This window comes from Nocardia brasiliensis NBRC 14402, from assembly GCF_000308475.2.
Classification (GTDB): Bacteria; Actinomycetota; Actinomycetes; order Mycobacteriales; family Mycobacteriaceae; genus Nocardia; species Nocardia brasiliensis.
In genome coordinates this window covers 55,092-97,828 of sequence record NZ_BAFT02000067.1, presented here as the reverse complement: position 1 = coordinate 97,828, position 42,737 = coordinate 55,092, and the positions used below count along the sequence as shown (strand labels likewise).

The 42,737-nt window shown below is 67.5% G+C and carries 40 protein-coding genes (1 of these 40 only partly in view); 22 read left to right on the top strand and 18 right to left on the bottom strand.

What is annotated here, in order from left to right; translation table 11 throughout:
* Positions 1 to 23: 23 nt before the first annotated feature.
* Positions 24 to 1,145 (top strand): glycerate kinase, encoded by a 1,122-nt coding sequence (locus tag TY25_RS24705; RefSeq protein WP_042259679.1) that lies wholly within the window; start codon positions 24 to 26, stop codon positions 1,143 to 1,145.
* Between the two features lie 78 nt (positions 1,146 to 1,223).
* Here TY25_RS24705 and TY25_RS24700 read toward each other — a convergent pair whose 3' ends face one another.
* Positions 1,224 to 1,964, bottom strand: coding sequence for an IclR family transcriptional regulator (locus tag TY25_RS24700; protein ID WP_042259676.1), 741 nt, complete (start codon positions 1,962 to 1,964; stop codon positions 1,224 to 1,226).
* A gap of 92 nt (positions 1,965 to 2,056) precedes the next feature.
* On the opposite strand from TY25_RS24700, the gene TY25_RS24695 reads away from it, so the two are divergent.
* The 4 genes from TY25_RS24695 to TY25_RS24680 all read left to right on the top strand — a co-directional run bounded on the left by TY25_RS24695 (position 2,057) and on the right by TY25_RS24680 (position 8,579).
* Positions 2,057 to 3,223, top strand: a complete 1,167-nt coding sequence (locus TY25_RS24695; protein WP_042259673.1) for a pyridoxal-phosphate-dependent aminotransferase family protein — start codon at positions 2,057 to 2,059, stop codon at positions 3,221 to 3,223.
* A gap of 186 nt (positions 3,224 to 3,409) precedes the next feature.
* Positions 3,410 to 4,771 (top strand): MFS transporter, encoded by a 1,362-nt coding sequence (locus TY25_RS24690; RefSeq protein ID WP_162184225.1) that lies wholly within the window; start codon positions 3,410 to 3,412, stop codon positions 4,769 to 4,771.
* A gap of 83 nt (positions 4,772 to 4,854) precedes the next feature.
* Positions 4,855 to 7,800 carry an FAD-binding and (Fe-S)-binding domain-containing protein gene (locus TY25_RS24685; protein WP_042259671.1) on the top strand — a complete coding sequence of 982 codons (2,946 nt, stop codon included), beginning with the start codon at positions 4,855 to 4,857 and terminating at the stop codon, positions 7,798 to 7,800.
* 8 nt (positions 7,801 to 7,808) lie between these two features.
* Positions 7,809 to 8,579, top strand: coding sequence for a fumarylacetoacetate hydrolase family protein (locus TY25_RS24680; protein WP_042259669.1), 771 nt, complete (start codon positions 7,809 to 7,811; stop codon positions 8,577 to 8,579).
* A 242-nt stretch (positions 8,580 to 8,821) separates the two neighbouring features.
* On the opposite strand, the gene TY25_RS24675 is transcribed toward TY25_RS24680, so the two are convergent.
* The 3 genes from TY25_RS24675 to TY25_RS24665 all read right to left on the bottom strand — a co-directional run bounded on the left by TY25_RS24675 (position 8,822) and on the right by TY25_RS24665 (position 10,937).
* A complete protein-coding gene (locus TY25_RS24675; protein ID WP_042259667.1) occupies positions 8,822 to 9,193 on the bottom strand; it encodes a nitroreductase/quinone reductase family protein in 372 nt (123 codons plus the stop codon).
* 285 nt (positions 9,194 to 9,478) lie between these two features.
* A complete protein-coding gene (locus TY25_RS24670) occupies positions 9,479 to 10,012 on the bottom strand; it encodes a DUF3145 domain-containing protein (protein ID WP_014982898.1) in 534 nt (177 codons plus the stop codon).
* 100 nt (positions 10,013 to 10,112) lie between these two features.
* Positions 10,113 to 10,937 carry a serine hydrolase domain-containing protein gene (locus TY25_RS24665; protein WP_042259665.1) on the bottom strand — a complete coding sequence of 275 codons (825 nt, stop codon included), beginning with the start codon at positions 10,935 to 10,937 and terminating at the stop codon, positions 10,113 to 10,115.
* Positions 10,938 to 10,979: 42 nt separating this feature from the next.
* On the opposite strand from TY25_RS24665, the gene TY25_RS24660 reads away from it, so the two are divergent.
* The 3 genes from TY25_RS24660 (at position 10,980) to TY25_RS24650 (ending at position 13,103) form a co-directional block, all read left to right on the top strand.
* Complete coding sequence (locus tag TY25_RS24660) at positions 10,980 to 12,173, top strand: serine hydrolase domain-containing protein (RefSeq protein WP_042259663.1); 1,194 nt, start codon at positions 10,980 to 10,982, stop codon at positions 12,171 to 12,173.
* A 7-nt stretch (positions 12,174 to 12,180) separates the two neighbouring features.
* Positions 12,181 to 12,678, top strand: coding sequence for a GNAT family N-acetyltransferase (locus tag TY25_RS24655; protein ID WP_042259661.1), 498 nt, complete (start codon positions 12,181 to 12,183; stop codon positions 12,676 to 12,678).
* 77 nt (positions 12,679 to 12,755) lie between these two features.
* Positions 12,756 to 13,103 (top strand): iron chaperone, encoded by a 348-nt coding sequence (locus TY25_RS24650; RefSeq protein ID WP_042259658.1) that lies wholly within the window; start codon positions 12,756 to 12,758, stop codon positions 13,101 to 13,103.
* Positions 13,104 to 13,145: 42 nt separating this feature from the next.
* Here TY25_RS24650 and TY25_RS24645 read toward each other — a convergent pair whose 3' ends face one another.
* The 3 genes from TY25_RS24645 to TY25_RS24635 form a co-directional block, all read right to left on the bottom strand.
* Positions 13,146 to 14,276, bottom strand: coding sequence for an NDMA-dependent alcohol dehydrogenase (locus tag TY25_RS24645; protein WP_014982893.1), 1,131 nt, complete (start codon positions 14,274 to 14,276; stop codon positions 13,146 to 13,148).
* Positions 14,277 to 14,409: 133 nt separating this feature from the next.
* The gene (locus tag TY25_RS24640; RefSeq protein ID WP_042259656.1) at positions 14,410 to 14,940 is read right to left on the bottom strand and encodes a DinB family protein; all 531 of its coding nucleotides are present in this window, start codon (positions 14,938 to 14,940) and stop codon (positions 14,410 to 14,412) included.
* A gap of 72 nt (positions 14,941 to 15,012) precedes the next feature.
* Complete coding sequence (locus TY25_RS24635; RefSeq protein ID WP_081869080.1) at positions 15,013 to 16,077, bottom strand: phosphotransferase family protein; 1,065 nt, start codon at positions 16,075 to 16,077, stop codon at positions 15,013 to 15,015.
* An 80-nt stretch (positions 16,078 to 16,157) separates the two neighbouring features.
* Here TY25_RS24635 and pabB point away from each other — a divergent pair, with 80 nt between their 5' ends.
* Both pabB and TY25_RS24625 read left to right on the top strand, forming a co-directional pair.
* Positions 16,158 to 18,389 (top strand): aminodeoxychorismate synthase component I, encoded by a 2,232-nt coding sequence (gene pabB / locus TY25_RS24630; RefSeq protein ID WP_042259651.1) that lies wholly within the window; start codon positions 16,158 to 16,160, stop codon positions 18,387 to 18,389.
* A 109-nt stretch (positions 18,390 to 18,498) separates the two neighbouring features.
* Entirely contained in the window at positions 18,499 to 20,343 is a 1,845-nt protein-coding gene (locus tag TY25_RS24625) for a TerD family protein (RefSeq protein ID WP_042259648.1), read from the top strand.
* Between the two features lie 10 nt (positions 20,344 to 20,353).
* On the opposite strand, the gene TY25_RS24620 is transcribed toward TY25_RS24625, so the two are convergent.
* The 4 genes from TY25_RS24620 to TY25_RS24605 form a co-directional block, all read right to left on the bottom strand.
* Positions 20,354 to 21,076, bottom strand: coding sequence for a TetR/AcrR family transcriptional regulator (locus TY25_RS24620; protein WP_042259646.1), 723 nt, complete (start codon positions 21,074 to 21,076; stop codon positions 20,354 to 20,356).
* Positions 21,077 to 21,132: 56 nt separating this feature from the next.
* Positions 21,133 to 22,362 (bottom strand): cytochrome P450, encoded by a 1,230-nt coding sequence (locus tag TY25_RS24615; protein ID WP_029895566.1) that lies wholly within the window; start codon positions 22,360 to 22,362, stop codon positions 21,133 to 21,135.
* Between the two features lie 147 nt (positions 22,363 to 22,509).
* Complete coding sequence (locus TY25_RS24610; protein ID WP_042259643.1) at positions 22,510 to 23,901, bottom strand: DUF1254 domain-containing protein; 1,392 nt, start codon at positions 23,899 to 23,901, stop codon at positions 22,510 to 22,512.
* A 205-nt stretch (positions 23,902 to 24,106) separates the two neighbouring features.
* Entirely contained in the window at positions 24,107 to 24,403 is a 297-nt protein-coding gene (locus TY25_RS24605) for a hypothetical protein (protein ID WP_014982885.1), read from the bottom strand.
* Between the two features lie 426 nt (positions 24,404 to 24,829).
* On the opposite strand from TY25_RS24605, the gene TY25_RS24600 reads away from it, so the two are divergent.
* Positions 24,830 to 25,108: a hypothetical protein gene (locus TY25_RS24600; protein ID WP_014982884.1), complete on the top strand. Its 279-nt coding sequence runs from the start codon at positions 24,830 to 24,832 to the stop codon at positions 25,106 to 25,108.
* A gap of 24 nt (positions 25,109 to 25,132) precedes the next feature.
* Here the strand turns inward: TY25_RS24600 and TY25_RS24595 are convergent, their stop codons facing one another.
* The gene (locus TY25_RS24595; protein WP_042259640.1) at positions 25,133 to 26,437 is read right to left on the bottom strand and encodes a carotenoid oxygenase family protein; all 1,305 of its coding nucleotides are present in this window, start codon (positions 26,435 to 26,437) and stop codon (positions 25,133 to 25,135) included.
* A gap of 111 nt (positions 26,438 to 26,548) precedes the next feature.
* Between TY25_RS24595 and TY25_RS24590 the strand changes: the two genes are divergently transcribed.
* The gene (locus TY25_RS24590) at positions 26,549 to 27,070 is read left to right on the top strand and encodes a PadR family transcriptional regulator (protein WP_042259637.1); all 522 of its coding nucleotides are present in this window, start codon (positions 26,549 to 26,551) and stop codon (positions 27,068 to 27,070) included.
* 7 nt (positions 27,071 to 27,077) lie between these two features.
* On the opposite strand, the gene TY25_RS24585 is transcribed toward TY25_RS24590, so the two are convergent.
* Complete coding sequence (locus TY25_RS24585; RefSeq protein ID WP_042259635.1) at positions 27,078 to 28,325, bottom strand: VWA domain-containing protein; 1,248 nt, start codon at positions 28,323 to 28,325, stop codon at positions 27,078 to 27,080.
* Positions 28,326 to 28,393: 68 nt separating this feature from the next.
* Positions 28,394 to 28,936 (bottom strand): ATPase, encoded by a 543-nt coding sequence (locus TY25_RS24580; RefSeq protein ID WP_201773698.1) that lies wholly within the window; start codon positions 28,934 to 28,936, stop codon positions 28,394 to 28,396.
* A 96-nt stretch (positions 28,937 to 29,032) separates the two neighbouring features.
* On the opposite strand from TY25_RS24580, the gene TY25_RS24575 reads away from it, so the two are divergent.
* Together TY25_RS24575 and TY25_RS24570 are read left to right on the top strand one after the other, a co-directional pair.
* A complete protein-coding gene (locus TY25_RS24575; protein WP_042259633.1) occupies positions 29,033 to 30,409 on the top strand; it encodes an MFS transporter in 1,377 nt (458 codons plus the stop codon).
* A complete protein-coding gene (locus TY25_RS24570) occupies positions 30,399 to 30,818 on the top strand; it encodes a MarR family winged helix-turn-helix transcriptional regulator (RefSeq protein ID WP_042259631.1) in 420 nt (139 codons plus the stop codon). Before TY25_RS24575 ends, TY25_RS24570 begins: the two co-directional genes overlap by 11 nt.
* Before the next feature lie 76 nt (positions 30,819 to 30,894).
* Here TY25_RS24570 and TY25_RS24565 read toward each other — a convergent pair whose 3' ends face one another.
* Both TY25_RS24565 and TY25_RS24560 read right to left on the bottom strand, forming a co-directional pair.
* On the bottom strand, positions 30,895 to 31,578 hold the full coding sequence (locus TY25_RS24565; RefSeq protein WP_081869079.1) for a hypothetical protein: 684 nt from the start codon (positions 31,576 to 31,578) through the stop codon (positions 30,895 to 30,897).
* Between the two features lie 149 nt (positions 31,579 to 31,727).
* Positions 31,728 to 31,901, bottom strand: coding sequence for a CsbD family protein (locus TY25_RS24560; RefSeq protein WP_042259629.1), 174 nt, complete (start codon positions 31,899 to 31,901; stop codon positions 31,728 to 31,730).
* A gap of 401 nt (positions 31,902 to 32,302) precedes the next feature.
* On the opposite strand from TY25_RS24560, the gene TY25_RS24555 reads away from it, so the two are divergent.
* From TY25_RS24555 to TY25_RS24535, 5 genes are all read left to right on the top strand, one after another.
* A complete protein-coding gene (locus tag TY25_RS24555) occupies positions 32,303 to 33,055 on the top strand; it encodes a GAF and ANTAR domain-containing protein (protein ID WP_042259627.1) in 753 nt (250 codons plus the stop codon).
* Positions 33,056 to 33,204: 149 nt separating this feature from the next.
* Positions 33,205 to 33,963, top strand: coding sequence for a phosphoribosyltransferase (locus tag TY25_RS24550; protein ID WP_063602755.1), 759 nt, complete (start codon positions 33,205 to 33,207; stop codon positions 33,961 to 33,963).
* Positions 33,964 to 34,152: 189 nt separating this feature from the next.
* A complete protein-coding gene (locus TY25_RS24545; RefSeq protein WP_042259717.1) occupies positions 34,153 to 35,058 on the top strand; it encodes an STAS domain-containing protein in 906 nt (301 codons plus the stop codon).
* 79 nt (positions 35,059 to 35,137) lie between these two features.
* The gene (locus TY25_RS24540; RefSeq protein ID WP_146154044.1) at positions 35,138 to 35,584 is read left to right on the top strand and encodes an anti-sigma factor; all 447 of its coding nucleotides are present in this window, start codon (positions 35,138 to 35,140) and stop codon (positions 35,582 to 35,584) included.
* Entirely contained in the window at positions 35,574 to 36,413 is an 840-nt protein-coding gene (locus TY25_RS24535) for an RNA polymerase sigma factor SigF (protein WP_042259625.1), read from the top strand. Before TY25_RS24540 ends, TY25_RS24535 begins: the two co-directional genes overlap by 11 nt.
* Positions 36,414 to 36,418: 5 nt before the next feature.
* On the opposite strand, the gene TY25_RS24530 is transcribed toward TY25_RS24535, so the two are convergent.
* The gene (locus tag TY25_RS24530) at positions 36,419 to 36,925 is read right to left on the bottom strand and encodes a flavin reductase family protein (protein ID WP_029903786.1); all 507 of its coding nucleotides are present in this window, start codon (positions 36,923 to 36,925) and stop codon (positions 36,419 to 36,421) included.
* Between the two features lie 112 nt (positions 36,926 to 37,037).
* A complete protein-coding gene (locus TY25_RS24525) occupies positions 37,038 to 39,089 on the bottom strand; it encodes a phosphocholine-specific phospholipase C (protein WP_081869078.1) in 2,052 nt (683 codons plus the stop codon).
* Positions 39,090 to 39,993: 904 nt separating this feature from the next.
* On the opposite strand from TY25_RS24525, the gene TY25_RS24520 reads away from it, so the two are divergent.
* The 3 genes from TY25_RS24520 to TY25_RS24510 form a co-directional block, all read left to right on the top strand.
* Positions 39,994 to 40,848 carry a ParB/RepB/Spo0J family partition protein gene (locus TY25_RS24520; protein WP_201773697.1) on the top strand — a complete coding sequence of 285 codons (855 nt, stop codon included), beginning with the start codon at positions 39,994 to 39,996 and terminating at the stop codon, positions 40,846 to 40,848.
* Between the two features lie 307 nt (positions 40,849 to 41,155).
* Positions 41,156 to 41,830 (top strand): hypothetical protein, encoded by a 675-nt coding sequence (locus tag TY25_RS24515; protein ID WP_146154045.1) that lies wholly within the window; start codon positions 41,156 to 41,158, stop codon positions 41,828 to 41,830.
* 46 nt (positions 41,831 to 41,876) lie between these two features.
* Positions 41,877 to 42,737, top strand: partial view of a M1 family metallopeptidase gene (locus tag TY25_RS24510; RefSeq protein ID WP_042259621.1) — the 5' portion only. The gene runs 693 nt beyond the window's last position; 861 of the gene's 1,554 nt are visible here — the first part of the coding sequence; its start codon is at positions 41,877 to 41,879; its stop codon lies beyond the right edge, outside the window.

Sequence of the window (42,737 nt, the reverse complement as noted above, 5' to 3'; positions counted from 1 at the left end):
GGCACTGCTGGACTGACGCCCCGATGCCACGCGTGCTGATCGCCTCCGACAAGTTCAAGGGCTCGCTGACCGCTGCCGCGGTCGGACGCGCCACTGCGGCCGGAATCCGGGAGCTACTGCCGGATGCGGCGATATCCATCGTTCCGATCGCGGACGGCGGCGACGGAACCGTCGCCGCCGCGCTGGCCGCAGGATTCACCGCCGTACCGGTGACCGCCACCGGGCCGACCGGAGAACCGGTCGACACGGCTTACGCCCGGCGCGACGAACTGGCCGTGGTGGAACTGGCGGATGTCTCGGGGCTGGTCCGGCTGCCCGGTGAGAGCTTCGCGCCGATGACCGCGACCAGTCGCGGCACAGGCGAGGTGATCGCCACGGCGATCGCGGCGGGCTGTCGACACGTGGTACTCGGCATCGGCGGCAGTGCGGGCACCGACGGCGGCGCAGGACTGCTGCGCGCCCTCGGTGCTCGTCTGCTGGACGCGGCAGGTGCCGAAATCGAGGACGGGGGCGCGGCCCTCACACAGGTCGCCGCCCTCGACCTGACTGCTTTGCGGGAGCGAACAGCCGGAGTCGAATTCACCGTCGCCTGCGACGTGGACAACCCGCTCCTCGGCCCCCGCGGTGCGGCGGCCGTCTACGGGCCGCAGAAGGGCACGGACGCAGCACAGGTGACCGTCCTCGATGCCGCACTGGGTCAGTGGGCCGACGTCGTCGCCGCGACCACCGGTAGCGACCTGCGCGACACCCCGGGGGCGGGCGCGGCCGGCGGTGTCGGCTTCGCGGCCGTCGCCGTGCTCGGAGCCCGCCTGGCGCCAGGCATCGAATTGGTCCTGGACCTGGTCGATTTCGACCGGGAGCTGGCCGGGGCTGATCTGGTCGTCACGGGCGAGGGCACGCTCGATGAGCAGACCCTGCACGGCAAAGCGCCCGCGGGCGTGGCGGCGGCAGCCCGCGCGGCGGGTGTGCCGGTGGTCGCCGTCTGCGGACGGAACACGCTGCCGGAGTGGCGATTACACGAGTCCGGCTTCACCGCCGCGTATTCGCTGCTGTCGATCGAGCCGGACGTTCGGCGCTGCCTCACCGACGGCGAGGTCCTGCTGCGGCAGCTCGGGGCGCGGATCGCCACGCGGCACCTGTCATAACCGCACGCTTTCCGGTTTTCGCGCACCCGGGCTCCGGCCTGCCCGCAGCCGGGTGCGCGAAACCCGTTGCGCCCCGGCTCACTTGCTCAGGCGTGCACCGATCGTGTGTGCCGCCTCGCGCACCGCGGCGCCCCAGGCCGGTTCGGATTCGGCCGTCAGCCTGCTGATCGGCACGTTCACGCTCAAGCTTGCGATCGGCTTCTCCGCGCCGTCCAATACCACGGCCGCCACCGCGCCGACATCGGAGCGCCATTCGCCGCGGTTCACCGCGAATCCGCGCGCCTTGATCTCGGCCAGCTCCGCCTGCAGCGCGTCCGGGTCGGTGATCGTGGTGCCGGTGTAGCGCGGCAGCTCACCGGCCACCAGCTTGCGCACGGTATCGGGATCGCTGTGCGCGAGTACGGCTTTGCCGTTCGCGGAGGCGTGCAGCGGCAACGAATGTCCCAGCGCCATGTTGGTGCGCACCGGTTTGTCGGTCTCGAGCCGCTCGATCAGCACCATCTTGCCGTCCTCGGGGATGGTCAGGTGGATGGTCTCCTCGGTGTGCCTGCGCAAATTCTCCATGATCGGCAGCGCCACGCCGCGCAGCCCGAGATCTCCGCCGGCCCGGCTGCCGACCGCCAGCGCCTTCGTGGTCAGCACCCACCGGGTGATCTCGCCGGACGCCGGGCGAATCCACCCGGCCGTGTCCAAGGTGACCAGCACCCGCTGCACCGAACTCTTGGGCATATCAAGCACTCTCGACAATTCACCGACGCCGATCGGCTGCCGGGCCGCGACCTCCTCCAATACCCGCAGCGTGTTGAGGACATTGCGCAAAGTCTTGACTCCTCTATCTCACATCCCTACCCTTGCTGAACCTTCTCACGGCACAGTGTGCCATAACACGGCACAGATTGGAAATAGATGTGATGACCGCGCACAGCGGACGGCATTTCCTGCAGATTCCCGGACCGACCAACGTCCCCGACCGGGTACTGCACGCCATCGCGCAACCGACCATCGACCATCGCGGGCCCGAGTTCGCCGAACTCGCGCTCGATCTCCTGCACCGGCTCGAGCCGGTTTTCGGCACCGGCAATCCGGTCGTCGTCTATCCCGCCTCCGGCACCGGAGCCTGGGAGGCGGCCCTGGTCAACACCCTTTCCCCCGGCGATCGCGTAATCGCCTTCGAGACCGGTCATTTCGCGAGCCTGTGGCGGGACATGGCCGAACGCCTGGGCCTGATCGTCGATTTCGTGCCGGGCGACTGGCGCCGCGGCGCGGACCCGGCGGCCCTGGCCGAGCGGCTCGCCGCCGACACCGGGCACGAGATCGCGGCCGTGATGGTCGTGCACAACGAGACCTCGACCGGTGTCACCAGCCGGATCCCCGAGATCCGCGCCGCCATCGACGAGGCCGACCACCCGGCGCTGCTGCTGGTCGACACGATCTCGTCGCTGGGCTCCATCGACTACCGGCACGACGACTGGGGCGTCGACGTGACGGTCGCCTGCTCCCAGAAGGGGTTGATGCTGCCCCCCGGACTGAGTTTCAACGCGATCAGCGATAAGGCCCTGGCGGCCGCGACGACGGCGCGACTGCCGAAGTCTTTTTGGGACTGGACGCCGATTCTCGACAGCAACGAGCGCGGCTTCTATCCCTACACCCCCGCGACCAACCTGCTCTACGGCTTGCGCGAAGCCCTGATCATGCTCGAGGAAGAAGGCCTGCCGAACGTTTTCGCCCGGCACCGCCGGCACGCGGCCGCCACCAGGGCCGCGGTCCACGGCTGGGGCCTGGAGGTGCTGTGCGCCGACGCGCGGGAGTACTCCGGCGCGTTGACCGCCGTACTGCTCGGCGCCGAGTACGACGCGGACAAGGTGCGCCGAATCATCTTGGAGCGCTTCGACATGTCGCTCGGCACCGGGCTCGGCAAGCTCGCCGGACGCGTCTTCCGGATCGGCCACCTCGGCCATTTCAACGATCTGATGCTCGCGGGCACGCTGTCCGGCGTGCAGATGGGCCTCGAACTGGCGGGCGTCACCGTCGACCCCGCCGGGCTGCCCGCCGCGCTCGCGGTGCTACGCGGCGAATAGCCCTCGGCCCGCGCCGAACCTGTTCTCGCCACGTCCCTTTCGCTCCCAGCTGGGCCCCCGCTTCGACAGCCTCCTGCTCGACTCTCGATGCTCCGCCACGAGCGACTCTCGCCCGGCTCCACCACCAACCGGGATCCGATATCCACCGGCGCCGATCGCGCCGGTCACCTACGAGGAGGTAGGTCGTTGTCCGAGCGGACCTCTCCCATCCGGCGGTTCTCCGAAATGAAGCGCTGGACCTATATTTTGCCGGTCGTCGTCTTCATCTACGTCATCTGTTATATCGACCGGACCAACATCAGTTTCGCGCTCACCCATCTCGAAGCCGATATGGGGCTCACCAAGGCACAGCAGGGCCTCGCCAGCGGCATCTTCTTCTGGGGCTACCTGCTACTGCAGATTCCGGGCGGCTATATGGCCGAAAGATGGAGTGCCAGAAAGTGGATCGCGATCCTGATGGTGCTGTGGAGCGTGGCCGCGATGGCCCAGGGCTTCACCAACTCCGTCGGCCAATTGCTGCTGGCCCGATTCCTGCTCGGGGTGGCCGAGGGCGGCGTGCAACCCGCGCTGATGGCCACCATCCGGTCCTGGTTCCCGTTCGCCGAAAGAGGCAGGGCCTATGCGATTTTCAAGCTGTACACCCCGATCGCGGCGATCGTCGCCGCACCGTTCTCCGGCATCCTGCTGACCTACACGGACTGGCGCTGGATGTTCATCATCCAGGGCGGCGCGCCGCTGATCGTCGGGCTCATCGCCTGGCTCGCGGTGATCCGCGATACGCCGGCCAAGGCGGGCTGGTTGTCGAAGAACGAACGCGACTACATCGAACGTTCCCGGCTCGAGGAAGGGGAACCGCTGCAACACCGCGGCACCTTCAAGGCCGCGTTCACCAGCCGGATCGTCTGGCACTTCGCCCTCATCTACACCCTGACGCAGATGGGCTTGCTCGGCCTCACCCTGTGGCTGCCGAGCGTGCTGAAGAAGGCGTTCCACACCGATATGAAGGTAGGTCTCGTCGCGATACTCCCCCAGCTTGCGGCGGGCGTGGCCATCATTCTCATCGGCCGGTCGGCAGACAAACGGGGCGGGCATATCGCGCACATGTCGCTGGTACTCGGCTCGGCGGCGATCATTCTCGGTGGCGCGAGTTTTATCTCACCGCAACAGAAGTGGCTGGTACTGGGGGCGATGATCCTGGGCACCGCCGCCTCGATCGCCTGGTACGGCCCGTTCTGGGCGACGGTCACCAAGCTCGTTCCGGTGGCCGCCGCGGGCGCGGGCCTGGGGCTGATCAACGGCGTCGGTAATCTCGGCAGCTTCTTCGGGCCGTATATCGGCGGCTGGCTCAGCGATCTCAGCGGCGGTGGATACGCGCTCACCCAGGCCTTTTTCGGCGGGGTGTTCGGTGCCGCCGCGCTGCTCGTGCTGACCCTGCGCAAGAAGTTGCGCGAGGCGACGCAATCGGTGGTGGTCGAACCCACCCCGGTCGAAACGGCACGGATCGAACCGGTCCAGCAACCGGCACCGGATCGGGCCCCGCTCGTCTGAGTACCACGGCGGCCGGTTCCGAGCGCGGGCCCGGCCGCCGTGTCTCCCTTCGGCGAACTCTCACGGATCCAGAAGGAATCCCCATGAACTCCCCCACGATCGACGGCGCAGCGGCCGACGTGTCTGCCCGCTTGGAGCGCGCGCTGCGCGAAACCCTCTCCGGCGAGGTGGCTTTCGACGACTACAGCCGCCACATCTTCTCCCGCGACGCGAGCATGTATTCGATAATGCCTGCGGGCGTGGCCTTTCCCCGTGACGCGGACGACGTCGCCGCGGCGGTGCGGGCGGCGGGCGAACTCGGGGTGCCGATCGTCGCGCGCGGCGCGGGCACCAGCTTGGCCGGGCAGACCATCGGGCCCGGCCTGGTACTCGACATCTCCCGGCACATGAATCGAATAGTGCACCTCGACCCGGTGGCCCGCACCGCGCTGGTCGAGGTCGGGGTGGTGCAGGACCAGCTCAACCAGGCCGCCGCCGCCCATGGCTTGATGTTCGGTCCGGACACCTCGACCAGCAATCGCGCCACCATCGGCGGCATGATCGGTAACAACTCCGCGGGCAGCGGTTCGCTGACCTACGGTATGACGATCGATCACGTGCGAGCGCTCGACGTGGTGCTCGCCGACGGCTCCCGAGCCAGGCTGGAATCGGTCGACGAACTCGAGCGCAAGCGCCGCGCCGCCGCGCGCACCCTGGAAGGCCGTATATACCAAGAGCTTTCGGATCTCGTCACGGCCAACGCGGACATCATCGAGGCCGGTATGCCGGCGTTCTGGCGCCGGGCGGGCGGGTACCGGCTCGACCGACTGGTGGGTTTCGGTGCCGAAAAACCCTTCGACCTCGCCAAATTCGTGGTCGGCGCGGAAGGCACGCTGGTGATCGTCACGCACGCACTGGTCGACCTGGTGCCCAAACCGGCACGGACGGTCTACGCCGTCGGCCACTTCACCGACACCGGGAGCGCGATCGCCGCCACCACCGACGCGTTGAGCTGCGACCCGAATCAGGTCGAACTGATGGACCGCACCATTCTCGAATTGTCCAGGCAGAAGATCGAATACGCCGAGCTCGGTACGATTTTGGTCGGCGATCCCGGTGCGCTGCTGTTCGTCTCGTTCAGCGGTGACGACGAGACGCGCCTGATCGCCGAGCTGGACCGGCTGGAGGCGCTGTGGCGGCGCAACGGGCACGGCTATCACACGCTGCGCGCCGTCACGCCCGCCGATCAAACGGCATTGCTGAAAGTCCGCAAATCCAGCCTCGGGTTGCTGATGGCCGCGGGCGAGGGCACCCGCCGCCCGCTCGCCTTCGTCGAGGACACCGCCGTGGACCCGGTGCACCTGGCCGAATACACCAGGCGGTTCAAGGAGATTCTCGATGAGCACCAGATGCAGGCGGGGTTCTATGGCCACTGCTCGGTCGGCTGCCTGCACATCCGTCCGTTCGTCGACCTCACCCAGCCCGACGAGGTGGCCAAGATGCGCACGGTCGCCGAGGCGGTGCAGAAGCTCGTCGCCGAATACGGCGGGGTGAACTCCAGCGAACACGGTGACGGGCTCGCCCGCAGCGAGTTCAACCGCGAGATCTTCGGCGACGAGCTGTACGAGGCGATGCGAAAAGTGAAGCGGCTCTTCGATCCAGGCAACATCATGAACCCCGGCAAGATCGTCGACGCGCCATCGATGACCGAGAATCTGCGCGACCGCGACGCACTGCCGCCGGCGCCGCCACTCACCACCGCGCTGAAGTTCGAGGTCGTCGGCGGCATGCGCGGCGCGGCGGACCGCTGTATGAACATCGGCCTGTGCCGCAAAGCCACCACGGGCGTGATGTGCCCGTCCTACATCGCGACCAAGAACGAGGAGCACGCCACCCGCGGCCGCGCCAACGCGCTGGTGAAAGCCCTCTCCGCACCGGATCCGCACGCCGCGCTCGGCGACGAGCGATTGCACGAGATCCTCGATCTGTGCCTGATGTGCAAGGCGTGCAAGAGCGAGTGCCCGATGAGCGTGGACATGGCTTCGCTCAAAGCCGAGACCCTTGCGCACCATCACGATATCCACGGAACGCCGTTGCGCTCCAGGGCTTTCGGTTCGATCCGGGCGCTCAACCGGCTCGGCTCGGCGACCGCGCCGCTGTCGAACCTCCCCGGCCGGATCGGTTTCACGCGCCGGATGATGGAACGCACGCTCGGCATCACCGCCGCTCGTCCGCTGCCGGTGTTCCAGCGGGCCAACCTGATTCGCGGCTTCCGCAAGCATCGGCGGGCCACCCCGGCTGTTCCCGCACCACTGGGCACCGTCAACTGGCTAGCCGATTCCTTCACCACCTACACCGAACCGCATATCGGCATGGCGGCCATCGAACTGCTGGAACTGGCGGGCTGGCGGGTGGAACTCGCGAGTGGCGGGTGCTGCGGGCGTTCCAGTATGTCCAAGGGGCTGCTCGACGATGCCCGGAAAAAGGCTGCGGGACTGATCGATTCGCTCACCGCGCACACCGAACCGGGGTCGCCGATCGTCGGGTGTGAGCCCTCGTGCTTGTTCATGCTGCGCGACGAGCACGCGGCGCTGGTACCGGACGTGGACGCGGTGCGCGCGGTCGCGGCCCGGGTCAAACAGGCGGAGGAATTACTGGTCGAGGCGATCGATGCGGGGCGGCTGTCGCTGAGCAACGCCCTCGCCGGTCGCCGGATCGTCTTCCACGGGCACTGCCACCAGAAAGCCGAGGTCGGCACGGCCGCGACGATGGCGCTGCTGCGGCGGATTCCGGGAGTGCAGGTCGAAGAGATCAACTCCGGCTGCTGCGGGATGGCGGGCTCGTTCGGTTTCGAATCGGAGCACTACGAAACATCGATGGCCGTTGGCGGCGACCGGCTCTTTTCGGCCCTCGCCGCGGAACCGGACGACACGATCGTGGCGGCGACCGGAGTGTCGTGCCGGCAGCAGATCTTTCACGGCGCGGGACGCACCGCCTGGCACCCGGTCGAGCTGGTGCGCGAAGCACTGGCCGGGCCCGCCGACGAATAGGAGACAACATGCGTATCGTCCGCTATTCCCGCGACGGGCAAGCCGCGCGCGGGGTCGTCATAGGCGATGTGGTGCACCGCCTTTCGCCCGGCAACGAGCCCGGGGCGGCGGTCGGCCCGCTGACCGAGCAGACCTTGCTCGCCCCCTGTGAGCCGCGCACCATCGTGTGCGCGGGAAGCAATTACGCGGGCCAGATCATCGAGAAGGGCAGGCCGTGGCCGCAGCGTCCGTCGCTGTTTCTCAAGTCCCCCAACGCCGTTACCGATCCGGACGCGACCATCCTGCGGCCCGCCGAGGTGCGGCGGCTGGAGTACGAAGGCGAACTGGCCGTCGTCATCGGACGCACGGCGCGTGACGTGCCCGCCGATCGGGCCGCGGACTACATCCTGGGCTACACCTGTGCCAACGATGTCACCGCGGACGACTGGCGTTCCGACGGACAGTGGGCCCGCGCGAAAAGCGCGGACACCTTCTGCCCCTTGGGACCCTGGATCGAGACCGATGTTGCCGATCCGTCGGCCCTGCACCTCGTCACCCGGCGTAACGGTCAGGTGGTCCAGCAGGCCGCGGTCGCGGACATGGTCTTCGGTGTCGGCGCCCTGCTGTCCTTCGCCACCCGCTGGATCACCCTGCGCCCCGGCGACGTCCTGCTCACCGGCAGCCCCGCCGGAGTCGGCCCGATGGAACCCGGCGACACGGTGGAAATCGAGATCGCCACCATCGGCACCCTCCGCAACACCGTCGCGGCCCGGCTCTCGGCCGAACGCCGCGGTGGCTGAACAATGCGCCGGGCGCGCGGCAGAAGCGAACATCCGCACCCCTTGCAGGTTCCCGCACCCCGACTTGCCGCACGACACACCGGGTCTCGCGTCAGAAAGGGTGCGGCCACTCAACCGCCAGCGCCGCACCCGCGACTGGACGGGCATCCGCACACCTTGCAGGTTCCCGCACCCGACTCGCCTCGCACCACAACACGCCCCAGTGGCGGGCGGAAACCGAATCTTCCGCCCGCCGGGGAACCTCAGTCTGCGGTGGCCAGGTCGATGCGAATGCTCAGCAGGTTGTTGCCGAACAGCCGGACCCCGGCGCTGTTGCCTTTCGGCAGCTGCTCGAGCAATGCGACAGGGTCGTGATCGGGCAGCAGATGCGCTGTCCCCGAATACCACTTTCCCTGCAAACGCAGCCGAACCTGGTTGTTCACCATGATGTTTCGCACGTACTGCGACCGTTCGCCGAACTCGGAGACGAGCCAGAACGACCCGTCGATCACCCGCCCGCCGATGGGCGTGATCCGCGGCGCCCCACTCACCCGCCCGATGGTCTCCAAGAGTTGCTGCTTGGGCATCCGGACGCTGATCGGATTGGCGATCCACCGCTGAATAGCATTGACCATCTTCTGTTTTCGATCAACCGCGTGCGCCACCCCCGGAGGTTAGCACCCCCGCGGTGTCATCGCGGGTGGCGGCACCGACGAGCGGCAAAGCCACCGCGAACGTCGGCGCGGAGCGACTGCATCGCGACCGGTGACCGCACCACCCACAGATTGGTGTCCGCGTAATGCCGAGCGTTGAAAACCATTTGTGCAATGTGCGCGCAATAGGTCGCGTCGGGGGCCGGCAAGCAGGCGAATTCGCGCATGCGGCTTCGCCACGAATGTGCTTTTGCCTGAAACGGGGGTTTAACCTACGTCTCGGCGCAACCAGGTGACTTCGGCGCCGGATTCGGTGCCGTAGCGGTATACCTCCAGGTCTTCGTCCCAGGGGGTGCCGAGTGCGCGATCGATTTCGGCGGCGAGGTCGTAGTTGTTGTATTTGCCGAGTTCGCCTGCGGCCTGCAGCATCGCGCGCAAGCGCATCTCGCCGAGGGTCACATCGCCGTTGGCACTGGTCGAGCCGTGCCAGAGTCCTAATCCGGGCACGAAACAATAACGTTCGCCGTCGACGCCTTCGCTGGGGTCTTCGGTCACTTCGAAGCGGAGCACCGGCCAGGAGCGCAGCGATTGCGCAATACGGGAGGCGGTGCCGACGGGTCCGAGCCATTCACTGGTCGCGCGCAATTGGCCGTCCGCGGGTTGCGCGGTCCAGCGCAATTTCGCGGGCGAACTCAAGGCCGAGGTGAGCGCCCACTCGACGTGCGGGCACAGCGCGGCAGGCGACGAGTGGATGTACACCACACCCGCCGTCACGTCCGCGAACTGACTCGATGCGCGCACCACTAACACCTCCAGCGTCGACGGGGGACGTCTTCCCCAACGACCCGTCCAGCTGGTGTTGCCTGAGTGTACTGGAGTGCCCGATGTTACATGTGTTACTTCAACCCCGTGTTGCGTGTGCCGCCTCCGCAATGACCGCGTCGCTGAGTGGCGGCCAGGCCGCCCTGGCCCAGTCGCCGAAATTCTGATCGGCCAATGCCAGACACGCCAACCGCGACGCGGGGTCCACCCAGAGAAATGTGCCGGACTGTCCGAAATGGCCGTAGGTTCCCGGGGAATTCGTGCTTCCGGTCCAGTGCGGCGACTTACCGTCGCGGATCTCGAAGCCGAGTCCCCAATCATTCGGACGCTGCGAACCATAACCGGGCAGCACACCATTCAGGCCGGGAAATTGGACTGATGTCGCCTCGGCATGAGTCGGTTCGGAGATCAACTGCGGATTCAGCAATTCCGCCGCGAAACGGGTCAGATCGGCGACGGTCGAGCGCGCCGCGTGCCCGGCGGAACCGACCAGCACCGAGTCGGTCATACCCAGCGGCGCGAAAACCGCGTCGCGCAGGTATTCCTCGAACGCGATGCCGGTCTGTTCGGCGACGAAACGGGCCAGCGCCTCGAAGCCCGCACTGGAGTAGATCCGGCGGGTACCGGGTGCGGCCTGGATGTCGTCGGTGTCGAAGGCGAGGCCCGAGGTGTGCGCGAGCAGGTGGCGCACCGTCGACCCCGCCGGGCCGGCCGGCTGATCGAGTTCGATCGCGCCCTCTTCGACCGCGACCAGCACTGCGTACGCGACCAGCGGCTTGGTCACCGAGGCGAGCGGGAACACCCGATCGACCTCGCCCTCGGTCGCCGCGGCGCCGTCCGCGCCGACGACCGCGGCCGCCGCATGCCGAACCGGCCAATCCCTGATCTGCTCGAGTGCACGCACCCCGCGAGCCTACGAGACGCCCGCCGATACCATCGAACGACTATGAGTGAAACGCCCACGGTCCACGGCGAGGTGGAGTCCGGCTTCGGACCCGTCGCCGACGCTTTCCGCCGCAACTTCGCCCAGCACGGTGAGATCGGAGCGGCGGTCGCGGTATACGCGGGTGATCGCCCGGTGGTCGACCTGTGGGCGGGCCATCGGGACCGCCGGCGGACGCTGCCGTGGGAGCGCGACACCATCGTCCCGGTGTTCTCCTCGACCAAGGGGCTGGCCGCGTTCACGGTCGCGTCCGCGGTGTCCAAGGGTCTGCTCGATTACGAAGAGCCGGTGGCGACCTACTGGCCCGAGTTCGCGGCGCACGGCAAGGCGGCGGTGACCGTCCGCCAGCTGATCGATCACCAGGCGGGACTGTCCGGCCTGGACCCGATCGTGCGGTTGCCGCAGATCGCGGATCTGGACGGGCTCGCCACGATTCTGGCCGCGCAGAAACCGGCGTGGCGACCGGGCACCCGGCACGGCTACCACGCGATCACGCTCGGGTTGTATCAGGGCGAACTGCTGCGCCGGGTCGACCCGCAGCGGCGCACCCTCGGGCGCATCTTCGCCGAGGACATCGCGAAACCGCTCGGCCTGGACTTCTTCATCGGGCTGCCCGCCGAACACGGGTTGGCGCGCATCGCCACCATGGCCGCGACCCGCGGGCTGGACGCGCTGCGTTTCGAGCGCGACCTCCCGCTGCGGATCGCCGCGCAACTCGCCGCCAAACGCGGCCTCGCCTACTCGGCGCTCACCAACCCGCGCGTCGGTGATCCGGTGCGGGCGACGCGACGCGAGTTCCTCGAGGTCGAGCTGCCGGGCTCCAACGGCGTCGGCAATGCGAGATCCTTGGCGAAGATCTACGGCGCGGCGGCGGGCCGTACCGGCGCCTTACCCATCGAGGACGCGCTGCTCGATCGGCTCGCCGCCGCCGACACCGCCGACGACGTGCCGCCCGGCGATCTGGTGCTGCTGCTCAAAACCCGCTACCACCTCGGGTTCCGCAAGTCCGGCTGCGAGTTCCGCTTCGGCTCCGACAAACGCGCCTACGGCACCACCGGCCTCGGCGGTTCCTTCGGCTTCGCCGACCCCACCACCGGTCTCGGCTTCGGCTACACCATGAACCGGCTCGGCCTCGCCGTCCTCGACGACATCCGCAGCCGCAACCTGCGCCGAGCCCTGATGCGCTGCGCCCACTGAGCGCGCCGTGACCGCGAGCACCTGGATCGTCACGGCCGAGCCGTTCGACTCCGCGACGGCGGCGCGGTTGTGGCGCGCCTACTACACCGAGGTCAGCGACCGCTGGTATCGGCTGCACGAGGGCAGGGCGACCGATCCGGCGGAGCTGGAGCGGGAGATCGCGGCGGTGCGCGGGCACGAATTCGCGCCGCCGCGCGGGGTTCTGCTGGTGGGGCGGCTCGACGGCGAGGCGGTAGGCACGGCGGGCGTGCACCTGCTGGATGCCGCGACCGCGGAGTTGAAACGCGTGTTCGTGCGGGCGGATATGCGCGGTAAGGGCGGAGCCGCACTGCTCGTGGCGGCGGCCGAGGACGCCGCGCGCGAGCTGGGAGCCGAGCAGATCGTGCTGGACACCCGGCGGGATCTGGTGGAAGCTCGGGCGTTGTACGCGCGGCTCGGATACCGGGAGTCGGCACCGCACAACGACCAGCCCTATGCGCAGTGCTGGTATCGCAAGAAGGTGTAGCGCAGTCTGCTTACACTGGCGATGCTCCACTTTCGCAACGACGCAATCGATAGCCGCTCACGGAATCGAGGCACCTCGTGGTAGAGCAGACCGCAACCGTCGACACCTATATCGCGTCGTTTCCCGAAGATGTGCGCAGCATCCTCGAGGAGATCCGGGACAGCATCAAACGCGTGCTGCCCGAGGCGACCGAGGCGATCAGCTATGACATCCCGACGTTCAAGGTGAACGGCCACAATGTCGTCCACTTCGCCGGCTGGAAACACCACGTCAGCGTGTATCCGATCCCGGCGGGCGACAAGGCCTTCGAGCGCGCCGTCGAGCCGTATCGCGCCGGAAAGGGAACCCTCAAGTTCCCGCTCACCAAACCGATCCCCTACGACCTGATCGCCGATATCGCCACCAAACTGGCCGCCCGCCGCTGACCGCTGCCGCGAGTGGCACAGCGCGCCACTCGCGGAGGCGGATCACCAGTCGGCTTCGGTGTACTTGATGATGCCGCGAATGTTCTTGCCGTCGAGCATGTCCTGGTAACCCTGGTTGATCTCCTCCAGGGAGTAGCTGCGGGTGACCATGTCGTCGAGGTTGAGCTGGCCTGCCTTGTAGAGGCGCAGCAGGTTCGGGGCGTCCTGGCGGGCGTTGCCACCGCCGAAGATGCAGCCCTTCACCGTCTTCTGCAACATGGACAGCAGGAAGCTGTTCATCTTCACCTCGCCGGCGTCCATCCGGCCCATCGAGGTGACGACCAGGGTGCCCGCCTTGGCAGTGAGGATCAGGCCCTCTTCGATGTAGTCGCCGTGCATCTCACCCATGGTGAGGATGACCTTCTCCGCCATCCGCCCCTCGGTGGCGTCCATCAGCGGCATGATCGCGGCGGCCATGCTCTCGTAGGTGTGCGTGGCGCCGAACTTCTGCGCCTGCTCCCGCTTCCACGGATTCGGGTCGATGGCCACGACTTTCGACGCGCCGGAGAGCACCGCGCCCTGCAGCGCGCTCATGCCGACACCGCCGATGCCCGCGATCACCACGGTCTCCCCGGGCTCGACCTTGGCCACGTGGGTGGACGAGCCGAAGCCGGTGGGCACGCCGCAGCCGACCAGGCAGGCCACCTCGAACGGAATGCTGGGATCGATCTTCACCACGGAGGTGTGGTGCACCGTCATGTACGGCGAGAAGGTGCCGAGCAGGCACATCGGGATGACGTTCTCGCCGCGTGCCTGGATCCGGTAGGTGCCGTCGCTGATCGCCTGACCCATCAGCAGGCCGGCGCCGAGGTCGCACAGCGCCATGTTTCCGCTCACGCACGCCGGACAGCGACCGCAGGCGGGGATGAACGACAGGATCACGTGATCGCCGACGGCGAGGTCGGCGGGGCAGTTCGGCCCGAGCTTGGTGATCACGCCCGCGCCCTCGTGGCCGCCCATCACCGGGAAGGCGGGCATCGGCGTCGCACCGGTCACGATGTGATGGTCGGAATGGCACATGCCCGCGGTCTCCAGCCGGATCTGCACCTCGCCGGAGACCGGATCGCCGACCTCGATCTCTTCTACCGACCACGGTTGGTCGATCCCCCACAGGATCGCGCCCTTCGTCTTCATTCCTGTCGACCCTCTCGCATGCACGTGCTTATATGTGACTGCACCCACACTACGAGAAAAGTGGAACGCGTTCTAGTACTGCGTCGAAAATTCAGCGGCATGAGGGATCCGACTCCCCGAACACGTTCTAGTATCAGCCCCGCACATCGTGCACGTGGTGCACGAGATCGTGGATGAAGTACCGGGCGAACGAGTCCACCGTGAAGACCGAGCCATCGCTGCGTTCACCGCGCAGATGGCGTTGCGACAGCGGGACGGATTCGAACGACCGGGCCACCCGCTCCGCGGCGTCCGCGAGTTCGGCGCTCACCCGCGCCGGGTCCTGCTGGTCGTATCGATCGGCGACCGCGGTCTCGTCCTGATCCCAGTTCGAGAAGCGCGGCACCGAACCGTCCGCCGTGCCGGCGAGCATCAGGGCCAGCCGGGAATCGAACAGGCGGCACACGTCGCGCACATGCGCGCCGTACTCCAGCGGCGACCAGGTCGAGTCGTCCGGGCGGACCCGGACATCGGGGCGCTGCAACACGTCGGCGAACCGGACGGCGGTATCCCGGGTCAGCGCGGGTACGGCTTCGAACGGGGTACCGTTCGGGTCGAAACCGCAATCGGCACAAGCCCGTTCGATGACCCAGGTCCAATTCTTCACATCGGGAACGATCGGCATGCGCCCCAACCTAGCCTGGCGGAATATCACCTGCGATAGATATTCCGCCAATCCTCCCCAACATCCCGACAATCACTCCATCAGGCGATGCGCGCGCTCGAACAGCTCCAGCGTGATGGCATGCAGGAAGTCGCCGACCTGCTTGGGCGCCTTACCCGCGAACGCGCGCGCGTGCGTGCCCTCCAGCACGATGCCGAGCTTGAAGCAGGCGAGCACGGTGTACCAGTTGACGGCGCTCAGGTCGCGATCGGAGAACTGCCCGTAATGCGCGACCATCTCCTCGGGCGTGGGCAACCCGCCCGCCGCGCCCAGCTTGCCGACCAGCGCCGCGCCGGTGGTGCCCGGTTCCGGCCGGGTCGCGATCTGCCAGCCGAGATCGAGCAGCGGATCCCCGATGGTGGACATCTCCCAGTCGACCATGGCCGCCACCTGCGGGCCGTCATAGGCGAACATCATGTTGGCCAGGTGACAGTCGCCGTGCAGGATGCCGGGCGTCCACTGCGCGGGGCGGTGGCGTTCCAGCCACTCCCCGGTGCGCTCGACGCCGGGGATCTGCGGGCCGGGATAACCCTCGTTGGCCGAATAGGATTCGAGTTCGCCGAGCCAGCGCGGCACCTGACGTTCCAGGAACCCGTCGGGCTTGCCGTAGTCGGACAGCCCGAGCGCCTGATAGTCGAGCGCGCCGAGCCGGGCGATCGCTTCCACCGCGGACAGGCCCATCGCCTTGCGGATCGCGGGATCGCCCGCATGCAGCTCGGGCAGCTCGTTGGCCGGGTTGAAGCCGTCGATCGGCTCCATCAGATAGAACACCGCCCCGATCACCGACTCGTCGGGGCACGCGGCGATGACCCGGGGTGCGCGCACCTCGGCCCCGTTCAGCGCGCCGAGCAGGCGCGCCTCGCGGCGGATCACCTCGTTGCTCTTGGTCCGCAGATGCTTCGGCCCACGGCGCAGGACGTAGGTGTGCCCGCCGCGCGCGAACCGCAGCATGACGTTCTGCGTCCCGCCGCCGAGCGCGGTCACCTCTTCGAATTCCCCTGCGGGCAAACCCTGCTCATCCATCCACTTGCCGACGAGGGCGAAGTCGACGAGTGCACGATCCACGCCGCTCGGTTGCGCAACAGACATGCCCCACATTGTGCACCACGGGAATCAGCAAACTGAAGGCACATGACAACAGTTAGCCGGAATCGGTGCGGCGTAGGGTTTCGGGCACCATGCGCACGTTGCTCATCGACAATTACGACTCGTTCACCTACAACCTGTATCAGCTGATCAGCGAGGTGAACGGGCTCGAGCCGACTGTCGTGCGCAACGACGAGGCCGGCGAGCTGGAACTGAGCAGATTCGACAACATCGTGATCTCCCCCGGGCCGGGCCGCCCGGACGTGCCGCGCGACGTCGGCATCTCGGCGAGCGTGATCCGCGAGGCCGAACTGCCGTTGCTCGGCGTATGCCTGGGCCATCAGGGCATCGTGGTGGCGGCGGGCGGGGTCGTCGCTCCGGCCCCCGCGGCCCGGCACGGCTATCTCGATCGGATCGAGCACGACGATCGCGACCTGTTCGCGGGCGTGCCGCAGGGCTTCACGGCGGTCCGCTACCACTCGCTGTGCGCGCAGCGGCCGCTGCCGGACAGCCTGGAGATCACCGCGCTGTCGGCGGACGGGGTGATCATGGGCGTGCGGCACCGCGGCCGGCCGCAGTGGGGCGTGCAGTTCCACCCCGAATCGATCGCGGGCGAATTCGGCGCCACCCTGCTCCGCAACTTCGCGGAATTGACTGCGGCACATCGGAAGACGAACTCGCGCGGCCGAACCCGCAGTCGGCGAATGGATCCGGTGACGATGCGCCTGCGCCCGGTGCCCGTCCCCTCGAGCCCGCCCCCGCCCGTTGCCCCGTCGGCCGCCGCCACCCTGGCACCCGAGCAATTCCCTGCCGGAGCAGAGGAATTCGGCCGCGACGCCGATGCGCCCACCCATACCGCCGACCCGGATCGCTGCGGCAGGCCGCCGCGGCAGTGGCAGCTCCAGCACACGGTGATCGAGCGGGCCATCGACACCGAGAGCGCCTTCGTCCGGCTGTACGGCAACTCCCCCACCGCGGTGTGGCTGGACAGCGAACACGTCGAGCCCGGACTGGACCGTTTCTCGTTCCTGTGCGACGCGAGCGGGCCGCTGTCGGAAGTCGTGCGGTACCGGGTCGGCAGCGGCGAGGTGACCGTGGAGTCGTCCGACGGACATCGGCGGGTGGTCGCGGGCGGCGTGCTCGACTATCTGGCCGCCGAACTCCGGCGGCGTCGTCTCGAACTGCCCGCGCTGCCTTTCGATTTCGCCGGCGGGTATGTCGGTTACCTCGGCTACGAGGTGAAAGCGGACTGCGGCGGCACGGCGGCCCACCGGGCGCCGACGCCGGACGCGCAGTGGCTCTTCGCCGATCGGATCGTGGTCGTCGACCATGTCGGCGGGCGCACCCACCTGCTGTCGCTGACGGATTCGGCGCCGGAGACGCTGCGCGCCGGTGCGGACTGGCTGCGCGACACCGCCGAAACGTTGGCAACCCTGCCGACCTGGGCGAATCCGCCCACCCTCGACATCCCGTCGGACGGCGACGCCGTCGAGCCGCTGCTGATCCGCGGCCGCGAGCGCTACCTCGCCGATATCGAGGTCTGCCAGGAACGGCTGCTGGCGGGCGAGTCCTACGAGATCTGCCTCACCGACGGCGTCGCCATCCCCGCCGCCGAAGACGACGGAATCGATTTCTATCGGACGCTGCGCCGCTGCAACCCCGCGCCCTACGCCGCCTATCTGCGCTTCGACGATCTCGAAATCGCCTGTTCCTCACCGGAACGCTTCCTGAAGATCGATCGCAGCCGCACGGTGGAGAGCAAGCCGATCAAGGGCACCGCGCCGCGCGGCGCGACCCCGGCCGAGGACGCGCGACTGGCCAGGGAACTGGCCGACAGCCCGAAGACCCGGGCGGAGAATCTGATGATCGTCGACCTGCTGCGCAACGATCTGGGCCGAGTCTGCGAGATCGGCAGCGTGCACGTGCCGAAATTGATGGCGATCGAGTCGTATATGACCATGCACCAACTGGTTTCCACCGTGCGCGGCACGCTGCGGCCCGAGGTCGACGTGATCGACTGCCTGCGTGCGTGTTTCCCCGGCGGCTCGATGACGGGTGCGCCGAAACTGCGCACCATGGAAATCATCGACGAGCTGGAAACCGAAGCACGCGGCGTCTATTCGGGCACCATCGGTTTCCTCGGCCTCGGCGGCACCGCCGATCTCAACATCGTCATCCGCACCGCGGTCCGCTACGACGGCCGCTGGCGGATCGGCGCGGGCGGGGCCATCGTGCTCGACTCCACTGCCGACGACGAATACCACGAGATGACCCTCAAGGCCGCGGCTACGTTGCGCGCCGCCGCCGACCGCGCCGTGCACTGAGCCGGAGCGGTCCCGGCCTGGAAAAACCCGCGTTACGCGGCCCCGCCCCGCCGAACGAGGGCACCGGCGGACTCGGCGTGTCGGAGGGTCGTGGCATAGTTCGGGGACGATGAAACTCAGCAAAGGCGCCAACGCACCGGTACCGACATCCCTTCTTGCCGTGGTTGTTTCGTGGCAGTCGGCGCATGCGGTGGACGGGCATGCCCTGTTGCTCGGCGCGACCGGGACGGTGCGCAGCGACCGGGATCTGGTCTTCTACAACGCGCCGCGGCACATCTCGCAGGCCGTGACCATCGACCAGGAACCCGCGCCCAACACGGCCCGGCTGAGCGTGTCGCTGCCCCGTACCGAGGCCGCGGTGCAGCGGATCGTCATCGGTGGATCGGTCGACGCAGGCACCTTCGGCGATATCACCGGCCTGACGCTGACCATTCACGACGCGAACGGCCCGATGACCGAGTTCGCCATCGAGGACGCCGATCCGGTGACCGCGCTGATGTTCGGCGAGTTCTATCGCCGGGACGGGCAGTGGCGGTTCCGCGCGATCGCCCAGGGTTGGTCCACCGGATTGTCCGGGCTGGTCACCGAATTCGGCGTCAGCGTCGACGAACCGGCCGACGCAGCGCGCGGAGCCGTATCGCCCGCGGGTCGGCGGCTGGCGCGCGAACCTGCCGTTTTGCCCTCGCCTGAACGTCTTCCACGCGAAAGCCTGCCCGGCCGCGCCGAGCGCGGACCCCAGCACCAGCTCGAAGAAACCCAGCACCACGGGGACGAACGCATCGGCGTCGAAACGACTCCGCCGGTGCCGGACACCGCGATCCGCGCCCGGGGCGGCCGCCCGGTCGATCTCGCCCGCCGTCCCGTCGAGACCGCCCCGCCCCCGCCCCCACCGGATCCCGAACGGGCCGACTGGTATCCGGACCCGGAGAACTCCGCCCGCCTGCGCTGGTGGGACGGCACGGAATGGACCTCGGCCACGCACCGGCGCCGCCCACCGGACGAGCGCCATTGCGCCCGTTGCGGAAACCCGCGACGCCGCAAGCTGTTCCGCGGCCTCGCGCCGTGCGAGCCGTGCACGGCCGAGACCGAGGAATTCCTCGTGCACTGGCACAGCCAAGCGTGGCGGGTACTCACCACGCATGGGCCGCGCGGGCCCGAATGGGCGGCGCTGTGGGCGTCACTGCGGTATCAGCGCATCGACGAGAACGCGGGCCGTGCCGTGCTGCACGACGCGGCACTGAGCTACGTCGAACGCCTGGTCGCGTTCACCTTCGCCGACGGTGAGGTCGAGCAGGGCGAGCTGGCCGCCTTCGAGCACGCCGTCGCCGAATTGCTGCTCTCCGGTCCGCTGATCGAAGACCTGCGCAGGCGAATGCATCGCGGCCGCAGCCTGTCCCGGCTGCGGGCCGGCGACCTACCGGTGGTGCGCACGCCGGGACTGCATCTGGACCCGGAGGAGAAGGTGCACCTCGATCTGCCCGCCATCCATGTCCGCCAGCTGGCCCGCGGGCCGCGGCTGACCGAGGGCAGGCTGATCGTCAGCAACAAGAAGCTGCGTTTCGTCGGTGACGGCACCGGCGTCGAATTGCCGTGGTCCCGTGTCGTTTCCGTGCACACCGAACAGAACACGGTGGTGCTCGCGGCGACCTCGGCGCGCGGCGGCGCCAGCTTCACCGTGAACGACCCCGACCACGTCGCCGCCGCGCTGGAGGGGGCGCTACGAGTGGCCAAGCGCCTCATCCTCACCCCCGGCCAGCGTGACACCCGCAGCATCCCGCAGGAGGTGAAAGCCGAAGTGTGGCAACGCGACGGCGGCAAGTGCGTCGAATGCGGCGACAGCCACTACCTGGAGTTCGACCACATCATCCCGCTCAGCCGCGGCGGCGCGACCAGCGCCGCCAACCTGCAGATCCTGTGCCGCTCGTGCAATCGCGCCAAGGGAGCCCGCATCTGAGGCCCAGCGGTCAGCTCAGGCCCGCCGTGCGCCCCAGATCGGCCAGCATCGCGTCGAACAGCACCTCGGGATTGGAGAGCGGAATCGGGTAGTTGCCGAAGACCTCCAGCGTGACGTGACCGTAGAGGCGCGCCCAGATCTGGATCATCAGATACATCACGCCCAGGTCGAGCTTCTCGGCCGGGAACTTCTGCCCGGACTCGGACAGCGCCGCGAGCAGCTCGGTCTGGAAGTGCACCAGGTCCTCGTGCAACTCCGGCGGGATGACATCGGTCGGCGGAGTGACGATGTCGTAGTTGGCCAGCAGCCGGCCCGCGGCGGCGAGGAAGATCCGGCCGAACGGCTCGTCGAAGCGGCGCAGTGCCCTGGCTTCGTCGCCGCCGCCGGGCGAGGCGAACACCAGGGTGAACTCCCTGGTGTGCGCCAGCGCCCAGCGCCGAAATCCCTTGCAGATGGCGAAAAACTGCACCACGCCGTCGTCGGGCAGGGTGGCGATCTCGGCCGACAGCTCGGCAGCGAGATCGGCGCAGAACTCCAGGCGCAGCCGTTCCATCAGCTCGTCCAGCGAGCGGTGGTACCGATACAGCGCAGGCGCGGTGATACCGAGGGCCCGCGCGATCGCACGCAAACTCACCGCGTCGGGTCCGTGTTCGACCAGCAGCGTCCTGGCCACCCGCCGGATCTCGGCGTCGGTCACGACCGGCGAGCGGCCCCGGGGTCTGGGGTTACTCATGCTGGTTAGATTAGGCGTCATCGAAGCCTCGCGTGGTCGTGCGGACCGCTGTGCGGTCACGCGTATTCGACATCCCACCGCTTGATGCCGTTGAGCCAGCCCGAGCGCAGCCGCACCGGCTCGGACACCTGACGCAGGTTCGGCATCGCGTCGGCGATCGCGTTGAACATCAGATCGATCTGCAGCCGGGCCAGATTCGCGCCGACGCAGTAGTGCGTGCCGGTGCCGCCGAAGCCGACATGTGGGTTGGGATTGCGCAGCACATCGAAGCTGAACGGATCCCGGAACGCCTCCTCGTCGAAATTGGCCGAACCGTAGAACAATCCGACCCGCTGCCCCTGCTTGATCTGCTGTCCACCGAGTTCCAGGTCCTGCGTGGCGGTGCGCTGGAAGGCGTTCACGGGCGTGGCCCAGCGGACGATCTCGTCGGGCGCGGTGCGCGGCCGCTGCTCCTTGTAGATCTCCCACTGCTCCGGGTTGTCCACGAACGCCTTCATGCCGTGGGTGATCGAGTTGCGGGTGGTCTCGTTGCCCGCGACCGAAAGCAGGATGACGAAGAAAGCGAACTCGTCGGAGGCCAGACCCTCGCCGTCGATGTCCGCATTGACCAATTGGGTCACGATGTCGTCTGCGGGACACTTGCGGCGATCTTCGGCCATATTCCACGCGTAGCCCATGACCTCGGCGGTGGCGACCTGATGATCGCCCTCGAACTCCGGATCGTCGTAGGAGATCATCTGATTGGACCAGTCGAAGATCTTCTTGCGGTCTTCCTGCGGGATGCCGATCAGCTCGGCGATGGCCTGCAGGGGCAGCTCACAGGCGACCTGCTCGACGAAGTCGCCACTGCCGTTCTTCTTGGCCTCGTGCACGATCCGGGCCGCCCGCTCGGTGAGCGCGGCGCGCAGGCTCTCGATCGCGCGCGGGGTGAAGCCCTTGGAAATGATCCGGCGCACCTTGGTGTGCTTGGGCGGATCGAGGTTGATCAGCAGCATGTCGCTGAGCATGTCGATCTGCTCGGCGGTGACGTCCTCGTTGAACCGGATGATCGAACCGTTCTGATGCGAAGAGAACAGTTCCGGGTGCTTGGAGATCTCCTTGATGTGGTCGAGCTTGGAGACCACCCAGTAGCCGCCGTCGTCGAAGCCGCTCGACCGGCCCGATTGCGCACACCACCAGACGGGGGCGGTGCGCCGCAGCTCGGCGAACTCCGCCACGGGCAGCCGGGCGGCGAGCATGTCTGGATCGGTGAAGTCGAATCCTGCGGGAATCGAGGGCGTGGTCACGGTCACTGCTAACTCCTACCGGTCTGGGCTGCAGACCTCACGACACTGTGCGGAACACGTTCTGGATCGATAGAAGCACAGAACAGGGCTTTGTGAACAGCGTTTAGTAAAACCCGTTTACTCGACCCCGCCGCCGCGGTCGTCGCGTCATCGCACCGGAGTCAGCGGCGGCGGCTGCCAGCCGCCTCGGACGGCTTCCTCTTTCGGTGCGTACAGGCGCAGGGTGAGGGAGAACTGGCCGGATTCCGGGATGGGCAGCCAGTTGCCCGGCGGGACGGCCGGGCCCGGATCGCCGTGTTGCACGGCCAGGTCGACCGAACCGTCCGGGTTGGGCACCACCGGGATCTGGTGACCGACCGAGTAGATCCCGGCCGGGTTGTCGATCAGGTAGCTGTCCGGACCGTAGGCGGTCAAGGACCAGAAGGCCGCGACGGGCGGGGTCCGGCCGGGCGGGAAATGCAGGCGGAATCGGCTGCCGTTCGCACCCGCCGTGGCGAACAGGGTCGGATAGATCGCGTCCTGAGCGAGATTGGCGCCGAGGCCTTTCCACGCGATCGCCGCGCGCTGGAGATAGTTCGTGCCGTAGGCGCCGATGGACGGGTCGAAGGTCCAGCCGTTCTCGTTCACCGCCCTCGGGTCGAGATAGACCGGGATCTGCTGCTTCGCAGTGGCGACCGCCGCGGTGAGTTCGGCCGCGGCGATGCCGGTGACCTTGCCGCCCGGCGTGATCCCGAGCGTGGCAAAGCGTTTCATCGCGGGTGCGTCGTCCGGGGCGGGCGGGGTCGTCGCGAGGACCGCGCACAGACGGTCGAAGAAGGTGCTCGCGTCCATGGCGGCGACCCGTTCGGCGGGCGGTGTCGAATCCGCCTGCGGCGCAGGCACACCGGCCTGCGGCGCAGCGTTGCCGCTGAGCGGGGTCAACGTGAGCTGCTGCTGAATGGCATGCACGGCAGGCAGATCCGCCGCGCCGTTCACCTGGATCCGGCCGAGCAGCCATACCGTCGAGGTCGGCATCGGCAGCGGGGTGACGTCGTCCGGCAGGGTGCCCGACCATCCGGGACCGACCACCGCGTAGATGTACGGCGCCCCGGACTTCGCCCGCGGCCGAACGCTACTCGGGTTGTGCACGGTGTTCGTCCAGGCATCGAGCAGCTGCATCAGCCAGTACCGGCCGTCCTCGATGGCCGGCACGCGCAACAGGATCGGCTCGCCGCGCAGGTCCAGCCATGCCGCCGAGTACAGGGTGTCCTGGTTGAGGCGCACCACATCCCGTCGCGCGGGCGTCGGCAACGTCGACGCGTGCCGGAATCGGTTGGTCGCCCCGGCCGCGACCCGGGTGACGTCCATCAGGACGAGCGGATAGCCGAAGATGTAGGCGTCCTTGGCGATCGCCGCGGTATCACTGAGCCGGGTGGTCGGCGCGGCCGGCGATTCGACCTCGGACTCCCCGCAGGACGACACCCCGGCCGAAGCCGCGGCCACGGTCGCCGCCAGCCCGAACATGCTCCGGCGGGAAAATCCGCCGGTCCGATCACCCATGGTTCCCCTGCTTCCCGATCCGATCGGACAGTGCCAGAGCTGCGCACCGCAGTATAGCCAAGCATTAGCCGATGCTCCGGAAAAGCAGGGGTACAGACGCCGGTCGCGAATCACGCATCGACGGCATCGCTACTGACGGGCACACCTCGTATTACGCACGCAGACATGGCGATACGAGCAGTTGCCAATCGGTAACCGAACGAACTCAGGTGCCGAGGACCGCGTTCATGATCGTGCCCGCACTGGTCGCCACCACACCGCCGACCATGGCGCCCGCGATCATCTTCGGCGATTGCAGCGCACCACCCTGCCACTTCTCCCACGCGAACTTGCCGCCCGCGAAGACGATGGCGAGGATGCCCGACAGCAGCGCGAACCAGGTCAGGTAGCGAACCATCTGCAGGATCTTGTCCGACAGCGGCGGCGCCTCCGGCGTGGGGTTTCCGACTTGCGCCAGTGTCGTGAAGGTATCGCCGACCGACGCCAGAATGATGCTCACCATCTACTCCCTACGCTCCACTACAACCGTGCCGCCGCCCGAGCCGCCACACGAAAGCTGTTAAACCGCCGATGAATTCGATCTTGGACGAGGATACGGGCTCATCGTTACTTCCGTGGATACCCGGTACGCAACCGCGCACACACCCCCGTGCCGAGTCGCACGCTGCATTCCGCGGAATCGCCCCCAAGCGGTAGTAGCAACCCGCCGGCGGCGCCGTCGGGGCGCGGCCGCCGAGCGCACCGGCCACCGCACCCCTCCATCATCGGCGAGCATCGGCAACCCGGCAAGGTGCTCGCGGCACCGAACTTCCTTGGGGCGCTGACTCGAACCGTCCCGAAAGGAAGGCCGCATTGCAGCGAACAAACCGATACCATCACAGGCAGCGACTTTCCTGCCCTGTCCCGAACCCAGAATGAGCTGACGACGATGATCCTGGCCGCCGCTTACGACACCCTGCTCGCGCAGATCGGCAATCCCAGCCCCGAAGCTCCGCCGGTCTCCGACAAGTTCCTCCAACTGGTTCGCTACTTCACCTGGTTCGTGCTGCTGGCCGGCATCGTGGCCATCATCTACGCGGGCGGCAAGTTCGCGTGGGAGAAATGGACCGGCGGCGGCCTCGACTCGCCGAAGATGGTGGCGGGAGCCATGATCGGTGGTGTGGTCGCGACCAGCGCGGGCACCATCATGAACGCCGTCATCGGCTGAGCACCGCACCGGCACACCGCGCCGCTATACATCCGGGAGCCAGCTGCCGTGGAATCCGAACGGAACCCGTTGCGGCAGGTGCACAGTGGCCACCGGAGCCGCCGCGAGATCGTCGGCGCGCAGAATGACCAGATCGCTCAGCTCTGACGTGGCGTTATAGACAAAAGACATGAGATATCCGCTGCCGCCGGGCTGTTCGTCCGCGGGTGCGAACACCGCTTCCGCGGGCACGCGTCCCGCACCGAACTCGTGTGTGGTCCGATCGCCGGCGGGCAGGTCGTAGCGAATCAGCGCATTCGAGTCGCCGGCGACCGTCACGTGGCCGAAGCGCGCATCCTGGCCGATCAGCCGATCGTCCACGCGGGGGAACTCCGCGACCCGATCGTCGAGCTGTTCCTCGGCCACCGTGCCCATGACCAGATCAATGGTCCAGCGCCACAACGTGGACTCGTCGAAGCCGTGCGAGTCGTGCTGCCACAGCTGCGGATAGCGCATGACATACAGCACGATCTTGCCCGGCTCGTCGTGTGCGTTGAGCGTGTGGAACACATAGCAGGGATCGATGGCGAACCAGCGCACCTCGCCGTGCGGATCGTCGCGGCGCAGCACGCCGAGCCGGGCCGGATAGGACTCGCTCCAGCGGAACGGCATCCCCGCGCCGGCCAGCGCTGTGGGCAGGTCGAAAACCACAGGTAGATCCATGAATACGACATGCTGCGCGGTGAGATTGAAATCGTGCTGCATGGTCGCGGCGGGCACCTCGATGGGCCTGCTGAGCAGCAACGTGCCGTCGGCGTCGGCACGGTGGTAGGTGAGATAGGGCTCGTTGAGCACCTCATAGCCGAAGAAGTGCAGCTCACCGGTGCTCGGACAGGTCTTGGGGTGCGCGGTCATCGGCGTACGCAGCGCGCCGTCGAAGTCGTAGGGCCCGACCGTGTCCAGCTCGCAGGTCAATTCGTAGGGCCAGGACGATTCGACCAGCGCCAGCGTCCGGCCCGCGTGCCGGATGACGTGCGTATTGGCTACGCCCGCGGCCAGATCCCGGTTGCCCTCGTCATCGATGACGCGAGCGCCGTCGGTGAATGTCTTGGTCCGCACCCAACGATTGCGGTACGAGACGGCGCGTCCGTTCTCGATGCGAATGCCGTGCACCATGCCGTCACCGGTGAACCAGTGCCGGGACGCGGCGTCGTGCGGATTGGGTCCGTTGCGCAGGTACCAGCCGGTGAGTTCGGCCGGAATCTGGCCGGTGACCGGCAGGTCGTGGGCGGTCACCTCGTCGGCGACCGGGGCGTAGTTGCCGGCGAGATGCGGGACGGGAGAAGTCATGCGGAACGACCGATCTGAGCGGGGCGGCTTCGCCCAATATTCCTATTTAGACATGTCGAAACTAGAATTTGAGAAATCGACCTGTCAATAGTGGAATGTAGAGTGACCCGCATGAGTCTCCGCTTCGCCGTGCTCGGGCTGCTCGCCGACCGCCCAGCCAGCGGATATGACCTGATCCAGCGCTTCAAGGTGTCGCTGGCCAATGTCTGGACGGCGACCCAGAGCCAGATCTACACCGAACTCGGCACGCTCGCCGACGCCGAGCTGATCTCGGTTTCGGACAAAGGGCCGCGCGGCCGTAAGGAATACACGATCACCGAATCCGGCCTCGCCGAACTACAGCACTGGCTGACCGAGACGAAGCCGAAGCACTCGGTCCGCAACGAGACGACGCTGCGCGTCTTCTTTCTCGGCGCGCTGGCACCGGCTCAGGCCGCGGCCTACCTGAGTGAGATCGCGACCCGAGCCGCGGAAGGCCTCGCGGCGCTGCGCGCTTTGGAGAAATCGATCGCCTGGGAGGACGACAACGAGTTCTCTCACTACGGCCGGCTCGCGCTGGAGTGGGGTCAGCGGTTCCACGCGATGAACGAGGAGTGGGCGCGTTGGGCCGGCGAGCAGATCCCCGAGCGGTGAGCGCGTTTCAGCGCAGCACGCCCGCGGTGCGGGCGGCGCGCAGCCAGTCCGGGAATTCGCCGAGCAGGCGGGTGTACAGCTCGCCGTCGTCGACTCGGTCGATATCGTCGAGGGCGAAGAAGCCCGCGTTGTCGACCAACCGGTCCGACAGCTCGTCGAGCGTGCGGAGCAGCCCGTAGTTCGCCTTGCCCAATCCGATGAACTGCCAGAACACGGGCAGCCGCGCCGCATCCCGCATGAGCGCGCTGATCTCGCGCTTGTTCGCGAAGCCGCCGTCGGTGAAGAACAGGATGAGGGTCGGTCCGTCGCCGGGACGCACCGAGGACAGGATGTCGCGCATGATCGGCAGCTCGTCATTGCGTCCGCCGATCCGGTCGTAATCGATACCCGCGTGGTTTCCGCCGAGATGCAGATAGGTCTGCGCCCACTCGTCGCTGCGCTCGACGGTGATGTCGGGCAGCTTGGCGAACGACAGCGCGTACAGGTACGCCTCGAGCCTGCCGTTGTCGTCGAGCTGAGTGGCGATCGGAACCATGCGCTGCACGACGCGGTGCACCACCTGATTGCGGTACTGCTTCTGCATGCTGCCGGTCTTGTCGAGCACGAGCACCACGCGCGCACGGATCCCGAAGGCGTTCTTGTCGATCAGCACCTTCGCGACGGCACGCTTACGCAGGTCGAGCTTTTCGCGTTTCTCGAACGACAGCGCCGCCTCCCCGGGCACGGTGCGCACCTGCGGCTCCGGTGCCGGGGCGGGCGTATCATCCACGCGCACACCATGATCGGTGACCAGTGCCGCGAAACCGCCCGCGTAGCCCTGGCCTACCGCCCGCACCTTCCAGGCCGACTCGCGGCGGTACAGCTCGAGCGCGATCACCACGGACTCGCTCGCCAGACCCTCGATGCGGTACTCGTACACCGTGTTTCCGGCACGGTCGGCGACCGTCACCACCGGCGCGGCGAACTGCCCGAACGTCGCGGACGCGTCGGCGAGGGTGAGGATCGCGCGCACCTGTGTGATCTCGGCGGGCAGGTCGGCGGGCGAAACCTCCAGTGCGGCGGCGCCTTCGGTGCGCAGCCGCACGCCGGGCCCGGTCGGCTGATTGAAGAACACGAAGTCGGCGTCGGACCGCACGACGCCCGCCGCAGTCACCAGCAGGGCCGACAGATCGACCTGTGCCTCCGTCCGTACCGACAGCACCACCCGCGGCTCGGCCAGTGCCCCGTTCTGCCCCTTGACCAGTACAGCGCCCATCGAGACTCCTTAGAACGGGCCGAAATCGTCGCCAGAGTATGACAGTGCCGCGGCCGCCGCGGGCGCGCTCAGACGACCACGAACGGGTCGGCCTGCCAGCCGGTGAGCGCGACGACCTCCGCGGCGATCTCTTCGGGGGTCCGGTCGGTGGTGTCGACCACCCGGACCCACGCCGGCACCGCATGGTCGAGTTCCCTGGCCGTCGCGATGCTGCGCTCGATGTGCCGCTGCAGTTCGATGCCGTTCTCGCGCACCGCGAGCCGCGCCGACGCGGTCTGATCGTCACAGGTCAGCAGCACCGCGGTGACCGTCGGCGTATCCCCCATCGCCGCCGTGAGCTCCGCGATGACCTCGGGAAACACGCTCGCGGTATTGGTGTAGATCAACCGCCGGTAGCCGAGCACGCGGTAGTTCCCCCACATGGCCGCCAGATTCTGCTCGGCGAGGCCGTGCTCCCAGGTGGGCGGGTACGCCAGGTCGAGGCTGTCGCCTTCGATCAGCGCGTGCCGCACGTTCGCCGCAGCGAGTACCGCGTGCACGGCGAGACCGACCCGGCTCTTGCCGACGCCCGAGCGCCCGCCGAGGAACAGCACCTCCGATTTGTCGATCACCCGTCCAGAATGCCAACCCGCCGGAGGCGGGCCGAGCCGGTGCGACCTGGATCACAGCCCTTGCATGTGGAACAGTTGTAAGAACACAATAGTTATATGCTTACAACTGTCGAGGGGTTGACCGCCCGTCGCAAAACGATCGTGCTCGCGACGTGCTGCCTGAGCCTGCTCATCGTGTCGATGGACGCGACCATCGTGAACGTGGCGATTCCGGCCATCCAGGCGGATCTGCACGCGCCGCTGTCGCGGCTGCAATGGATCGTCGACGCCTACACCCTCACCCTCGCAAGCTTCCTGATGCTGGCCGGGACCACGGCCGACCGGTTCGGCCGCCGCAAGGTGTTCCGCATCGGACTGGCCACCTTCGCGCTCGGTTCCCTGCTGTGCAGCCTCGCGCCGACCATCGAGGTCTTGATCGGGGCACGGTTCCTGCAGGCGGTCGGCGGCTCGATGCTCAATCCCGTGGCGATGTCGATCATCACCACCGTGTTCACCGGCCGGGTCGAACGCGCGCGGGCGATCGGGGTGTGGGGCGCGGTGGTCGGCATCTCGATGGCGTTGGGGCCCACCGTCGGCGGCGTGCTGATCGACGCGCTGGGCTGGCAGTCGGTGTTCTGGATCAATCTGCCGGTCTGCGCGCTCGCCCTCGTGCTCACGACCCTCTTCGTGCCGGAGTCGAAATCGGCGACGGTGCGCGGTATCGATCCGATCGGCCAGCTGCTCGCCGTCGTGTTCCTGTTCACCACCGTGTTCGGCCTGATCGAGCGGCAGCCGTTGATCTTCGTCGTCGCGGCGATCGCGTTGGCGGCGTTCGTCTACTACGAGTCGCGGCGGGTGGATCCGTTCATCGATCTGCGCTTCTTCCGCAGCGTGCCGTTCTCGTCGGCGACGGTGATCGCCGTCTTCAGCTTCGCCACCCTCGGCGCGTTCCTGTTCACCTGCTCGCTGTATCTGCAGACGGTCCGGCACTATTCGGCCGTGCACACCGGCCTGCTGTATCTGGCGATGGCGGTCGCGATGGTGATCTTCTCCCCGCTGTCGGGCCGGCTCGTCGGCAAGCACGGCACCCGGCCGTCGCTCATCGTGGCCGGGGTCATGATGACCACCGCCGCCGTGCTGCTCAGCACGCTCGCCCCGGACACCCCGGTCTGGGCGCTCGTGGTGATGTTCGCGATCTTCGGCGTCGGCTTCGGCATGGTGAACGCCCCGATCACCACCACCGCGGTCAGCGGAATGCCGCTGGACCGGGCCGGCGCGGCCGCCTCGGTGGCTTCGACCAGCCGCCAGGTGGGCGTGAGCATCGGCGTGGCGCTCTGCGGTGCGCTGACAGGAGCGGGGCTGTGGTGGGTGATCGCGGTGCTGACCGCCGGAGTCGCCATACTCGGTGTGGTCGCGAATACGCCGTGGGCCAAGCGGTCCAGCGACCGTGTCGCCCCGTTACTCGAACAGAAAGTGCCTGCGCATGTCGGATGACACCCCCACCGCCGACGAGGTGTGGGCCCAACTCACCCGGCTCGTGCTCTACGGCCGCGACCCGTGGCGACGCGCGGCCGTCGAGCGAACGGGCTTGCCGTTCAGTCGCATTCGGGTGCTCCGCCGGTTACAGGCCGCACCGCTGACCGTCAAAGAACTGGCGCACGCCGCGGCGATCGACGCACCGGCCGCCACGGTGGCGGTCAACGATCTCGAGGAGCGCGGCCTCGTGGTCCGCGAGGTGGACCCCACCAACCGGCGCCGCAAACAGGTCTCCCTCACCGCGGACGGGCGGGCGATCCTGGCCGAGGCGCTGGCCACCCCGGACCCCGCACCGACCTCGGTCGCCGCGCTGGACGAGGCCGAGCTGCGCACCCTGCACGAGATCCTGCGCAAGCTCGAACACTGAACCGGCACGTAGACGCGTTCAGCCCCGGAAGACGAACTCCGGCGCGAGGAATCGCACCCAGAGCAGCGAACCCTGTTCAGGCGCTGACGAATTCGCGATCGCCGTACTGCACGCTCGCGGCGTCCCAATCCCCGCCGATCCCGGCCACGAAGCGCTGCGCCAGCTCCAGATCCGCGACGTCCACCACCAGGATGAGCGTGTTCGCCTCAGTGACCGAGCCGCCGACGAGCCGCTGCCTCGCCACCGGATCGGCGACCAGCCCGTCGTGGAATCGCCGCACATCGATACCGGGAATCGCGACCGTCAACGCGTCGATGTCCGGCGAATTCGGTGCCAGCCGTTGGAAAGTCAGCACCGACTCCTGCTGGAATCGGGTGCGCACCTGCTCGGCGATCCGCCGCAGATCCGCCGCACCGACGCAGGCCAAGTGGAATTCGCGGGACCGCTCATAGGTCGCCTGCTGCCGCTCGTCGGACCAGAACACACCGCTGACCAAAGTCGACCCGACCGGTAATCCGATGTGCTGCACCGCGATCCCATCCACCACCAGCTCGAAGCCGTCGAGCCGCTGCTGCAGCCGGGGATCCTGCGGATCGGTGATCGTCGCGGTGTTGTCGGTCGCGAACAGTTCCGCAGTGGGCTGCAACGGATTTCCCGCCGCGCAGGCCGCGGGCCCGGCCGTCGCGGGTCCCGCTCCCCCGACCATTCCCGCCGCGACGAACACCGTCGCCACCACAGCCATCATCCGTGCCGCGATCATCCCGATCCCTTCGAAGCCAGCGCTCCCGCTATGAGGACAGCACCCTATCCCCCGGCTCGCCAGGATCGGAGCGGTTCGGTCCGCTCAGCGAAACACGCCGAGCGGGCGGCGTCCGGTACGGCGCTCGCCCGCTCGGTAGCTGTGCGCGGTCAGTTGCGGAAGGCGTCCTTGACCTTCTCGCCCGCGTCCTTCAAGTTGGACTTGAGCTGATCGCCCTTGCCCTCGTTCTCGAGATCCCGGTCATCGGTGGCCTGGCCGAACTTTTCCTTCGCCTGACCGGCGAGGTCTTCAGCCTTGTTCTTGGCCTTGTCAGCTGTGCTCACTGTCTAACCCCTTTCGTCGGGCTGGACCGACCCGCTGTTTTCGGCCGGACGTTTGGCGGATAACCGCTCTGCGCCGACGCAAACACCCGGGCTCGACACTTGTGTCTGCGATCTGGTGACCCATGCCGTTGAGCTGGGGCTCTGCCGTAGAGATCCCCACGTATCCGTGGGCACTCCGGCGATACCTCGCCGACGCGAGCGCGGTGACCTGCGGGAACCTCGCAGCTCACCGGACGCAGGACACGGCGGTCGCCGTGTGGGGAACGGGCGCTGTCAGCGGCAATTGACTCCGCCGCCGATCCAGCGACGTACGCTGGTCCCGTGTGGGCGCGATCGGAGATCTACCACGCCGGGCTGCGGTGCGAGCAGCGCGCGGATTTTGTCGACCGTCAAGAGATTTCATGGCTGACGAGCTCGCAATCGGCCTGTCGGACCTGACCACGCTGCTGTTGACTCGCGGCGATGTCACCGAATCTCTGTGCGCCGTCGCCGATATCGTCGCCCGAATGCTGCCGCACTCCCTCATGGTCGGTTTCACGCTTGCCCGAGCCCAGGGCCCCCTCGTCGGCGGTTCCGCCGATGCCACCCCGATGCTGCTCGAGGAATCTCGGCTCAGCACGGGGCAGGACCCGAGCGCCCAGGCGATCGACACGGCACAGCAGATTTCCATCCCTGATGTGACACGGGAGCGCCGCTGGGGCGACTACCCCGGCAGGCTGCTGGCGCATGGCGTGAAATCAGTTCACGTCCAACCTGTTTCGGCAGCGGGCGAGGCGCTCGGCGCCCTGTCGCTCTATTCGAACCGGCCGCACACCTTTACCGAACGGCTGCGGCAGGACGCGGCGCTGACCGCCGAGCACATCGGGACACTGCTCGCTGCGGGCATCGATGCCGCCCGGCAGAGCGCCCTGACCGCCCAGCTACGCGAGACGCTCGCCTCTCGATCCACCATCGACCAGGCGCTCGGCATCGTCATGGCGCAGCGGCGGTGCACCCGCGACGTGGCCTTCGCGGTGCTGCGCGACCGATCCCAGCGACGTAACGTCCGCGTCGCGGATCTGGCGGCCGAGATCATCGAGGCGATCACCGGGCATGCGCCCGCCCCAGTGCATTTCACCGAACCACAGCCACGGCTACGACGGGACTGTCGCTGATCGCGGCACTGCCCCAGCACATTTCGTAGTAATGCCGATGGGCGCATCGAACCCACGCCGGACGCACTGCCGCCGAGTACAATTGGCCTCGTTCATCCGAGTCCCGTAGTGCGGCTCCGGAACCGACCGACTCGATGCACGGGGGAAGGATGGACGGCGCAGCCAGACCCGGTGACCACAGTGGCCGCCGGACATACCAGCGCTCACTGTTTCTCGACCGGCGCGACGCGGGCCGGCGCCTCGCCTATCAGTTGCAAGCATTCCGCGGTCCCGACGTCGTCACGCTCGGCGTTCCACGCGGTGGGCTGGCCGTCGCGTACGAGATCGCGGTGTCGCTGCGGCTTCCGCTGGACACGGTCGTCGTCAACAAACTACGGGTCCCCTACCGGCCCGATCTCAGCTTCGGTGCGGTCGCCGAGAACGACACGCAACTCATCGATGACGTCGTCGTGCGCAGCGCCATGTTGACCACCGCGGAGATCAGCGCCGCCCAGCGGCACGGCCGCGACCGGCTGCACCGGCTGTGTCAGCGGTTGCGCGAGTACCGCAGGCAGGCCGAGGTCCACGGCCGCACCGCGCTGGTGGTCGATGACGGTGTCCGGACCGGCATCACCGCGCGCACCGCCTGTCAGGCGGCGTATCGGCGCGGCGCGGTACGCGTCGTGCTCGCAGTGCCGGTCGCACCCCACCGGATCGCGCGCACCCTGTCCTACTACGCCGACAAGGTCGTGTGCCTGGAAACGCCCGCGCAGGTCCGTCCGGTCGGCCAGTCCTACCAGCGCTTCGACGCGCTCACCGACGCCGAGGTGGACGGCCTGTTGCACAGCGACACCGCCTCGCCCCGTCCGCCCGAACGGAACCACCAGGCCGGGCACGGCACGGCAGCAGAGCGGCAGATAGCCGAGTAGCGCTTCTCGGCGGTTCCACGGCGTATGTACCGCGTCCAGGGTGGCAGTCCGGAAACGTGTCGAAGTTCCTGGCCGAGACCCCGGATGGGTATACGATTCTGCGGTCGGTGGAACAGTCCAACGAGCGTGCTGGCCACCGCTTCTTCGAGCACGTGGGTCGACTCGCGTGGGGACGGACCGGAGGCGGCATTGTCCGAAGTGTCGATTGGTACGTTGGCTGCCGACAGCAACTCCAACGGTGTCAGCGAAGGCCTGCTCTCCGAGCTGGTCGAACATCTGCGACAGAACCGCACCGTGCTGCGTGAGGAATGGGCGCGCCGGATCACCGACGCACAGCTGCTCACCGCGATGACGCCGGACGAGATGTTTTCCGAGGCGACCTCCGTCTACGACAACTACGTCGCCGTCCTCGAAACCGGCTCGGTCGAGGCCCTGCAGGACTATGCCCGCGATCTGTCCGAGCGCATCATTCCGCGAGGCGTCGAAACCGACGAGGTCCTGGGCATCGTGCTGCTGCTGCGCGACGTGCTGGCCCGCTCGCTGTTCGAGAAGTACCAGACCGACTTCCAACTGCTCAACGCCGTGCTCGACGCCTACGAACCGGCCGCCAACCGCATCGCCAACACCGTGGGCGTGTCCTTCGTCGAAGAACGCGAACGCATCATCCGCCAGCAGCAGGAGGCGATCCGCGAGCTGTCCACCCCTGTGCTGCAGGTGCGTGAACAGCTGCTCATCCTGCCGATCATCGGCGTGCTGGACAGCCAGCGCGCCCGCCAGCTCACCGAACAGCTACTGCGCGCGATTCGCTCGAACCGCGCCAAGGTCGTCGTCATCGACATCACCGGTGTCCCGCAGATCGACTCCACCGTGGCCAACCACCTGGTGCAGACCGTGGACGCGTCCGGCCTGATGGGCGCGAACGTGATCATCACCGGCCTGTCCTCCGAGATCGCGCTCACCCTGGTGACCATCGGTTTGGACCTGTCGAAGATGAACGCGGTCGGCGACTTGCAGGGCGGAATCGAGGAAGCGGAACGTCTGCTGGGCTACGAGGTCAGCCGCAGCGGCGACACCAGCAGGCGCCCGGAGGCCTGACACCGTTCACCGATCTTGCCGGTTGGGTTGCTGTGGCGCGGGTATGGCCATCAGTGACGCGATGGGAGGCGGTGCACAGATGAAGGTGGTTTCCGAGGCTTCGACACCGTGGCAGACCTCGGTGCTCGCGCACCGGGTTTCGCTCGAATTGGCGGCTGAACTGCGCGAATTGGGGATGTTGCGCGCCCTCACGGACACCGTGTGCATGATGGCCGACATCACTCTGGACGCGATTCCCGATGTCCGGCTGGTGGTCAGCGAAGCGGCGACCGCGATGATGCTGGAGGCGCTACCGGGCAGCACGCTGCGCTGTGAGTTCGATTACACCAGACGCAGATTCAGTGCGCGGATCGCCGCGACGGCGACGCGCGACGCCGAGGACCGGCGCGACCCGTTGAGCTGGCAACTGGTGCAGTTGCTCACCGATTCGGCCGAATCGACCCGTGACTCTTTTGACCCGGTCGCCGGAGGGTATCCGACCGTCATCGAATTCAGTTGGGAGCGAGGAATATCCGATGCAACGTGAGTTCACGCAGGACGAGGCCGGCCGCGCACGGCGCACACACTCCCGCGGCGACAGTTACGACAACATCGAGCCCTGGTTCGAGAAGCTGACCGCGCTCGACGTCGACGACCCGCACCGCAGCGAACTACGCGAAGAAGTCATGCAGCGGTGCCTGCCGCTGGCCGAGCACATCGCCCGCAAGTTCGCCGGGCGCGGCGAGAGTTTCGATGATCTGCACCAGATCGCCCGGGTGGGTTTGGTGCTCGCGGTGGACCGTTTCGATGTCACGCGCGGCAGTTCGTTCCTCTCCTTCGCGGTGCCGACGATCATGGGCGAGGTGCGCAGGCACTTCCGGGACAACACCTGGGCGGTGCGAGTTCCCCGTCGGCTCAAGGAGATTCAGCAGCAGATCGGTCCGGCTACCGAACTGCTGTCGAACCGGCTCGGCCGGGTGCCGACGGCGCGCGAGATCGCGGCCGAGTTGTCCCTCGACGTCGGCACGGTCACCCAGGCGTTGATCGCGAGCAACGGCTATCAGACCCGGTCGCTGGATGCCGTGGTGCGCGAGGACAGCGAGAACGCGCCGCTGCCCGCCGCCGCCGGGCTCGGCGCCGACGAACCGTGTTACCGGCTGCTGGAGGAGTCGATGACGGTACGGCCGCTGATCGCCGCGCTACCCGAGCGGGAGCGCCGGGTGCTGATTATGCGCTTCTTCGAGTCGCTCACCCAGGCGCAGATCGCCGAGCGGCTCGGTGTCTCGCAGATGCAGGTGTCGCGCATTCTGTCCAAGACCCTCGATACTCTCCGCGAGCAGGCGCTCGAACCGGAGCGATCGGTGGACGTGGCCTGATTCGATCAGGCCACGTGCCCGGGCTTCAGATCCGCGACGGCACGGTAGCGTAACGCTTCCTTCCCGGTGGGCGGCGCGGCGGCCGCGGTCGGCTCGACGACCATGCCGACATGATCGCCTAGGTCGTGCCGGGCCAGGATGCGGCCGGTGAACCAGCCCGCGGCCGCGTCCAGGATCGGGACATCGGCCGGCCCCGGCTGCCACTTGCAGTGCGCGAACTTGTTGATGTCGTCACCGGTCTCCGCGCCGAAGAGCGCGGCCAGCGAGGACTGTTCCCGGCTGAGCAGATGCACGGCGAGCTGCTCGGCCTGCGCCGCGACGCCGTAGGTGAAGTTCGTCTTCGAGATACCGACGAGGAAACGCGGCGGATCGATGCTCACCTGCGAGGTGAAGCCGACCAGACACCCGGCATTGCGTCCACCCGCGTGCGTGGTGACGACGAACACCGGATAGTCCGCGGCCGCGATCACCGCATCGAACGCGCTTCGATCTGCTGTGGCATTGTCCGACATGGTCCTCACGCTCGGATCGGCCGCAGCCGAGCCGCGCGGGCGACCGGCGCGGCTCGGGACCACGGCGAGTGGGCAGTCCAAGACCCACAGTACGAGACCGCGCGGACTCGGGTCAGCCGGTCACGCTCGGCTGTCCGTTCTCGATGTGCCCGCGGAAGTGGCGCTGATAGACCGGATCGATGTCCACGGTCAGCGACAGGTCGTACCAGCCCTTGCCGTAGGTCAGCGCGTTCCAGGTGTCTACGGTGGTTTTCCCCGGCGCGAGCTGGTAGGTCCACGGACCGTCGGTGCGGTAGCCGTTCGCCTGCACGGTGACGGTCGCCGTCGTATTTCCCTTGTTCGTCATCGATAGCTGCAACTTGTAGTCGGGAGTGTAAGCGGCGCTCACCTCCAGCGGGGAGGTCGAGGTACCGGCCAGCCGCCAGAGGAACCGGTTGGGTCCGTGCACCGCGACGCCGTATTTTTTGTCGGGATAGGCCGGGACGTTCCAGGTGTCGGTGACCGTCGTCCCCGCTTTCACGTCGTAACGCCACGGACCGTCGGTGCGGCCGTCGGCCCGATAGGCAGCCAGCTGCAGATCCGCGGTGCCGGTGTTACGGAACGCGGTGACGAGCGCGCCCTCGGGGGTGAGGGTGCCGTTGACCGCGGGCGCGTACGGCAGCGGGCGGGCCGGACGGGTGCCGGATTCCTGAGCCGGTGGGCGCTGACCGCCGGCCGGTGGCGGTGCGGGAGCGGGCAGCGTGCGCTGGGTGGCATCGGCCTGCGCGCGCAACGCGGTGGCGTCGGGCAGCATCGGGATGGTCGTGTCGGTCTTGCCGAAATCGAAACACCCGGTGAGATCGCCGCAGATCGAACGCCGCCAGGCCGAGATGTTCGGTTCGTTCACCCCGGTCCACTTCTCCAGAAACCGAATCACCGAGGTGTGGTCGTACACCTGCGAATTCACCCAGCCGCCGCGGCTCCACGGCGAGATGACCAGCATCGGCACCCGCGGGCCGAGGCCGATGGGCGCTCCGTTGACGTATTCGCCCGGGGTGTTCGGCGGCGCCATCGGCGGCGGCACATGGTCGAAGAAGCCGTCGTTCTCGTCGAAGTTGATCAGCACGGCGGTCGAGTTCCACAGCGTCTGGTTGGCCCACAACGCTTTCAACACCGCCGAGGTGTACGCGGCGCCGTCGACCGGACGCGCCGCCGGATGCTCGGAGTAGCCGTAAGGTGCGACCACCCAGGACACCTGCGGGAGCCTGTTAGCCTTACAGTCGGCCAGGAAGTCGGCGAGCACATGCTCGACGTTCTTGCCCTGACCGGAGTCCGGCTTCCAGTTCTGAGCGCCGAATACCTTTGCCCGCGAAGCGAGTTCGGCCTTGTTCGGATCGTGGTAAGCGTCGAACAGCCACAGCGGGTTGTCGCCGTAGTCGCCGACGAACGGGTGGCCGGAATCGTCGCCCACCTCGTCGTTGGCGTAGACCTTCCAGCTGATGCCCTTGTCCAGCAGGCGTTCCGGATAGGTCGTCCAGCGGTAGACGGGACGGTAGTCGGCGGGATTGCTGATCGCGGGTCCGCCGTTCTGTCCGGCCGGATCGATGGTGCCGGTCCAGTGGTAGAGCCGATTGGGCGTGGTCGGCCCGAGCACCGAACAATAGTAGTGGTCGCAGATCGTGTAGGCGTCGGCGAGCGCGCGATGGAACGGGATGTCCTCGGCGGTGAAGTAGCTCATCGCCATCTCCCCCTTCGCCGCGATCCAGCCGTCGCTCCACCCACCGCGCACCGCCCGATGCTGATCGTCCCAGCCGTGCGGCAGATCGCCCAGGTCTTGACCGTCGACCACCTTGGTGTCCACATGGAACGGCAACAGGTAGCCACCGTCGGTGCGGCCCGCATCGGGCTGGTGATAGATGTCGCGCCCGTCCGGCCCGGCCACGACCGAGGCGTCACCGAGGCCGCGCACACCGCGCATCGTGCCGAAATAATGATCGAACGAACGGTTCTCCTGCATCAGGATCACGACGTGCTCGACGTCGCCGATGGTGCCCTTCCGGTTCGGTGCGGCCATAGCCTCCAGCATTCCGGGTGGAAATGCCTGCAAACCGCCGGCCAACGCGGCGACGCCCAACGTACCGCCGAGGAAACGGCGTCTGGGAAAACCTGAATCCGACTGTGACACAACATTCCTCTCGATCAAACACGGGACCGGTGCGCGGGCAAAGGATGTTCGTCTACCGATGAGCTGATCGGCAGGTTGTCAGGCGCGAAAGAATGGCCCGTGAACATACCGTTACACGCAGCGAATGAGCGGAGGAAAAAATGCGGCGGACACCGCCGGAGTCGGTCGCCGACATATGAAGGAAGAATTGTCCGAATAGATGGAATCCGGTCCGATGATACGGATCCGGCACAGCGCACATTTTACCGTGGACCATGATTTCGCGCGGTTGATTCGCGCCGGAGCACATGCGAAGCTTTGGCCGACGGTGGTGCAGTAGTGTGGTTGTAGCGCTGGGCGTTTGCCGCACTACGGCTTATACGAGGACATGGCAACGAGCCGCATCACGGAAATCGCTGCTGATGAGGGCAATCGTCGGAAAACACGGCCAAGGAGCCCTCCGTCCGTCGCGCGGATGAGTAGGTCATCCGATGATAGGCGATCTGCCGCGCCACCGCAGATCAACTGGCAGACAAGCACATCGGAATCGCCCGGACATGACAGTTTCGATAGATGAACCTATGGTCCGGTGGCCTGTCCGCCGCCCGGGGGCCGGTCGCCGGAACTGGCGGTTTCCGGCGATCAGGGCTCTTCTCGGCCAATGAACACCATTCACTAAATAGCGCAAGTGCGCCATTCCGTGACGCGCCCGAACATCGCGATTGTATGAACGTTTGGACACCGTATCGTTGCCGTCTTGCTGCGAATGTGAAATATTGCTGTCCGCGCTACAAAGTCACCGTCTGCCCCGGCACAGCGCCGTGGCTCCTGCACCGATTCGTCCCGCCATCAGCGCTTCGGATCGACAGTGGCGGTGCGGAATTGCTACGGAATGTGATCTCGGCTTCGACGCAGGAGTACCGCCGTGAGTGAACACAGGTTGAACGTGGACAACGACGATACGAGAGTGGGGGTCACCGACGTAGTCGTAGAGATCCCCATCGAGTCCATAGACATCGGCGGCGCGCTGCGGGTACGGGCCGAGGACTCCGCGCACACGCAGGTGCTCGCGCAAACGGAGACCGAGCTGCCGCCGATTCTGGTGCATCGCGGCACGATGCGGCTCATCGACGGCGCTCATCGGCTACAGGCCGCAAAACTGAAGGGGGCCAGGGTTATCCGGGTGCGGTTCTTCGACGGCACGGAGGAGGAGGCGTTCGTACTCGCGGTGCAGGCCAACATCGCGCACGGACTGCCGCTGTCGGTGATCGACCGCAAAGCCGCTTCGCTGCGGATCATGCGGATGTATCCCCTGTGGTCGGATCGGAAGGTAGCCGAAGTGGCCGGGCTCGACCACAAGACGGTCGGCGCGGTGCGCAGACAATCGTCTGGGGATGTTCCCCAGACCGGACAGCGACTAGGCCGGGACGGCCGGATGCGCCGGGTGCGCCGCGCCGACGGAAACCGGCAGCGCCGCACCGAACCCTGCGACAGCCCCGCCGGCACGCACCGCCCCGCCGAGCCGGCCGCGGCACCGCGGGTGTGCCCCGCTTCGGTGTTGCAGAGCCTGCGCCGCGATCCGTCGTTGCGGCTCACCGAAACCGGGCGCACGCTACTGCGCTGGCTCGACGCCAGCCCGCGCACGCCGACCCAGTCCCTCGACCTGGCCGACCGCATCCCGGAGCACTGCCTGAATCTCATCCACGACATGGCCAGGCAGAACGCCGCGAATTGGCAGGATTTCGCCACGCGGATCGGCGATCGGTTGCAGTGCAAGTGAAGAGCGGCCCGATCGCGTAATCCCGGGCGGGACTTGCGAATCGAGCCTTGCATCCGGCGGCCTTGCGGGACGGGTGCTTCGGTACCGTGATCTCGTCGTTGCCGAGGTGAGTGGCGTTGGCGCGCAACGCGAATGCCACCCGCTTCGGCAGATGGGATTGCGGCACCGGAGACCGGCGCACCGCAACCTGCCGGCGTCCCGCCGTGCCACGATTCTTTCGCATTTTCCGGAATTCGCGCCGGAGCCATTTATCGAATGGCTCCCCAGTTATTCCCCACTCGAATGGCCACCTCGAATGTGGTTCTACTTGAGTATGAATTCCCGGCATCCCGACGGCACCGAGCTGGCGACCGTGCCCAAGACGGTGCTGACCGACCACCAGGGCATCGTCACGCAGGTGGTGCCGGACACCCCGCTACCGCCGCCGCCGGGCGTGCCGGCCGAGGCCACGGCCGTCGCGGCGGCGTGGGCGGACAGCATCCGGCAGCTTTTCGGCGCCGGGTCGGTCGGGGTACTCGTGGTCGACGCGGTCTTCGCGATCGGCGAGGGCGCCACCGTCCGGCTGCGACAGGAGATCGACTCGATCCGGGTGTACGGCGCCTCGGTCGCGCAGTCCCTCGATGCCGCCGGTGCACTGCTCTCGGTGACCGGCGCCTTGGCGCAGCAGTCGCGCGGGGCGTTCCCGCCGGGTGCGGCAGCGGCGCCGCCCGACGCCGCGCGCACGGCCCGGCAGGTGCTGGCGAGCCGGGCGAACGCGCCGATCGAGCAGTTCACCGCGGGGACCGCGATACCCGTCTGGTACGACCCGAAGCTGGCCGCCCAGGACGACGCCCCGAGCGTGGCCGTCCCCGCCTACCTGGTCGAGGTCAACGGCGACGGGCACGGTAGGCAAGCCGAACTCTGGGTGGTGTTCGTCGACGCGACCGACACCGGCCGGGTGCTCGACAGCTGGAGCGAGACCAAGCACTTCGACCACCACTGAACCATCTCGTCCGGCAATCCCTCCTCTACCGAAATGGTCGTGCCCCATGCGAATTCGACAACTATCGGGTGAGTACCACCCGATCCCCGCGGTCCTGCGTTCCCGCCCCGCGGTCGTGTCCGTGGCGGCCGTCGCGGCCGTCCTCGTGGCAGGGGCACCCGCGGCGGCCGACCCCGCGCCGCCGGTGGCCGGCGAAACGGCCGCTGCCGCAGGGACTCCGGGATCGGACGGCCTGGGCGATCCGTACTACCCGAAGGACGGCAACGGCGGGTACGACGCGATCGACTACGACGTCGCCATCGATTACAACCCGTCGAGTCATCGACTGGTGGGCAAGACCAAGGTCACCGCCAAGGCCACCCAGGCCCTGTCCGCGTTCAACCTCGATTTCGCCGGTCCCGCAGTCGGTTCCGTCACCGTCAACGGTCAAGCCGCCGGCTTCAAGCGGGCAGGCGAGCACGAACTGGTCGTGACGCCGAAGGCAGAGCTGCCGGTCGGGCAGTCGTTCACGGTGGTGGTCGACTACGCGGGCACCGCACCGGATACCAAAGGCAACGGCTGGACCTACTCGCCGAGTGGGGGCGCCTTCGCCGCGGGCGAGCCACACTCCGCGACCACCTGGTTCCCGCTGAACGACACCCCGTTGGACAAGTCGACCATCACCGTGCGCGCCACCGTGCCGACCGGCTGGGACGTGGCCTCGAACGGTCTGCGCACCTCGGACACACCCGCCGGCACGGGCAAGCACACCGTCACCTGGCAGGCGAAGGACCCGATCATCGGGTACCTGACCACGATCGCCATCGAGAAGTTCACCCGGCTGAGCCAGACCCTTTCGGGCAGAACACCATTGGAGAGCTTCTTCGCGCCGTCGGCGAAGAACAAGCAGGACCTGGAGAAGAAGCTG

Excerpts from the sequence above, each read along its gene's own strand:
- TY25_RS24705 (WP_042259679.1), top strand. The coding sequence starts at position 24 with ATGCCACGCGTGCTGATCGCCTCCGACAAGTTCAAGGGCTCGCTGACC.
- TY25_RS24590 (WP_042259637.1), top strand. The coding sequence starts at position 26,549 with ATGAGTCTCCGCTTCGCCGTGCTCGGGCTGCTCGCCGACCGCCCAGCC.
- TY25_RS24620 (WP_042259646.1), bottom strand. The coding sequence starts at position 21,076 with ATGAGTAACCCCAGACCCCGGGGCCGCTCGCCGGTCGTGACCGACGCC.
- TY25_RS24565 (WP_081869079.1), bottom strand. The coding sequence starts at position 31,578 with ATGATCGCGGCACGGATGATGGCTGTGGTGGCGACGGTGTTCGTCGCG.
- TY25_RS24575 (WP_042259633.1), top strand. The coding sequence starts at position 29,033 with ATGCTTACAACTGTCGAGGGGTTGACCGCCCGTCGCAAAACGATCGTG.
- TY25_RS24595 (WP_042259640.1), bottom strand. The coding sequence starts at position 26,437 with ATGACTTCTCCCGTCCCGCATCTCGCCGGCAACTACGCCCCGGTCGCC.
- TY25_RS24695 (WP_042259673.1), top strand. The coding sequence starts at position 2,057 with ATGACCGCGCACAGCGGACGGCATTTCCTGCAGATTCCCGGACCGACC.
- TY25_RS24680 (WP_042259669.1), top strand. The coding sequence starts at position 7,809 with ATGCGTATCGTCCGCTATTCCCGCGACGGGCAAGCCGCGCGCGGGGTC.
- TY25_RS24660 (WP_042259663.1), top strand. The coding sequence starts at position 10,980 with ATGAGTGAAACGCCCACGGTCCACGGCGAGGTGGAGTCCGGCTTCGGA.
- TY25_RS24675 (WP_042259667.1), bottom strand. The coding sequence starts at position 9,193 with ATGGTCAATGCTATTCAGCGGTGGATCGCCAATCCGATCAGCGTCCGG.
- TY25_RS24530 (WP_029903786.1), bottom strand. The coding sequence starts at position 36,925 with ATGTCGGACAATGCCACAGCAGATCGAAGCGCGTTCGATGCGGTGATC.
- TY25_RS24535 (WP_042259625.1), top strand. The coding sequence starts at position 35,574 with ATGCAACGTGAGTTCACGCAGGACGAGGCCGGCCGCGCACGGCGCACA.
- TY25_RS24600 (WP_014982884.1), top strand. The coding sequence starts at position 24,830 with ATGATCCTGGCCGCCGCTTACGACACCCTGCTCGCGCAGATCGGCAAT.
- TY25_RS24685 (WP_042259671.1), top strand. The coding sequence starts at position 4,855 with ATGAACTCCCCCACGATCGACGGCGCAGCGGCCGACGTGTCTGCCCGC.
- TY25_RS24540 (WP_146154044.1), top strand. The coding sequence starts at position 35,138 with ATGAAGGTGGTTTCCGAGGCTTCGACACCGTGGCAGACCTCGGTGCTC.
- pabB (WP_042259651.1), top strand. The coding sequence starts at position 16,158 with ATGCGCACGTTGCTCATCGACAATTACGACTCGTTCACCTACAACCTG.
- TY25_RS24570 (WP_042259631.1), top strand. The coding sequence starts at position 30,399 with ATGTCGGATGACACCCCCACCGCCGACGAGGTGTGGGCCCAACTCACC.
- TY25_RS24555 (WP_042259627.1), top strand. The coding sequence starts at position 32,303 with ATGGCTGACGAGCTCGCAATCGGCCTGTCGGACCTGACCACGCTGCTG.
- TY25_RS24605 (WP_014982885.1), bottom strand. The coding sequence starts at position 24,403 with ATGGTGAGCATCATTCTGGCGTCGGTCGGCGATACCTTCACGACACTG.
- TY25_RS24625 (WP_042259648.1), top strand. The coding sequence starts at position 18,499 with ATGAAACTCAGCAAAGGCGCCAACGCACCGGTACCGACATCCCTTCTT.
- TY25_RS24640 (WP_042259656.1), bottom strand. The coding sequence starts at position 14,940 with ATGCCGATCGTTCCCGATGTGAAGAATTGGACCTGGGTCATCGAACGG.
- TY25_RS24550 (WP_063602755.1), top strand. The coding sequence starts at position 33,205 with ATGGACGGCGCAGCCAGACCCGGTGACCACAGTGGCCGCCGGACATAC.
- TY25_RS24635 (WP_081869080.1), bottom strand. The coding sequence starts at position 16,077 with ATGTGGGGCATGTCTGTTGCGCAACCGAGCGGCGTGGATCGTGCACTC.
- TY25_RS24585 (WP_042259635.1), bottom strand. The coding sequence starts at position 28,325 with ATGGGCGCTGTACTGGTCAAGGGGCAGAACGGGGCACTGGCCGAGCCG.
- TY25_RS24610 (WP_042259643.1), bottom strand. The coding sequence starts at position 23,901 with ATGGGTGATCGGACCGGCGGATTTTCCCGCCGGAGCATGTTCGGGCTG.
- TY25_RS24645 (WP_014982893.1), bottom strand. The coding sequence starts at position 14,276 with ATGAAGACGAAGGGCGCGATCCTGTGGGGGATCGACCAACCGTGGTCG.